We start from the raw sequence: 55406 nt of genomic DNA on the forward strand, positions 1-55406 counted from the left end.
TCCCTTTTAAAGGCAAAATAGATAGTAATATTGATCAACTTTATGCAGTTGGATGGCCTTCTTCAAAAGGTGATTATTATTTAGAAAGATATGTTGATGATGATCAAAGAGAACAACAAGATCATTCATTTAGTCTTTGAACAAATACTGAATTTGAATACTTTAAGTCACCAGTTGTATCTGGCGAAAATTCATACGTTAGCCCTGAAAACCTAGAAAAATTCAAACGTGGTAATTTCTTATCTTATCAAATTGGTTATCGTTCATTTGTAAATAAACCAGGAGTTCTAGATACATTTATTGCTTCTCCAAAAGCAGGTGATGATTTTATTGAAATTAATGGTAAAAAGTATGCTAATATGGCACTTGCTTATATGCCTCGTAGATGAGCTCCAATTGGTGGAGCCTCAGGTTCTTCAATAAGAAACCAAAATAATGAATTAGTTGCAGTATATTATGCAACTAATACATCAGCGCGTGTTGGTATGGCTGTGGCATTTAGATCTGAAGGATTCAATTATGAAGGATTATATGGCAAATACAATTTACCTCAATATGATCTAATATATGGTGGTGGTAAGGACCAAAAGAGTTCTTATAAGGATGCACTTAAAGAAATGTATAAAGAACAAAATGGAAGTTTTAAAACTAACCTATTTAAAGAAGGACTAGATAAAGAAATTTCTGATTTCAAATTTAATAAAGTTCTAACTGGAGATGATATTAAATAATTTCTTACTTTAGATTTTAAAATAAAACTTATAGCAACCAAAAAATGTTATGAGTTTTATTTTAATAATTGAATTTTATTGCATAAATATAGTTTAAATTTTGTTAAAATAATTTATTTATTTTATTAAGCATTAATCCCCTAAATAACTTAAGGAGAAAAAGTAATCTATGAGTTCCTTTAAATCAAAAAAGACTAAAAAAATGATTTTATCTTTAGGAATTGCTACATTGCTAGCAATTCCCTTAGGAGTTTTTGTCTATAGTCTTAATCATCGAAATCATTTAGGGATTAATTACATCAATAATAATCAATCAAATCCTGAAATTTTTAATCGTGGTTTTGCTAACTCATCCAATGCTTCAATTTCTAATTCTGATCATAATCTAAAAGAATTAAAGACTCCAATTGTTACTGAAGATAAGATTGAAGAAAGAATTCAACCAATTGAGGTTGATAAGTCAAATCACGAAACAAAACCAATAGAAAATGCAAATAATAACGGTAATTTAGATTCAGATAATATTGAAATAAAAGAAGTTGTAATTAATGGTGTTAAAGTAATTCTTCATGCTGAAAAACCTCCAAAAAGAATTTTAGATAAACGTGATATTGATTCAAGGATTACAAATAGAATTCCATATATTAATAACCATGTTGGAAAAGTTCTAAGGATTGAAGTAACTGAAAAATTAAAGGAAGCAACAGTTAAAAATTTAGTTAATGGTGAATGAAGCAGTTTAGAGAACTATACAAATACTTTTTTAAGTGATGATATTCCCCTAACTAAAACTAAGGAATTTGATCCTGACTTATATTTTAGAAATAACAGTCATGTATGACAACGAATGATTGATCGTTTTTGACGTTTACTTGAAAGTGAAAACGTTGTTAATTTCCTAAACGAAGATGCCGCTAAAAAATGAAGAGACAAAGAAAATCTTCATTTTGATTCAAAAGATTTAAAGTATGCTTGATTAATTAAGAATTTAGATTATAGCAAGTTTACTAAATTATCAAAAGGAGCACTTGAATATCTAGGTCAAGGATATACAGCTTCAGCTGATAATGTTTATGTTGATGAAAATGGTGAGTTATCTTCATACGCCTTTTCTCCTGCCCCTGGATATAATTCAGTTACAACAAGACAAGAGAAAGACAATCGAGAAAGAAGAGCATTTGCAATTGATGGATATTATGGAAGAAATTCAGGTGATATTGCTAGTGGGGATTATCCCGGTTGAACAAAAAGAATTGTTACAAATGATGAAAAATTCAAGGAATTCAATGTCGGTAATAACGATGGGATTGTGATTACTGAATTAACTAGAGAAAAACAAGACCCAGGTCTTGCAATCAATAAAGGATATGTGGTTGAAATTGATGCAGCAAACGAAGCTGGATTTGAAAAAACTGAAAAACTAATTAGAGATCTACAATCTAAAAATATAGAAATAACTTCATATCGTATTCGAAATATGGGTAAGAAAGATATTAATCAAAGTTTTAGAAGAATCTTTAAAGCCTTACCTAATAAGCTTCCCCAACTTGAATTATTCTTTGATGATCGAGCAACAAATACTGAAGCATTAATTGAATTAGAAAATAAAGAAATCAAGGAATTATCAATCTTTACAATTGGAAATGCACTACTAGATAATTGATCAATCAATCCTTTAGCATTAAGAGGGGTTGCGTGAGTTAATACAATTGATTACAATATCAATCTTGATTCTAAAAAATTTGATATGGCTTCAAGAATTGTTTTCAATACTCTTGCTTTTGAAGAGAGTGATATTAAAAAAGAACAATCAGATCCAAAAGAGAAATTCAAACGTATAAACGAAGGTCTTCGGATGGCTTACTATGTAAGAAATAACGAAGGTGTTTTTCAAGGTAATTTTGGTCCTGGGTTAGATCCTGATACTGACGAAGGAAATAATAGTTATCCTACAAGAATTGATTTTTCAAGAGCACCTTCAATTAAGAGTTTAAAACATCTAGTTTTTTCTGATTATATTAAGGAATCTAATCGAAGTAGAAAATTAAAGAACGTTAAATTCTTTAATGATAAACAATGATTTGAAATTAGTGCTGATGATCTTGATAATGCACAATTTGATAGCGTGATTGCGCATGATGAACCAGGTCCACCAAAAGCTAAAATTGAATTTAGTAATGTGCTGGAAACGCAAAGTATTAGAATTTCTGGCAACAGTGAACTTAGTTCCTCAGCACTAAGTAATTTAAGAATTCTTTTAAAACTAACTGAGATTGGAAATCCAATTCAAGTCGATTCAAATGCAATTGCACTAAAAAATCAACTAACTAAATATGGTTTTAATGTTGAAGATAGTTCTGATGAAACTTTTAACTAATTAAAATAAGGATAATAAGATGAAAAAAATAAATAATAGGAAATTTCTATTTCCAGTCTTTAGTATTTTTCTTTTGAGTACTCCTCTTGTTGCATTGTCATGCAAAAAGAATGAAACCAATAACTTAGATGGCAATCTAAAATGAGATCCCTCCTATTCAGATAAAGAATTTGATTATGACTATAGGAACTTAACATCTTCAAATAATATTGAAGATCATTTTGATCTAAACATTCAAAATCATCCAGATTCTAATATTAAAAATCTTAGTCCAGAAGAATTAAAAGAAAAAGAACTATATATTACAATTACTCCTAAAAATAAAAATTTACTTAATAAGATTGATTTTCAAATTTCAAATGTGATTATTGATCATGATGAACTTAAGGATGACGAAGCAATAATTAATGTAATTTTTACTATTAAAAATACTAAGAAACAAGAAAGTTTTCAATATAGATTATTAGGTTTGAAAAAGTCACCAAATTCTTTAAATAACACAAGATATCTTAAATCCTTAGGTAACAATAAAGATAAAATAAAAATAGCAAAATACATCAATTCCGATCAAAATCAAAGATTTAAAAAAGATAATGATGAATATTTAAGCAATATAAAAGAATATCTTGAAAAATCCTTAGGAATAAAAGATTGAAGTGATTGAAGAAAGAATGTTAAAGCCTCAACAAATGCAATTAATAAATTCAATCAAACTGCAGCGAAAATTGGTCAAGATAACTATGAAAATTTAGCCCTAAAAGGATTCAGTCTTCCTTCATATAATGAAAAAAATGAAGTCGAAGGGATTGAACTTTATGAAGGAAATGAATTAGGTAAGATGCCTTCTTGAATTGATTCTCTTGGTAAAAATGATGTTTATAAAACATCTGGTTTGGCTAGAAAAATTGTTAATGAAAAATACCTTGATATTGCTAAACAAACTTTTTCAATTAATCTAACAAGAAAAAACCTTTTTACTAAAGAAATTACTGAGTTAACCAATAGTATTGAATATTGAAAGAAAGAAAATAAAGAACAAGAATTTAGGAATTTAATTAATCAAAAGATTGAAGAATTAAGAAAAAATAAAGAAATTCTTGCTTCTGAATGAGATGCAAGAATTAAAAATAATAGTGATTCAAGTCTAACTCAAGGATTACTTAAAAAGAAAAATGAAGAACTTGGCCAATATGATGCAAATATAAATCATTATACAAATCATACACTGCAAAAAGAAATTGAAATTCTTGAGAAAAAGGTGACTGAATTTAGAGCATTAGCTGCTGAAGATCGTTATACTCTTTCTGAAAATGGAACAATGTGAATTTTAGATTACCAATTGAATGAAAATGGATATCCGACAAAATGATACTTTGGAACTAATTCACACGTTGCTAAAGCCCTAACGAAAGATTTAACTTCATTTGCAATTACAAAGATTGATAGTAATCTAAAAGTAGGGACTAACTTAAATGTTTCAAGATTAGATGATAATATCACAACTTTTTATTTCAACAATAAAGATGCAATTAAAAAAGTTTTTGATGGAGTAGATTATTTAAAGGACAACCCTTCAAAATTCTTAATTCCTGAGCAAAGAGAAAAATACAAAGATTATGGCGCATTTACTGACTTTGCTGTCCTTGAGATTGATTTTACAAAGATAAATAATTTTAGTGCATTATCAAATGAAAATCTTGTTGACCAAAAATACCTACATCTAAAAGATAATAACTTTGCGCAAAATCTAGCAAAAGAAATTACAAACAATTATGCTAATAATAAAGACAAGCAAATTAAGTTTGTAAAAAACTCTTATTTAAAAGATTACAAAAAAATTGATTTTCCTCTGAAAGGAAAATTCAATAAAGATCAAGAATATTTATATGCAGTTGGATGGCCGCAAAGTAGTGGTGATTTTTATTTAGATCAATACAAAGATGCTTTAGCACTTGAACAAGCAAGAATTAATTTTAGTCTTTGATTTAACTCAGAATATGAATACTATGAATCAAAAATCAATCAACAAATATTTAATCTTGAAAACAAAAAAGATCAAGGAAACTTTTTATCTTACAATGTTGGTTATCGGACATTTTCTAATTTACCTGGGTTAGTTGATACATTTTTAGCAGTTCCTAAATTTGGTGATGGATTTTATGAGTTAGATGGCAAGAAATATATCAATATCTCATTAGGTTATATGCCAAGACGTTATGCTCCAGTCGCTGGTGCTTCAGGTTCTTCAATACGAAACCAAAATAATGAACTTGTTTCAATCTATTATGCGACAAATTCATTTGGAAGAGTTGGTTTGTCAAGTGCATTCAGGTCTGAAGGATTTAATTATCAAGGTCTTTATGGACAATATAACCTGCCGCAATATGATCTAATTTATGGTGGAGGAAAAGATCAAACTAAATCCTATAAAGATGAACTAAAGAAACTATATGGGGATGCTTTTAAAACCAATTTATTTGCAAATGGAATTAGTAAAGAAAATCCTGATTTTAAATTTAGTAATATCTTAACTTATTAAGGATATAAATTAGAAGTTTTTTATTGATGTTTAATCATAGCTAAAGGGCTATGATTTTTTAAATTTGACAAAAAAATTTTATGACTTATTTTTTTAAAAAAAATATGATATAATGCTAACGCAATATATGAAGACAGTAACGGCCTAAAAAAAGCTTAATTATGTTACCAAGTATGTGAAATGTTTTTGTTATTGCAATTTATTAATATTTAGTAAGGAGGAAAAAATGAGTGCATTAAGAGATGCTAAAGTTTTAGTTGTAGATGAAATAGCAAAAAATCTTCAAGAATCAAAAGCGCTATATGTTGCTACATACAAGACTTTAGATGTAGCCTCACTACAAGTTATTCGTAGAGAATTAGCTGCGCATGGTGTGCTTTTAAAGGTTTATAAAAACCGTTTAGTAAAGCAAGCGCTAAAATCTGATGAAAATGAATCTTTAAATGATTTCTTAGTTGGACAAAATATTTTTGTGTTTGCAAAACAAGACGATTTAAGTTCACTAAAAGCTTTAGTTAAGTTTCAAAAAGATTTTCCTGCATTGGAATTAGTTGCCGGAATTTATGAAAACAAAGTTGTTGATGCAAAAACTTTATTAGAAATATCCAAACTTCCTTCATATGAAGAATCACTTATGATTCTTGGAAACTCATTGCTTGCACCAATTAGAAATTTAGCTATCGGTTTAAATGAGTTAGTAAAACAAGGAAAAGTATCTGAATAATATAAACTAGAATTTAAGGAGATAATAAAAAATGGCAAAATTAACAAAAGAAGAATTCGTTTCTGCGCTAAAAGAAATGAATATCAAAGAAGTAATGGAATTAGTTGAAGGACTAAAAGAAGAATTTGGTATTGATCCTAGTGCTGTTGTAGCAGCCGCTGCTCCAGCTGCAGCTGAAGCTGTTGAAGAAAAAACATTATTTAATGTAACCCTAAAATCAGACGGTGGAAACAAATTAGCTGTTATTAAAGCTGTTAAAGATATTTTAGGATTACCTTTAATGGATGCTAAAAAATTAGTAGAATCAGCACCAGTATTACTAAAAGAAAATGTTAAGAAAGAAGAAGCTGAAGAAATTAAAGCTAAGTTAGCTGAATCTAAAGCTGAAGTTGTTTTAGACTAATAAATTAAATAAAAAAACGAGCTTTTATAAAGCCGTTTTTGTCTTTTTTATAATAGGTATATATGCGCATATATATGGGCAAAAAAAACATTAGTAGAATTCTAATAAACAAAAAATAAATAAATTTATATGAGGTTAGATATGAGTGATAAATCACAATACGTTTTAAGAAAATTTGGACCAATCACTGAACGTAGAGACTACTCAGTTAGTCAAAAAAAATTCGATACCCCAGACTTTTTAAAAATGCAAAGAGACTCAGTTGAACAATTTTTAAATGTAGGTGTTGAGAAAGAATTAAGAAACATATATCCAATTGAAGCTAGAGGAAAAGTTAAGATTGAATACATTGAAAACTCTGCAGTGTTTGAATATCCAAATAAAACCGAGTTCGAATCAATCAAAGAAGCAAAACAAAAAGGATCTTCTTACATTGGGAAATTAAAAGCAAGATTAAAACAAATTAATGATGAAACTGGTGAAGTAATTTCAGCAGAAGTAGTTTTTGCTGAAATTCCAATCATGACTTATGGTGGTTCATTTATTATTAATGGTTCTGAAAAAGTTATTGCTTCCCAATTAATTCGTTCAACTGGTGCATATTTTGGTGTAAACGTTAGAAACAAACAAGCTAACGATTTATTCAATAAGGTTGAAATTATTCCCCAAATTGGTTCATGAGTCGAAATATATCACAAAACAACCTCATCTAATCCTGACACAATTAAGGTTCATATTGATAAAAATAAATCATTCTTATTAACAACATTCTTAAAAGCACTTGGTTTTAGTGAAAGATCAATCAAAAGAATGTTCGGAGAAGTTCCAGAGTTAAATGAAACTCTAAAAAGAGATAAAACACTTGGAAATTCAGATGAAGAAATTACACGCGATGCACAAGAAACAATTTATCGTTTAATTAGAAAAGGTGATAGAATGACTGCTGAATCGGCACGTAATTTGATTCCTCTAACTCTATTTAACGAAAAAAGATATAGTCTTACTGAAACTGGTCGTTTCACATTAAATCGTAAGTTAGATATTGGTGAAAGATTAGTTAATACCTATCTAGCTGAAGATTTATTAGATAGAGATGGTGTTGTAAGATATAACCGTGGATTGTTAATTAATTGAGATATTGCTAGAAAAATTGCTGAGGAATTTAGACTTGGTATTCTTCCTTTATGAAAATTACCTGACGCAACTCCTTTAATGTATGGAAATCAAATTGAAGTTAAAGGTAATGAAAACTTAGCGAATAGACTTTCAGTATCTAGAGTTTTTGTGTATCCTACTGAAAATGATTTATTAAATGACACAAATAAGATTCAAGTTTTAGGTAATGATCCAAATTCGAATGAAAACTTCTTATTAATTCCTGACTTAGTTGCAACAATTTCTTATTATTTTAACTTGCTTTCAAACATTGGAAGTGATGATGATCCGGATTCGCTTGTTAATAAAAGAATTGTTACAATTGGTGAGTTATTACAAAATCAATTTAGAATTGGACTTATTAAATTAGAAAAAAATACACGTGAAAGAATTTCGACCAAGGAAATTTCTAAGATTACGCCAAAGAATGTAACAAATAATAAACCAATTTTTAATCAATTTAAATCATTCTTTAATACATCTAAGTTATCACAATTTATGGATCAATGTAACCCTCTTGCTGAAATTTCTAATAAACGTCGTGTAACATCACTTGGACCTGGTGGTCTAAATCGTGATACTGCACAATTTGAGGTTCGTGATGTACATCCAACCCACTATGGAAGAATATGTCCAATTGAAACTCCAGAAGGTCCAAACATTGGATTGATTCTAAATTTAGCATCATTTGCTGATATTGACAAATATGGATTTATTAAGACCCCATATTTCAGAGTTAAAAATAAGAAAGTTGATTTTTCTAATGTTCAATACTTGACAGCAATCGAAGAAGCAGGATATACATTTGCACAATCAACAGTATCAATTAAAGACGATTTAATTGTTGATACCAATGTCATTGCTCGTCGTGATAATCAATATCTTGAAGTTCCTGCTTCAGAAGTTGATTATATTGACGTTTCAAACCGTCAAATGACCTCTATTGCAGCTTCAGCAATTCCATTCTTGGAAAATGATGATGCTAACCGTGCACTTATGGGTTCGAACATGCAACGTCAAGCAGTTCCGGTATTATTCCCAGAAGTGCCTTTAGTAGCAACTGGTGTTGAAGCAGATATAGCTAAATTCTCATCAACAAATATAACTGCAAAATATGATGGAATTGTGAGTTATGTTGATGCTAATGTAATTAGAGTTAAAAGAAATGAATCAAGTAAGGTAGATTCATATTATCTAAGAACATTTGAACGTTCAAACCAAGGAACATTGATTCATCAAGTTCCACTTGTTAAATTAAATCAAGAAATTAAGGCAGGCGACTTATTGGTTGATGGACCATCCATGAAAAATGGTGAGATGTCACTTGGAAAAAATGTTTTAGTAGGTTTTACTACTTGACATGGATTTAACTATGAAGATGCTGTTGTTTTATCCGAAAGATTAGTTAAAGATGATGTTTATACATCAATTCATATTGAAGAACAAACAATCCAATTTAGACATTCAAAAGCTGGTGAAGATATACTAACTGCAGATATTCCAAACGTATCTAACTTTTCAAAACGTCACCTAGATGAAAATGGAATTGTAAGAGTTGGATCAGAAGTGTCAGCCGGAGATATATTAGTTGGTAGAACATCACCAAAAGGTGAGGAAAACCCTACTCCTGAAGAAAAACTTATGGCAGCCATTTTTGGTCAAAAAACTGCATCTAGAAAAGATACATCTCTAAAAGTTAAACATGGTCACAATGGAACCGTTGTTGCTGTAGACGTTTTAAGTCGCAAGATGGGTGATGCTCTAGAAGATGGAATTGAACAAATAGTTAAGGTTTCTATTGCACAAAAAAGAAAAATTAAAGTCGGTGACAAAATGGCAGGGCGTCATGGAAACAAAGGTGTTGTATCGATTGTGCTTCCTGTTGAAGAAATGCCATATTTAGAAGACGGAACACCACTTGACATTGTTTTAAACCCACAAGGGGTACCTTCACGTATGAATATTGGACAAGTACTTGAATTACACCTTGGCTTAGCTGCTAAAAAATTAAATACAAAATTTGTAACACCAATTTTTGATGGAATTACACATAATCAAATTAAAGAAATTTTAGAGGAAGCAAATATTGCTCCATCAGGAAAACTAACTGTTTATGATGGAAGAACAGGCGAACCTTTTGATCAACCAATATCAGTTGGAATCATGTATTACTTAAAACTTTACCACATGGTTGATGATAAGATGCACGCACGTTCAGTTGGTCCATATTCTTTAATTACACAACAACCTCTAGGGGGGAAATCCCAAAATGGGGGTCAAAGATTTGGGGAAATGGAAACATGAGCAATTGAATCTTATGGAGCTTCAAATCTATTACAAGAATTTCTAACTTATAAATCAGATGACATTAATGGACGTAACCAACTATATAATGCTCTTGCAAGAAAAACTAAACTACCACAACCTGGTATGCCTGAATCATTCAATGTTTTAGTACATGAGTTAAAGGGTTTAGGAATGAAACTTGAAGCAATTGATGATGCAGATGATAGTAACATTGATAAAGAAAGAGTTGATACTAAGTACCAACAAGATTGAGATGGAGGAGTTGAATAATGAGAGATAATTTAAAATATAGTTTATTTGATGAAGCAAAAATCAATAAAATTTCACTATCGTTAGCAACTCCAGAGGATGTTGAAAAATGATCTCATGGTGAAGTTACAAAACCTGAAACAATTAATTACAAATCATATAAACCAGAAAAGGGTGGTTTGTTTGATGAAATAATTTTTGGTCCAATGATTGATTATAGATGTCCTGTTTGTGGATATAAATATAAGAAAATCAATGAAGGTTCATACTGTACAAGAACTGAATTGTGTAAGCAAGAAAAAGTTCAAATTTTACCTAAGATTGCTCGTAGAAATCATATGGGTCACATTAAACTAAATAGTCCTGTTGTACATTTTTGATACTTTAAAGTTGACCACTCAATTCTTTATAAATTACTTGGTTTAAGAATTTCAAGCGATAACATTAGCGAAGTAGTTAGAAGAGAAGAATTGGAAAATTTAATCTACTATAAAAATCATATTGTCGTTGAAGATGGGGGATTAAAATCACTTCCTAAAAACTTAATTATTGAAATCAATGATGCTGCTGTTATTTATAAAGAGGCATTAGATGAATTACTAAGTCGTTTTGATCCAAAAAATCCCGACCAAAAAGAAGCTTATGAAGATATAAGTGAGACAATTGAGCAATTAGTCGAAAAAGCAACATCTAAGATTGGTCAAGAATATGGAATTGATTTCTATGAATTAAATGAAGTTATTGAACATTATTCAAGTGCAAAGATTATGACTGGTGCTTTAGCAATTGAATATCTATTAAAAAATCTTGATTTAAATGCTGAAAAAGAACTTGTAACTAAACAAGTGCGTGAACTTAATGTTCAAGAATCAAAAAACCCAGGTAGATTTGCAACAACTACCAAACAAGCAAGAGAAAAATTGTATAAAAGATTGCAAGTTATCAATGCTTTCATTGAATCTAAACAATCTCCAACAAATATGCTAATTTATAATCTTCCAGTTATTCCAGCTGACTTAAGACCTTTAATTCAACTTGATGGTGGAAGACACTCCACTTCAGATATCAATGAATTATACCGTCGTGTAATTATTAGAAATAATCGTTTGCAACAATGACAAGAAAAGGATGCCCCAATTCTAGTTATTCAAAATGAACTACGGATGATTCAAGAAGCAGTTGATGCTTTAATTGATAACCAAAGAAGAAGCCCAAATCCAGTTTTATCAAAGGATAATCGTCCATTCAAATCAATCTCAGATTCACTAACAGGTAAAAAAGGTCGTTTTAGACAAAATTTACTTGGAAAACGTGTGGATTATTCAGGACGTTCAGTAATTGTTGTTGGTCCTAATTTGAAAATGCATCAATGTGGTATTCCGCGTGAAATGGCGGCAAAATTATTTGAACCATGAATTATTGCACGTTTAATTGATCAACAAGTCGCTTCAACTGTAAAAAATGCAAAGAAGATTATTGAGGATCAAAATCCGATTATTTGACCTCATATTGCTGAAGCAATCAAAGGAAGATTAGTGCTTTTAAATAGAGCACCAACTCTACACCGTTTATCAATTCAAGCCTTTGAACCAGTTTTAGTTAGAGGAAAAGCAATTAGATTGCATCCTTTAGTATGTACCCCATTCAATGCTGACTTTGACGGGGATCAAATGGCAGTTCACGTTCCAATTTCTGAACAAGCGCTTTTAGAAAGTCGTGAACTAATGTTAGCTAACAAAAACATTCTAGGACCTAAAGATGGAGAACCAATTATCAACCCTTCACAAGATATGATTATTGGTCTTTACTATCTAACAATTGAAGAAAGAGATGCATTAGGTGAAGGTAGAGTGTTTGATGACTACGACCACATGATGCGTACACTTGAAGCAAAAAAAGTTTCATTACATGCAAGAGTTGCATTGCCAGCTGAAGAAGTTAAGAGTCTGAAATTATTTAGAGGTTTTCCAATCAATAAGAAGTTGTATGTGATTTCAACTGTCGGTAAATTCATTTTCAACAATGTCTTTCCAAAGAATTTTCCATTCATTTATGACAATAAAGTCACAAAGGCAAATAATTTAGATGACTATAAAAATGAATTCAAGAATACATATGTAGTTGAAGCTGGAACTCATATTGCTAACTATATTAAAAATCTTCCTACACAAGAAGCTTTTAATAAGAAGAATATCGCTAAAATCATTCGTTACATGTTTGATAACTATGTTGCCACAATCAGTATTGCTGATGTTGCACAAGTAATTGATAAAATCAATGATCTAAATGAATCAGATATTGTTTTAGAGTTTCTAAAAATTAAAACTTATAAAGGTCAATTATTAGAAAAAGAACATGCTGATTTATTGACTGAATTTGTTCTAAGAGAAAAAAGAAAAATTCAACATGATACAAAAGAAAGATATTATGGTGAAAATACTTCTCCTATCTCATTTAAAGAAAAAGCAAAAATGCTTGATAATGTTTGATTTAGTTATACAAACATTGTTGCAGCCATTCTTGATGACATTAAGCAATTAGGATTTGATTACTCAACTACTTCTGGTATTTCAATCTCATTTTCAGATATTCTTGAAACAAATAAGAAAAAAGAATACTTAGCCGAAGGTGATGAATATATTAATAAATTAAAGAAATACTACAACTTAGGATTAATCACTGATGATGACCGTTACTCATTGACAATCAAAAAATGAGCAGAAGTAAAGGATAAGATTCAATCTGAACTAGAAAACATTATTAAAGAAAATCCAAAAAACCCTGTTATTACAATGATTAATTCAGGAGCTCGTGGTAATATTTCTAACTATGTTCAATTAGCTGGTATGCGTGGATTGATGGCAAATAACACTAAAACTACAAAAGCTGATGCTAAAAACGATAGAGTTGTTAGATCAACAGTTGAAGTTCCTGTTAAATCTTCATTCATTGAAGGTCTTACAGCATTCGAATTCTATTCATCAACACACGGTGCTAGAAAAGGATTAACTGATACAGCACTCAATACAGCTAAGTCTGGATATCTAACAAGACGTTTAGTTGATGTTGCGCAAAATATTGTTGTAAGACAAGCAGATTGTCATTCAGAATATGGATATTTAGCAAGAAATATCGTTGATAATAAAACAAAACAAATTATTGTTCCTCTAAAAGAAAGAATTATTGGTAGATTTTCAAATAAACCAATCTATGATGATGAAGACAATTTAATTTGTGAAAGAAATGTTTTAATTACAAACAAGATTGCACAAAAAATTATTGATGCAGGGATAACTGAGGTTGAAATTAGATCAATTCTTGGTTGCAACACACGTAATGGTGTATGTAAGGTTTGTTTTGGAAAAGATTTATCAACTAACCGTGTTGTAAACATTGGTGAAGCAGTTGGTATTATTGCAGCGCAATCAATCGGTGAACCCGGTACCCAGCTAACAATGCGTACATTCCACACTGGAGGGGTAGCTGGAGTTGAGGATATTACTGGTGGTTTTACTCGTTTAATCGAATTAATTGATGCCCATGATCAACCATGAGGTCGTCCAGCAACAATCTCACCATACCAAGGTGTTATTGTTGAGATTGAAAAGAGTAAAAAAGTTGAAAATGAATTCATTGTTTCAATTCAAACAACAAATGCTGATAATGATAGTGTAGTAAGACAAGTTTTAGTTGAAACTAATAAGAAACTAAGAGTTGCAGTTGGTGACGAAGTAAGAATAGGTCAAAAACTATCAGAAGGTCCAATTATTCTAAAAGAATTATTAGCATTAACAGACGTAATTACTGTTCAAAATTACTTATTAAAAGAAATTCAAAGAATTTATAGAATTCAAGGTATTGCAATTAGTGATAAATATATTGAAATCATTATTAGACAAATGATGTCAAAAATCATTATTAGCGAACCAGGTGATTCGAAATTCTTTGCTGGAGCAATCGTTGATATCTTTGATTATCAAGAAGAAAATGCCACTCTATTATCTGAAAATAAAAAACCTGCTTATGGAAATGTAATCATCAAAGGTGCAAAACAAGTTCCACTTCTATCTGATTCGTTCTTAGCTGCAGCATCATATCAAGAAACATCCAAGATATTAGTTAACGCATCAATTTCATCAAGAACAGATCATCTAACAGGATTAAAAGAAAATATTATTGTTGGTAAAAAAATTCCTTCTGGAACAGCTCTAGATAATTTTGAAGAACACTCAAAATATGACATTAAACCATCAATCAAATACTTTACTTCAATCCTTGATTCTGAGTATAAAGAAGAAAGTGAAGATGGCGAAGTTCAATCTGATAATGATAATGAAAATGAAATTGATTTAGATGCATTAACTGAAGAATTTAATGAATCTCAAACCTCTGAAGATTTATTAGAAGATGAAGAAAATGAAGATCTTTATGAAGAAGAAGATGCAGTTGTTGATGATGGCAGTAATGACGAAGAAGATGATTTCGAATAGTAATAAATACTCAAACTAAGAGACATAAGAAACCCTTATGTTTCTTTTTATTTTGTTAAATAAAAGGTATAAGTATTTGGTATAATTCTTTACGTTACTTATAGAGTAACCATTCCAAACCGGTTTCCAAACTTTTTAAGTACCCTAAGGATGTGACAAAATATAAGGAGTTTAAATGTTTGCAATTATTGAAACAGGTGGAAAACAATTAATTGTTAAAAAAGGCGATGTTATTTTCATTGAAAAAATTGAAGGTAATGTTGGAGATGTTGTTACATTTAACAAAGTTTTAGCAATTGAAAGCAAAATTGGTACACCTTATTTAGATGAAGTTTCTGTTTCTGGAATTATTGAAAAACAAGGTAAGGCAAAGAAAATTGTTGTTTATAGACATAATGCAAAATCAACACACAAACGTAAATTAGGACACCGTCAACCTTATACAAGAGTACAAATTACTGAAATTAAGGAGAAATAACCATGGCACATACGAAATCTGGTGGAACAACTTCGAATAGTAGAGATTCGGCTGGTAGAAGACTTGGTGTTAAAGCAACTGATGGACAATTTGTGAGTGCAGGAAGCATTATTTATAGACAAAGAGGTACAAAGATTTTTCCAGGCAACAATGTTGGTAGAGGAAAAGATGATACCTTATATGCTTTAATTGATGGAATTGTAAAATTCGAAAACAGAATAAACCGTAAGTTTGCATCAGTGTATGCAAAAGAAAAATAATTGTAATTTATAATTGTAAGTTCAAATTAGAACTTACTTTTTTTTATAAATTCTTTTTAAAATGAAAATCTTAAAAAAGATTAAAATAAGACTATTTCTTTTAAATTAATTTATTAATTTAAAAAATAGTATGGTATTTTATATTTTTCTTATATAATAATTGAATTATTTTTAATATATAGCATAAACAAAACTTTAATTAAGATTAAAAAAGGGGTAAAAAATGAAAAAGAAACCCGAAATTTCAATTGATAGAAATAAAGAAAAAATTCTTTTTTTTATGGAAGAAAATGGAATATTAAAAAAAAGTAATTTTATTGATTACAAGAAATTCATCTCAACAATTTTATTGAAATCAAAATTAAGTCAAAATGATAATGACGTAATAAGTTTTCTATCTAAAATTAAAGAAACACTAAATAATTATTTACCATTAGTTTTAAAAAATATAGTAATTGATTTTGAACTTAATAATAAATTTAGTTTTGATAAGAAAGTCCCATTTATCTTGGAAACCAATGATAAGATTGAGTCAAATAATCAATTCGAAAAAACATTTAATGAAGAATTAAATCATTTAATTAAAGCAAATTATTATGTCGAATTTTTACCTAATTTAATCTTATATTTTTCATCTAATTCACAAAATCTAAGAATATATGTTAAAAAAAGTTATTTTAATTAGTAGTAAGGAAATTTAATTATGAAGAATATTTGCAGTTTAGAGGAATATAGTAAACCAAAAGTAACTTCAATCTTCAATTATATTATTGAAGTTCAGGGCAAATTTAATTATGAACAATCTCAATTATTTGTTTGTGAAAGAGACAAAAGCATTAAAATGATTTTAATTAATGCTTCAGAAGATAAAGCCTACCTATTAGCAAATAATGAGAATAAAGAAATTAAAATTGATGATGTCATCATCCCAATTGAAAGTAGTGATGTTTTTACTTCCAAAGAACATTTTGGTAGTGTTATTGATGTTTTTGGAAATATTGTTTTACCAACAAAAAAAGAAATTCAAAAGCAAGATTCAGATCCACAAGGACCAGCATTTAAATTAGCACATCAATTAATGAGTGTAAAAACATTGGATAAGCAATTATATACTGGTTTTACATTGATTGATTTATTGATTCCGATTGGAATGGGACAACGTGAATTAATTATCGGAGATCGTCAAACTGGTAAAACACATATTGCAATTAACGTAATTCTAAATCAAGCAAAGAGTAATACAAAATGTATTTATGTTGCAATTGGACAAAAGAAAGAAAGTATTTCTAAGATCTATAACATTCTAAAAGAAAATGATGCCTTAAAAAATACAATCATTATTGATGCCCCAGCAACAAGTTCATATGAACAATATCTAGCGCCATATGTAGGAATGGCACATGCTGAAAATATTGCGAAAGAAGATGATGTTATTATCATTTTTGATGATTTAACTAAGCATGCAAATATCATTCGTGAAATTGCACTATTAACTGATAAACCAGTTGGAAAAGAAGCAATGCCAGGAGATATTTTCTTTGCTCATTCACAACTTCTTGAAAGAGCAGGTTCATTTAAGGACAAAAAAACAATTACTGCATTACCAATATTGCAAACAGTCGATGGCGATATTACATCCTTAATTGCATCAAATGTTATTTCTATTACAGATGGGCAAATTGTAACAAGTGCTGATTTATTTTCGCAAGGTATTTTACCTGCAATTAATATTAATCTCTCAGTATCAAGAACCGGTTCATCAGTACAAAATAGAATCATGTCAAGAGTGGCCTCTGAGGTAGGAAAAACATATAGACAATATAAGAGACATTTAAAATTAGCAGCATTAGATTATGAGTTAAATAAAGAAACTGCTGAACTTCTTTATAAGGGTAAAATGATTGATAAAATGTTCATTCAAAAAGGTTATTCATTATATTCAACTAAATTTGTTTTCTTGATGTCAAAATTAATTTCTTGAAGCATTCTGAGAGGAATTAAAGAAGAAGAAAAAGCCTTAAGATTTATCAATCTATTAATTGAAACAAACGCTGATGCAAAAGCTACATATGATTTAATCCAATCAACTACAGATTATGATGATAAACTTATTAGAGATTATTTTGCTTATTCATTGAAACAATATTCAAATTACATTGGTCTAGATTGAAAAGTCGAGTATGAACATGAATTTGTGGAATTTGAGAATTCTTATTTAGATGAAATTGCAAGAAAATTAGGAGATAAATAATGGGAAAAATAATTAGATTTTGATCTGATATTCTTGAAATTAGATTTGATAAAGAAAATCTTCCACAAGTTAATCATTTACTTACAACCAATGATGGAAAAACTTATTTATTAGTTAAAAGAATTATTGATGAACAAACAGTTAGAGCAATTATTATCTATTCATCGAAACCAATCAATATCAATGATCAAATTACTAATACTAAGCAAAGTTTTATGGTTCCAGTTGGAAAAAATGCAAAGAATAATATCTATTCTTTTGAAGGCAAACCGTTACTTGATGATAGAAATACATTGCCAAAATACATTGAAATGAATTCAATTATCAATAATGAGAGATACCTAAATAATGAGAATGAAATTATTGAAACAGGAATTAAAGCAATCGATTTCTTCATTCCAATTTTAAAAGGATATAAATTAGGAATTTTTGGTGGCGCTGGAGTTGGTAAAACTGTTTTAATGAAAGAAATCATTTTCAATGTTAATAAGGCAAATGCGAAGACTTCAAATATATTTATTGGTTCAGGAGAACGTTCAAGAGAAGCAATTGAATTATTTAATGAACTTGAATCATCTGATTTAATGAAAAATTCAACTATGTATATTTCAAAAATGAATGAGTCTCCAGGAGCAAGAATGTCAATTGTACCAATTGGAATTACTGCTTCTGAATATTTAAGAGATATTGAAAAAGAAGATGTATTGTTATTTATTGATAATATTTATAGATTTGTACAAGCTGAAAATGAGGTTAGTGCTTCATTAGGAAAAAAACCATCAGTTGGCGGTTATCAATCAACTCTTGAATCAGATGTAGCTAATATTGAAAATCGTATGTTTAAGAATGAAAATGGTTCCATTACTTCATTCCAAACAATCTTTTTACCAATGGATGACTTGAGTGATCCAAGTGCCGTTGCTGTTTTTAATCACCTAGATGGTAATTTAGTTTTATCACGTAATCAAACAGCAAAAAACATTTTCCCAGCCTTCGATCCTCTTGCAAGTTCTTCAAATTCAGTTGATGAAAGTATTATTGGCAAAGAACACTTCAATGCAATTATTGAAACTAAAAAGATTCTAAAAACATATAAAGATTTAGAAGATGTAATTATGATTCTAGGTTTTGATGAATTAGATGAACAAAGTAAAAGAATAGTCAAAATTGCCCTTCAACTTGAAAACTTTTTTACACAAAATTTCTTTATGACTGAACATTTTACTAAGGCACCTGGAGTTTATGTATCTCTAGAAGATACAATTAAATCTGTTCAAAGAATTTTAGATGGTAAGTATATAAAACAAAGTCCAGAAATTTTTGCTTATGTAGGTTCAAATTTAAATATTCCAACTGATGAAGAATTAAATTTATAAATTTAAAACATTTTAAGTTGATAAAAAAATAGTAAATAACATGAAATAATTTTAAATTGTTATTCCTTCGAATTAATGGTTAAAATTAGAGTAAAATATATTTACTATTTTTTGTTATTTTTATTTATCAAACCTAAAAAAATAAGTAAAAATCAATATGGAGGAACAAATGAAAACAAAATTTGACGATGTTAAGTATTTCTTATCAATGGATAAATGATTTAGAGCAGCTAATTATTTAAGTGTTGCCCAAATTTATTTAAGAAATAATCCGCTTTTAAAAAATGAATTAACAAAAGATGATATTAAATTGTATCCAATTGGTCACTGAGGAACAATACCTGGTCAAAACTTTATTTATGCACACCTAAATCGTGTAATTAACAAATATGATTTGAATATGTTTTATATCGAAGGTCCAGGACATGGTGGACAAGTTATGATATCTAATTCATATTTAGATGGTTCATACACTGAAATATATCCAGAAATTTCGCAAGATACAATTGGAATTCAAAAAATGTGTAAAAGATTCTCATTCCCTGGTGGAACCGCGAGTCATGCTGCACCTGAAACTCCAGGTTCAATTCATGAAGGTGGAGAATTAGGTTATTCACTTTCACACGCAACTGGAGCTATCTTAGATAACCCAGATGTTATTGCTGCTACTGTAGTAGGAGATGGAGAAGCAGAAACTGGCCCTCTTTGTGCTGGTTGATTTTCAAATTCCTTTATTAATCCTGCAAATGATGGAGTAGTACTTCCTATATTACATTTAAACGGTGGAAAGATATCTAATCCAACTTTATTATCAAGAAAACCAATTGAAGAAATTAAGAATTATTTTTTAGGTATGGGTTGAGAACCAATTGTTTTTGAATGATCTGAAGATAAAAGTAATCTTGAAATTCATCAAGATATGGCACTAAAAATGGACAAAGCAATTGAAAAGATCTTGGACATTAAAAAACAAGCAAAAAAAATTGGAGCAGAAAATGCTACTAGACCAGAATGACCTGTACTAATTGTTAAAACACCAAAAGGTTGAACTTGTCCAAAAGAATGAGATGGTAATGCAATTGAAGGAAGTTTTAGAGCTCATCAAGTTCCCCTACCAGTGAGTGCATTCAAGACTGAACATATTAAGGAATTAGAAAAATGACTAAGATCATATAAACCTGAAGAACTATTTGATGAAAATGGAAAAGTTGTTTCTGAAATTTCTTCTTTAGCACCTAAGGGTAATAAAAGAATGGCAATGAACCCAATTACTAATGGTGGAATTAAACCTAAAACTCTTAATTTATCAAAATGAGAAAAATTTGCATTGGACATTAAATATCCAGGTCAAATTAAAGCGCAAGATATGGTTGAATTAAGTAATTTCATGGCTGATACAATGCTAAAGAATAAAGATAATTTTAGAGTTTTTGGTCCAGATGAAACTAAATCAAATCGTTTATTTGCATTATTTGATGTAACTAGTCGTCAATGATTAGAAAAATTCTCAGACAAATTTGATGAATGAGTTTCTCCGGTTGGAAGAATTATTGATTCACAACTAAGTGAACATCAAGCACAAGGTTTTCTAGAAGGATATGTTCTAACTGGTCGTCATGGTTTTTTTGCTTCATATGAATCATTCTTAAGAGTTATTGATTCAATGTTAACTCAACATATGAAATGACTAAAAAAATCTTTAGAATTACCTTGAAGAAAAGATTATCCATCGCTAAATATTATTGCAACATCAACAGCATTCCAACAAGACCATAATGGTTATACTCATCAAGATCCAGGAATTTTAGGACATCTAGCAGATAAACGTCCTGAATTAATTAGAGAATATTTACCAGCGGATGCAAACTCACTTCTTGCAGTTATGCAAAAATCACTTGAAGATAGAAATGTTATTAACTTAATCGTTGCTTCAAAACAACCAAGAGAACAATTCTATACAGTCAAAGAGGCTAATGAATTAATAGAAAAAGGATATAAGGTTATTGATTGAGCTTCAAATGTTAAAGAAAACGAAGAACCAGATGTTGTCTTTGTATCTGCTGGAGTTGAACCTAACTTAGAAAGCTTAGCTGCAATTTCAATTGTTCATAATCATTTTCCATCCTTAAAAATTAGATATGTAAATGTTGTTGATTTATTGAAATTAAGATCCCAAGATATTGATCCTCGTGGATTAAGTGATGATGAATTTGATGGGGTATTTACAAAAGATAAATTAGTTGTTTTTGCTTTCCATGGATTTGAAGGTTTAATTAGAGATATTTTCTTTAGTAGAAAAAACCGTAATTTAATTATTCATGGATATAGAGAAAATGGAGATATTACAACTAGTTTTGATATTAGACAATTAAGCCAAATGGATAGATATCATATTGCTAAAGACGCAATTGCAAAACTATATGGTAATATGGCACAAGATTTCTTAGATTTAATGGATAAAAAGATTGAAGAACACAACAATTATATTCATGAATATGGCTATGATATGCCTGAAGTTGTTGATTGAAAATGAAAAAATATTAATGAATAAAACACATATTATTTGTGGTAAAATAATTGCTAGTTAATTAACTTAGCAAGGAAGGAGCATATTATGCAAAAAGAAATTCATCCAAAATATAGTGAAATTCAAGCTACATGTTCTTCATGCAACACATCATTTATTTTTGGTTCAACTGCTGAAAAAGTAACTCTAGACGTTTGCTCTAACTGTCATGCATTTTACACCGGAAATCGTACAGATGTTAAAGCTCGTGGTCGTGTAGAAAGATTCAACAAGATTCTAGAAAAATCAAAAAAATAATAGTTCTTGTTATATAGATAAATTAATTAATAATGAAATAACTAGGTCATTTGAACCTAGTTATTTATTGATTTTCTAATGTTTGTTAGACGCAGTAATGAAAACCAACATTGAAACCTACATTATTGTCTTCTTTTTCTCATTTAGCACTAAATTCTTTGGTTTTAATTTCACCTTTATTAGCGCTAAGTGACTTAATTAGACCTGCAGTTGATGCAACGGTACTAAAAATTAAAGGAAGGGTTCCCAATATTGAAGTTATCATTGCTGAAAGCGCAAAGCCACCAGAGAGATTGTCACATTCATTTTTTCTTAACTTTTCCATTTTCACCTCACACTAATTTTTAAATAGATAAGTCTAAAAAAGATAAAAAATGGGAAAAAATAAAGAAAAAAACGATCTAATGTTAAAGATCGTTTTGGTTTTGTTCTTCATTATTCTTAGATTGCATTATTTTTTCTATTTGCATATTTCTAGCTTTTCTAGTTCTTATATTGCTTAAAATTGCTTCAGTAATAATTGCCACTAGAATACCAATACCACCAAGAACTAATCATACATCAGCAAAATTGAAAACTCCTTGATTCACTCATGGTAGATTGATTATATCTCTTACTCCTGCAAATAGAAATCTATCAATCATATTTCCAAATGCTCCAGCACTAACTATTGCTAAAAAGACTGTTATGTATATTAGTTTTTTATCTCTAATGAAAGTAACGGCAAATAAAGCACCAAAGAAAATTAAAAAACTAATAAAATGTAGAAATCCTAGATTGTTTTCTTGAAACCCAAGTGTAGTTCCTTGGTGCAAAATTGATTTGAATGTTATAAATGAACTTTCATAAACAGGTTTGTGGTCAACAATTAATTTTGTTTTATCTTCCCATTTAAAAATTCTTTCCTTTGTCACTAAGTCAATCATTAAGAAGAAAAGAAAGACTGAAATAAAAATTGCAAGATCAATAAGAATAAATTTCCAATTTAGTTTTCAATATTCTTTTGAAAAGTATTTAACTTTTTTAGCTTCATTCATTGATTACTCCTTCACATCTTTTACAAATTTCAAGTTCTTTATTAAATTCTTCCTCTTCAAAATGATTTCAACATCTTAAGCATTTGAATGATGGAAGTTTTTCAACTTTTAATTCATTGCCATATGAAACTTTTGCAACCATTAAAAGTTTGGTTAAAGGAAGTGATTTAATAAATTCTGATGAAGTACTAATTGTAACAAAAGCTTCATTTTGACGTTTAATTTCTTGATTTTTTATTTTCTCTTCAATTAATTTATATACTTCATTTTTTAATTCAAAGAATTCATCTCATTGCTTAGTTAGGTTTGAATTTGAATCTATTTGACTGTATTCTCATTTTAAAAGAAAGACTGATTCAAGTTTATTTGGTTCATTGAAGTATGAATATACTTCTTCCATTGTAGTAGGTAAAATTGGAGCCAAGGCTTTTAAAAGAAATTTAATAATCTTAGCAAACAATGTTTGAACCATTCTACGCTCTAAATCATTTTCCTTGTTCAAATAAAGAATATCTTTTGTGATTGAGATGTAATAAGAACTTAAATTGATAATAAAGTTATTAATTTCCTTGATAACATTAACAAATTTATATGTATTATAGTAACCTAGAACTTTGCCTTCAAGAATATTAAGTTTTTCTTCCATTAGTGCATGAATTGAATCCAATTTTACATAATTGAAATCAAAATCTGAAATTCCACCAAGCATAAATTTGATTGTATTTCTTAACTTACGATAGATTTCAATATTTTGTTCAAGGATCTTATCATCAATGGCAATATCAGCACTATATTCGGAATTAGCTACTCATAATCTTAAAATATCAGCACCATGCTTATTTACAACATCAAGAGGGTTTACTGTATTTCCTAGTGATTTTGACATCTTGCGACCTTTACCATCCAAGACAAAACCGTGTGATAAAAATGCTTTAAATGGTGATTTATTACGTCATGCAACTGAGTTAATTAGTGAACTATTGAATCATCCCCGATATTGATCTGAACCTTCAAGATATAAATCAAATGGTGCTTCGATTTTTGCTGGTTTTACTGCTAAAGAAGTTGAACCTGAATCAAATCAAACATCCATGATATCAGTTTCTTTAGTAAAACCTTGATTTTTATATTTTAATGGGAGTAATTCATCAACATCTTTTTCATATCAGATATTAGTTCCATGTTTTTCAATTAAATCAATAATATGATCAAAGATTTCTTCCTCTAGAACTGGATTCTTATTTTTATCATAGAAAACAATGATTGGTACTCCTCAACTTCTTTGTCTTGAAATACATCATGTATCACGATTTTCTAACATTAATTCCAATCTTGATTTTGACCATTCATTGAAAGTTTTAACATTTTCAATTTCAGTTAAAATTTGATCCTTAATCTTTTTAACTGAAACAAATCATTGAGGTGTTGCACGATACATAATTGGTTGATGTGTTCTTCAATCATGTGGGTATGAGTGCTTAATTTTCTTAAATCCAAGAAGTAATCCTTGTTCATCTAGGAACTTACCAATTAAAGGGTTTGCGTCATCATAGTAAAGATTCTGAAATTGAAATGCTTTTTCATTAAGAATTCCATCATCGTTAACATGCATAATTTTTTGGAGATTATTTTTATTTCCAATAATAAAGTCATCTTCTCCAAATAAAGGTGCCATATGAACTAAACCACTACCATTTTCTAAGGTAACATGGTGTCCTTCAACTACGGGGCAGATTAGATTATTTATTGGACTTTGATATTTAATATCCAAAAGATTTTTACCGCTAAATGAGTCTCCAATAATTTCATAGTTATCTCATTTACACATTGATGCAACGGACGCTAATAAATCTTCGGCTAAAACATAAATTTGATTATTAACTTTTATTTTTATATATTTAAAATCTTTATTAATAGCAACACCTGAGTTGGCAATCAATGTTCATGGAGTAGTTGTTCAGATTATTAAATTATCATTTTTATTAATTAATTCATTGTCTTCGATAACCTTAAATGCAACATATAAAGATGGGGAAATATGATCGAAATATTCAACCTCTGCTTCAGCCAATGCAGATTGAGATGATGGAGATCAATAAATTGGTTTAAGGTCTTTATAAATTAGTCCATCAAACAACATTTTTTTGAATAATCTCAATTGTTGTGCTTCAAATTTTTTATCTAAAGTTATATAGATATCACTAAAATCAGTAAGTAAACTTAGTTTCTTAAATTGTTCCTTTTGTCTTTCTACTTGACTTAAGGCATATTGAGCACAGGATTTTCGTAAATCTGAAACAATAAAGTCTTTTGCATTTTTTTGTTTTTCTTTTAACATCTTATGTTCAATTGGAAGACCATGTGTATCTCAACCTGCTACAAAAGGACTAAAGAAACCTAGCATGCTTTTATTTCTAACAATGATATCTTTCAAAATTTTATTTAAGGCATGTCCCACATGAATATCACCATTGGCATATGGAGGGCCGTCATGTAATATAAATGAAGGATTGCCTTTATTTGAATCTAATATTTTTTGATATAAATTTATCTCAGTTCACTTTTGGCTAAAAATTTTTTCTTTTTCTACTAAGTTAGCCTTCATTGAAAAATCAGTTTGGGGCATTAAAAGAGTATCTTTGTAATCTTTATTTTTTATTTCCATAAGTATCCATCTTTCAAAATTGTATTTTTTTAATAAAAAAATAATATTTAAATTTTACACAATATTAAGCTGATTTAGATTAGTTATTTTATGTTTTTTTAACTAAGTTGTACACACTTAGTAAAGACTTTTTTATTCTTATTATATTGCTTAAAACTCTAATCTTAAAAATCATGAAATTGTAAGTGGCATAAAAAATATATTTAATTATATTTTTGTAATTTTTAGTGTTTCATTTTTTGTTTTAGAGAATAAAAGTAACTTAATTAATATAAAATTAATACCATGTATGATCATAAATTAATTGAAAAAAAATGACAAAAATTTTGGGATGAAAATAACTCATTTGCAACAACAAATAATAAGGAAAAAAAGGCATATATTTTAGATATGTTTCCTTATCCTTCTGGAGCTGGTCTTCATGTTGGACATCTTGAAGGATATACAGCAACTGATATAATTGCAAGATATAAACGTCTTAATAATTTTGATGTTTTACATCCTATAGGTTGAGATGCCTTTGGTCTTCCTGCGGAGCAATATGCACTAAAAACAGGGAATCATCCCGCTTCATTTACTAAAAAAAATATTGATAATTTTCGTTCGCAACTTAAGATGATGGGTTTTTCTTACGATTATAAAAAAGAAGTCAATACAACAGATCCTAATTTTTATATATGAACACAATGAATTTTTAAAGAGTTATACAAAAAAGGATTGGCATCAATTGAAGAGATTGATGTCAATTGATGTGAGCAGTTAGGAACTGTTTTAGCAAATGAAGAAGTTATTGAAGTAAATGGCAAAAAAGTATCTGAAAGAGGAAATTATCCAGTTATAAGAAAACCTATGAAGCAATGGGTTTTAAAGATTACAGAATATGCGCAAAAACTTCTTGAAGAACTTGATTATTTAGACTGACCAGAAAGTCTTAAGATGCTACAAAAAAACTGAATCGGTAAACAAGAAGGATATTTAGTTAAATGAAAAATAAACGATTCAAACCAAACAATTGAAACATTTACAACAAGACTAGATACAATCTATGGCGTATCAGCAATTATTTTAAGTCCTGAACACCCTCTATTATTGGAAATATCTAATGAGGAATATAAAGATAAAATACTCTCATACGTAAACCAATCAAAGCAAAAAAGTGATCTTGAAAGAACACAAATAAGCAAAGATAAAAGTGGAATGTTCATTGGAACATATGCGTTACATCCACTGACCAATGAAAAGATTGAAATTTGAGTATCTGATTATGTTTTAAATAGTTATGGTAGTGGTGCTTTGATGGCTGTGCCAGCCCATGATCAAAGAGATTATGCATTTGCAAAGAAATTTGATCTTAAAATTAAAGAAGTTATTGAAACAAAACATTTACCTTTTTTAGATGACGGAAAACATATTAATTCAGAAGTTGCCAATGGTTTGTGTATTAAAGAAGCAACTGAAGTTATTTATAAAAAACTAAATTTAGAAAATAAGGTAAAAAAAGAAACAACTTATAAACTAAGGGACTGAATCTTCTCACGTCAAAGATATTGAGGAGAGCCATTTCCAGTTTTATTTGATAAAGATAATAATATTCATTTAGTTGACTCATTAGTAGAATTGCCATTTACTAATAATATCAAACCTTCAAATTCAACACAAGGCCCACTTGCAAATATTAAAGATTGATTGAATGTTGAAATTGATGGAAAAAAATATCGTCACGACACTAATGTAATGCCACAGTGAGCCGGTTCTAGTTGGTACTTTTTAGCATATATTTTAAAAAATGATGATGGTACATATCTTCCTTTAAATTCATCCGATGCTAAGAAACGTTTTGAAAAATGAATGCCTGTTGATTTATATATTGGTGGTCAAGAGCATGCTGTACTTCATTTGCTATATGCAAGATTTTGACATCGCTTTTTATATGACATTGGAATCGTTAATACTAAAGAACCATTTTCTAAAATCATTAATCAAGGTTTAGTTTTAGGACCAGATGGCCAAAAGATGTCTAAATCTCTTGGTAACGTTATTAATCCAGATGAGTTAGTTTCAGAATCTGGGGCTGATGCATTGAGATTGTATGAAATGTTTATGGGCCCAATTACTGACTCAAAAGCATGAAATACTGATTCGTTAAATGGCATTAGAAAATGACTTGATAAGATCGGTTTGGTTTTTAATAATCTATTAAAAAATATCAATTCGAACTCTAAAAACCCTGAGTTAGATAGTCAAATTAATCAATTAATTCTAGATATTACAAATAATATTGAAAAATACAAATTCAATATTGCAATTAGCAAATTAATGGTGTTCATAAACTACTTATCAACACTTAAAGAAATAAATTCAACTAATGTAATTAGAGATTTTGCGATCTTACTGTCACCATTTGCACCACATTTTGCTGAAGAAATTTTATTTAATATTAATGAAAAACCACTTCAATATCAATCTTGACCAATCGTTAACTTAGATAAAATAATAAATAAAAATCCTCAAATTGGAATTCAAATAAATGGCAAAATTCGAGCACAAATGGAAATCATTCCTTCTTGAAATGAAAAAGAAATTGTTAGTCAAGCAACATCATTGCCATCAGTAAAAAAATGGATTGAAAATAAACAAATTATTAAAACTATATATGTTGAAAATAAGATTCTAAATATCATTGTTAAATAAGGATCATAGTTAATTAGATTAGATATTATTTTTTGTTTCCGTTAGTTAACTTTTATATAATTTAAATTATGGGAAATAGTAGAAAACTTAGAAATTTTGCAATTGCCTATTTATCATTATTTTTTATAAATATAGCAATAATTATCATATTAGTCTCAGATAGCTTATTTAGTGTAGGTATTATATTAAACGGATCTAAACCAGATTCACTACTAAATTTAGCGCTTGGAGGAAACATAACGGTTGCATTGGTATCATATTTATTGATTATTCCAATTGCAATTGCAATGGTAGTTTTATTGATATGGTCAGCAATCATTGCTCCAAATCAAAAATACTTAGTGTTATTTATAGTGGGAAATATTTTTTGAATTGTTGCAATAGTAGGAATGATAATGTATTTAGTTGAATCAAATAGATTGATTACTAAACCTAGTTATACACAGCAAATTTAAATAATCAATGAAAACATATTAAATCTAAATTTAATCAATCATAAAAAATCAAGCCTATCTAGTTTTAGACTTGATTTTTTATTTAGATTTCTTTTCAATTAATTTGGATTTAATTTTATTGTATGTAAATTATCACTTTTTAGTTTTTTAATTACATTTTCTAATATATTTCCATCATTCTTATTTTTATAATCACCTTGTCCTTGAATAAGATTGATTGCGTTTGTTGTTGTATCATGCTCAGAATCTTCTGTGAGCAAATAATTTATGCCAACAAGATTGAATGATGAATCTATTACCATTGAACCTGAGGAACCGCTATCTAAAGAATTGTGTTTCTCATTCTTTTCTATTCTTGTGTATAAAGTAGAATGTTGAGTAAGGATATTTAGTGGCATACCATGTTCATTTTCTATAAATGGTTTTGTGTATTCTTCCCAATTATTTTTATGTGAATTTCAATCCTTATTTAATGATTCATTGTATCTTACTCACAGACTTTTAAAGTCATCATCCTTAACGTAGCGATTTTGTGTGCTAATAATCCCACCAATTGATTTATTACCTTTAAAACTAAAATTAGGATAACCTGCATAAAATTGTGTTTTGTAAGGACTCATTAATTCAGTTTTTCCTAGACCTATATATCAATCTTTTTCTTTATTAGTTCCAATTACTTCATCTAATTTAGGAAGGATTAATTTTAATTGACTTTTTTTAATTTTTATTTTTAATAAAACAAAATCTGCACCAGCATTTTTTGTTTTTCCGATTCTAGTCTCACTATCATATTCCTCAAATCATTTACCTGCCGTATCCGGATGATCAATCATAAAATCATTGATTTCGTAACGTAGTGTGTAATATGGCATATCTAAATATTGTGAATATGATTCAATAGTCGGTAATGCTTCATTTTTATCAACATGTACTGAATTGCTACTTAAAAATTCATCTTTAGCTCTGAGCGTCATGAATTTAGCATTGGTTCGATTCTTTAAATTATTTCAATAGTTATCTAAGTCATCTGGATCATAGAATCCGGCTTTTCATCTATTAGAATTGATGTTATTATCATTTTTTCTAAAATATATACTTTTATCAAAAATTTTATTTAGACTAAAAACATGTATATTCGTGGCAACTAATAATTCTCAGTAATCTTGCTTTTCAGCTTCTTCATTAATTATTCGATCAACCACTCACATACTGCCACCACCACTGGTACGTCCCAAATTTTCTTTTTGTAGTCTATAAGGATCTCTAAATCACTCAGTACCATAATATAGCATCATAAAACTTCTATCGTAAATGTATTGATAAAAATCAAGATTACTTTTTAGATAAGAAGTATTTGTTTTGTCGATTTTCAAATAGTATTTTTGATTATTTTTATTTGTAATAAGTAACTCAATTTCACCAATTTCATCATTGAAATTTGATTGAATTTTAATTATATTTTCAATATTTAAGAGTTTAGAAATACTTTTAAAATTCATATAGTAGAATAATTGACTCAAATTTGAAGGAAGATAACCAAAAGGATTTTTCTTAATTATTTCATAGTCATTAAGTTTTATAATCTTTGCATCGTCTTTATCTTTTTCATTGAAATTATTCAAATAAGATTGCTTTACCATTCCATCGACTGAAATGTGATCATTATAGAATGCAACTTTTTCTTTTGGGTTATTTCCAAAATGACCATAAAAACCAATATCTTTAGCATACTCTCAAAATTGTCTCTCAATATCATTATTAGAAGTAAAACTTCTAAAGTCAACCTGAGTACCATTATTTCCATTTCTTAAAAAAACATTAATATTATGAGATGCAGTTTTAAATTTAGGTGTTTTTCTAGTTATTGTATAAACATCATTATTAAATAAGAATGTATCATCAAATAAGTGTGAATCAAGAAAGTATTGCGGATCTTTATTTATAGTATAAATTTTTCTATCATCATAAACTGGATTTTCATTGTTATGATAAATTGGTTTAATGTTTGGTTTAGGTTCTTCATTATTATTTTTTGGAGGGTTTAGATTAATGGGATTATTGATTGGATCGTTTGTTGGATTTTTGAAATTAAAAAAGGTTTCTTCTTTAATTATTTCATTGACACTTTGTTTAGATGTTGAATCTTTTTTAATAATCTTTATTCTTATGATTAGACTATCATTATTTTTTATGATTTGATCTTTTATGACATCATATTTTTCTCTATCATAATTCAAAACAACATCATTTCAACATACTATATTGAGAACTAAATTTTCTTTGTTTGGAATTGTAATTTTTATTTCATTACTTTTAATTTCATTATGTTGGTTATGTATTTTTGTTTGACATGAAATACCTAGCAAAGGAAAGCTACTAGTTAACAAACTAGATATTAATTTAAATTTAGTATTATGCATAAGTAACTATTCCCTCCGAGTTTTTTTAAATATAACTATTTTAGCAGTTTTAAATTTATTCATTGTTTGTTTAAAAAAACATATAAAAAAACTCAATTGCTTGAGTTTTAATTTTTCAAATAAATGATATGGCTGCCCTTGTTAGATTCGAACTAACGGATGGCGGTACCAAAAACCGCTGCCTTTCCACTTGGCTAAAGGGCAAAATGGTGGAGGGGGAGGGATTCGAACCCCCGAACCGTGAGGAAGTGGGTTACAGCCACCCGCGTTTGGCCGCTTCGCTACCCCTCCAAAATTAATTGCAAAAAAATTATATTATAAACATTGAAAGATTTTAAAAAAAATTAATTTTTTAGGTAATTAGATTTTAATAATTTATTACTCTAATTTTAATTAAAAATTAAGATAAGACTTATTAACATTGTTTAATTTTAATCGAAATATATGTGAAGTAAATTTGAGACTATACCAATGGTGAGTCTCACAATTGTCAGTTGCCTATTTTAGTGGTGCTATAATTGAGATTGAGATACGATTAAAAAAATAAATAAAGGTAAGAAAACATTAAATACTATTTCATATAAGAAGGGATGAGTTATGAGAAAAAAAGTATTTTTAGCTTTCGGTAGTGCATTAAGCACATTTAGTGCCCTACCACTAATTGCTATAGCTTGTGGTCAACCAACAGAAGACAGAGTAAAAAAAGCAAGAGAAGCATATGATAAAGCCTTCAAGTCTTTTGACGAAGCAATTAATGCTGATATTAAGACCTTAAAAGATAAAAAAAGTGCAATTTCAAAAGAAGAAGATAGGGATAAAAAGAAAAAACTAATTGCTGAAAAGGATGAATGAGTTAAACAAAGAAGTCCGATCTTAATCAAATTAAGAAAGAAGTTGAATGAGGAGTATAAGAATCTAAGAAAAGCACAAAAGGGATTCAAAACTCAATTAATTAAAATTGTTCATACAAACGATGAACATGGTCGTTTAGAGTTTGATGATGGAAAATACAATAATTACTCTGGTATGCAAGGCTTAGCTGAAATTTTGAATCGTGATTTTGATCGAGATTTATTATTATCAGCAGGTGATTTAATTCAAGGGCTTCCTCTATCTGACTCAGATAAGGGATTGACAATCTCAAAAGTCGCAAAAGAGATGAATTACAATGCAGTTGCAATTGGTAATCATGAATTTGATTATGGATTAGAACATATGTTTAAGATTGAAAACGAAACAAAAGGTATGCCATTTTTATCAGCTAATATTGTTTGAAATAAAAAGGCGGTTACTGATTCAATTAAAACAAAAGACGGCAAACTTGCAATTGAAAATGAAAGAGTATTTACTCCATATATTATCAAAGAATTACCTTCAGGAATTAAGGTTGCAATAATGGGAATTACTACTCCTGATACTCAGTGAACAAGTAATCCAAAAAACTCAGTTCATGTTACTTTTTTAGACCCGATTGAAACAGGTAAAAAGATTGTTAAAGAATTAAAAGAAAAAAATGTTAATTTTATTGTTGCCTTAACACATTTAGGAGTTAATCGACCTGATACAAGATGAGACTCAAGGGAATTTACTAAGAATGTTGAAGGTGTAGACTTAGTTCTTGATGGGCACTCTCATACATTAGTTCCGGTTGAAGATGGAAAAGATGAAAAAGGCTTCTTAACACAAGCTGAATGCTACACTAAATATTTAAGTGAATTAGATGTTATAGTTGATTCTAAGACTGGAAGAGTTAGTGAAGTAAAACAACACTTATGAACAATTGAATATACTGAACTACTTGATGGTAAGAAAAATACAATTGACTCAATCAAAAATCTGATTGGCGATCTAAAATCTAAATTTGATGCAGTAAATAATAAAGTAGTATTTAGTTTACCTTTTGATTTTAAACACACTGAACAAATAAATATCAAACCAAATAATGGTAAAGAAATTCCTATTTGAAAAGGTAGAGCGCAACAAACGAATTTAGGAAGTTTTGCTGCTGATGCTGCTGCTTGAGAATTCATTGAAAATAATCCTAAAGTTGATAATAAAGAAGTTAAGTTTGATAAAGACAATGTTATTGGTTTAGTCAATGGTGGTGGACTTCGTCAAGATACCCAAAAGGGAGATATTAAAAGAGCTGATTTACTTGGAATTTCCCCATTTGGAAATAGAGTTGCAGCAGTTAAAGTTAAGGGTAAAGTTCTTCTAGAAGCAATGAAGCATGGAGCTAAAAAAATACTTTCTGGAGGATATGCACAATATTCCTCAAACGTTAAAGCTGAAATTAAATTTAAAGAACAAAAGGATAGCAAATTTATTTACGAACTTAATGAATCAAGTGTTAAGATAAATGACAAATCAATTGATAAAAGCAAAGATTATTTCATTGTAACAAACGATTTTATTCTAATCGGTGGTGATGGCTATAAAATGCTTGATTACGTTAAAAATCCTAATAAAGCAAAGAGTGTTTTTGAAGGTGGTGACATATTAGAAAGTTACATAAAATTTGGACAATTAATAACAAAAACCAACAAAGAAGAAAATGAAAAAAATCCATTTTCGAAACATACAATAGATAACTACAAAGATGCTAATCCAAAGAATATTACAGTAAAACACAATAAATAAGATTCAATATATAAAAGCAGAATTTTCTGCTTTTTTCAATCTTTTCTTTTAAAAAAAAGATTTGTATTTACGATATTAATCTTTATTATTCTTATTTAGAATCGTGATCATTCCCAAAATTAAGTCCTAAGAAATCTAAATATTTGGGAGTGTTATAATTTGAGATGTAATTATGTTAATAATTATTATGAATTTAAGTAGTAATATTTGATTTAAAAAACAAATTTAGGAATCTAATTATGAGAAAGAAATTAAGTTTATTATTGGGTGCATTGTCAGTAATCTCAATGCCAACAGTTGCTATAAGTTGCAATAATCCACAAAAAAATAACAATGAAAATAATGTAAAAGTAAGGGAAGATTTAATTAAAGAAATTGAAAATCTAAACTTCAATCAAAAAGTTGAATTAATTTCAAAATTGAATCTAGATAACGATAAAAAAGGAGAATTAATTGCCAAACTAAGCAATGGTGCTGCAGTAGCAGGGGCGATTGTATGGTATATGACTTCAGCTGAACAAAGAGCTGCAGCATTGCAAGCATATACATTAGCAAAGATTGCTTTTGATAACATCAAAAAGAAAGAAATGAGCGGAAATGAACTTGATTTTAGTAAATCAAAGGAAGGTGTAGTCTCGAATACTGATTCAAACAAAGCAGTACCTGTTGTATTTATGGATATTGATGAAACTGTTTTAGTTAATGAGTACACCGAATCTTGAATGATCTTTGATAATAATGGTAAATTTGACGAAGATTTTAAGAATAAAGTCGATGCTAAGGGGAATAGAAAAGCAGTACCAGGGGCAATTGAATTTATTAATCATGTCTTTAAGAATGGTGGAATTGTAATGTTTAATTCAGGTATCCCACAATTAAGAGACTCAATTGAAGGTATTAAGAAAAATCTAATCAAATTAGGTGTCAAAAAAGAATATGTTCATGATTGAATGTTTTGATGTTCAGGCGTAGATACAAAAGCAAAAAATGGTAAATATGAAGATAAATCACCATGAAAAACTGCATTAGAAAATCCTAAGTTGAACAAAAAAATAACAAGTAAAAATCAAAGAATGAATGATGTTAGTGATAACAAAGAAGGATGAAATTTCAAAGTATCTGATGAAAAATCCGGAGAAAAAATCCAAACAAAAGTAATTATGAAAATTGGTGATGATTTCAATGATTTTTATGATGATGCATATAAGAAAGCAAAAAAATCTGGTGAAAATATTGAATTTATCACTAAAAATAAATTGGATCGTTTATTCACTGAGATTGAAGGAACAAAAGGTGTTAAAGTAACGCTTGAAAATAATGTTCCAAAAGTAGAAAATCTAAACTGACATCAATTTAATATCCAAGTCCCAGGAAATGCTATGTATGGTGGTTGGACATCTAACTATGGATATGGGGCATTTGATAAATTATGAAAAGCATTGAAAGAAATTTATGCTAACTCAAAAGATAATGCTTAAAGTATAAAAAAATATAGTTTTAGAAACATATTAAATTTGCTAAATTATTAATAATTTAGGTTAAGAAATAAACATATCGTCCTAGATTTCTTAAATAAGGAATTCTATGGCGATATTTTTTTTTAAAAATAAAAAACGCAAAAATTACTTTTTGGTATAATAAATAAGCATTTAAGCAAGGAAGCAAAAGGTTACGATATGCCAAGCTTAGTTGTTCTACTTGGATAGCGAGAACTTTTGTGGAGCATTTCATATAATGAAAAAGGAGAACAAAGATGGCAAAATTAGAAATTAAGATCAAAGCTTTTGAAGCTAATTTAGTTGATGATGCAGCTAAAAAAGTTGTCTTATTAGCTAAGTCTGAAAAAGCTGACGTTAGTGGACCTATTCCTTTACCTACAAGAAGAGAAATAGTAACTATCTTAAGATCTGTTCACGTTAATAAAAAATCTCGTGAACAATTCGAAAGTAGAACTCACAAACGTTTAATTGTTTTATCAAATGTAAGCAAAACTTTACTTGATAAAGCAAAAAGATTAGAACTACCAGCTGGAGTTCAAATCTCAATCAAATCTGTAGAGTAATACAGATGATTATTTTTTATATTTAGGAAAGGATAAAAAATGAAAGGAATCTTAGGAAGAAAAGTTGGAATGACTCAACTATTCACAGCTGAAGGTAAATTGATCCCTGTAACTGTAGTTGAAGTTAAACCAAATGTTGTAACCAAGGTTTTGAGTTTGGAAAAAAATGGTTATATTGCAACTCAACTTAGTTTAGAAGATAAGAAAAAATCTCGAATTAAGAAACCTGAAATTAACTATTTTAAACAAGCAAATACAACACCTAAGCAATTCATAAAAGAAATTCGTAACATGTCAGGTTATGACTTAGGTGCAACCATCGATGCCTCAATTTTTGAAGGTGGAGATGTTGTCGATGTTACAGCAATTTCTAAAGGTAAAGGTTTCGCTGGAACAATTAAAAGATGAAACCAACATATCGGACCTAAATCACATGGTGGTGGTGGTGGTTCAAAACCAATCAGACAAACTGGTTCAATTGGCGATATTTCAGGAAACAAGGTATGAAAAGGTATGACAATGCCTGGACATCTTGGTGCTGAGCAAGTAACAATTCAAAATTTAGAAATTGTTAAGTCAGATGCTGAAAATAATCTACTTTTAATTAAAGGTAGTACCCCAGGTGCTAAAGGTGCTTTATTAGTAATTAAGAATGCTAAGAAATCAATTCAAAAGAAACCTGAAATTCAATTAGTAAACCTAAAAGAAGCTTTAGCAAAAAATGAAATTTTTGATCAAGCTAAGAAATATAACCTTGAATTAAAGATGGAAATGTCATTAAAAGAAATGAAGGCTGCTTTAGATGAAGCAATTGCTAAAGAAGCTAAAGAAAAAGAAGAAAATGTTGAAGGAGATAAATAATTATGGCTTCAGTTATTGTTGATAAATACTATATCTCTGAAACATTTGATGAAAATAGAAATGTTTCATTCACATTTAAAAAAGCTAAAGAAGAGGTTTCAGGACATTTTGCTAACTTTATTGATGCTGTTAATGAATTTATTAATATTAGTGAAAAGTCTCAAAACATTACTCATGTATGATTCCATCGTGATGGGAAATTTAGAGGTAGTGTTAACTTAGAAAAAGCAAGAATTATTGCTAACCGTGTATCAGAAGCGAAAGTTGAAAATAAAGATGCAATTGAATACATTGAAAAAGAAAACTTAGTTGACAAACCAATGCCTAAAGCACCAAAAGCTCAAAAAGTAACAAAAGAAGTGCAAGAAGAAAACAAAAATCCAAATTTACCAAAAAGTGTTTTTGGAATTGAAAAAATTTATGCACAATCAATCTTTGATGCAATTTTAGCTGAAAGAGCATCAAAACGCTTAGCTACTCATAAAGTTAAATCACGTGGTGAAGTTAGTGGTACAGGTAAGAAACCATGAGCACAAAAACACACAGGTAATGCACGTGCTGGATCATTAAGAAGTCCAATCTTTGTTGGTGGTGGTAGAGCTTTTGGTCCTACAACTGAAAGAAACTACGAACTAAAAATTAATAAAAAAGCAAGAAGAAATGCATTATTCTCAGCATTAACTATGCTAGCAAATGCATCCTCAGTTTTAGTTAGAAATTACAAATTAGAATCAATTTCAACAAGAGCACTTTTAGTTGAATTAAATAAAGATAATTTAATCAATTTAAACAATATTTTAATTGTTACATCAGATGAAATAATCTTCAAATCAGCTAGAAATTTACCTAATGTTCACACAACAAAGGTAACTTCATTGTCAATCGAAGCATTAGTTGCAGCAGATGTATTAGTAATATCAGAAAAAGATATTGAATATCTAGAAGGGATGGCTAAATAATAATGAATATAAATCAAGTTATTAAATATCCAATTTTGACAGAAAAGTCAGAAATCGCTAGATCAAATCAAAATGTTTATACATTTGCAGTTGATAGAAGAACAAACAAGATTGAAGTTAAAAAAGCTGTTGAATTTATCTTTGATGTTAAGGTTTTGAAAGTTAATATTATTAACTATGATAAAAAACCAGCAAGACTTGGAAGATTTTCAGGTTTTAAAAACGCAGTTAAAAAAGCAATCGTTTACTTAGATGAAAAATCAAAAATTCTTTTATTTGCTGAAGAAGCTAAGGAAGCAAAAAAAGAAGTAGCCAAAGACGAAGAAGTTAAAGAAATTTCTGAAGCTGAAAAGAAAGCTGCTGAAAAAATCAAAAAAGCAACCGAAGCTAAGTTAGCTAAGGAAGCAGAAATAAAAGAAACTACTGAAAAAGTAGATAAAGAAAAATAGTCAATCTTGCATGCAATATAAGATTGATTTAAAAAACAAAAAGATAAGTCTTAAAAGAAAACAATATTTTTAAGAAAGGTAAAAAGAAGCAACATGGCTATTAAAAAATTTAAAGCATATACAAATGGTCGTCGTAATATGTCTTCTTTAGATTACCAAGCAAATTTAACTGGTCATAAACCAGAAAAATCATTGCTTGTTATTCTTCCTACACACTCTGGAAGAAATAATCAAGGTAAAATTACAACTCGCCACCATGGTGGAAGATTGAAAAGATTTTATCGGATCATTGATTTCAAAAGATATGACAAGGATGGAATTGAAGCTGTTGTTAAGAGTATCGAATACGATCCAAATAGATCAGCTAACATTTCATTAATTGTTTATCGTGATGGAGAAAAAAGATATATTATTAGCCCTAAAAATATCAAAGTGGGACAAGTTGTTGTTTCGGGTGAAAATGTTGATATCCAAATTGGTAATAACCTACCACTTGGAAACATTCCTGAAGGTACATTCGTTCACAACATTGAACTACAACCAAAACAAGGTGGAATTATTGCACGTTCAGCTGGTTCATCTGCACAAATCCTTGGTAAGGATGAATCAGGAAGATACGTAATTCTAAAATTAAAATCAGGTGAAGTTAGAAAAGTTCTAGGTGTATGTCGTGCAACAATCGGTGAAGTTGGTAATGAAGAGCACTCATTAGTAAACATCGGAAAAGCTGGTAGAAATAGATTAAGAGGAATTAGACCAACAGTTAGAGGTTCCGCAATGAACCCCAACGATCACCCACATGGTGGTGGTGAAGGTAAACAACCAATTGGTAGAAAATCACCAATGACTCCATGAGGCAAGAAAGCTCTTGGTGTTAAAACTAGAGCAACCAAAAAAGCATCTAACCAATTTATTATTAGAAGAAGAAAGGAAACTAAATAATGTCTCGTTCATTAAAAAAGGCACCATTTGTTGATGATCACTTAATGAAAAAAGTTGTAGCTATTATTGAAAATAAAGCACCAAAGAGACCAATTAAAACTTGATCAAGACGTTCAACAATCTATCCAGATTTTATTGGACTAACATTTCAAGTACATAACGGTCATGCGTTTATTGATGTATTTGTAACTAATGACATGGTAGGACACAAATTAGGCGAATTTGCTCCAACAAGAACCTTCAATGGACATGGCGCAGACAAGGTTAAAGGAAAGAAGAAATAACATGGTACAACAAGTTGTTAAAGCATCAGTAAATATGCAACGAATTAGTCCTAGAAAAGCAAGATTAGTTGCTGATCTAATTCGTTACAAATCAGCTACACAAGCATTAGTTATCCTACAAACAACAAATAAAAAAGCCTCAAAGATTATCTTAAAACTTCTAAATTCAGCAATTGCTAATGCAACAAATAACTTTGGATTGGATGCAACAAAATTATTTGTTTCTAAAATATTGGTTAATGATGGGCCAACTCTTAAAAGATTTCAACCTCATGCACGTGGTAGAGCATACCCAATTTTAAAAAGAACAAGTCACTTTTACATTGAATTAATTGAATTAAATGATGAATTAAATATGGAGGCAAAATAGTATGGGACAAAAAGTTAATCCAAATGGATTTCGTTATGGCATAACAAAAGCTCATAATACAGTTTGATATTCAGACAAAGCTAATTTTGCTTCTTTATTATTAGAAGACCAAAAAATTTATGACTTCTTTGATAAGAAAGTTAGAGAATTTTTAATCGGTAAAGTTCAAATTAGAAGAAATCAAAATGGTGCTGTTATTGTTTATGTTTTCACTGCAAAACCAGCAGCTATGCTTGGAACAAATGGTGAAAAAATTAAACAAATGACTCAAAACCTAAAAAGATATTTGAAAAATAAATCAATTAACATCGCTATTGATGTTGTTGAGTTAAAAAATCCTGATTTAAATGCAAGATTATTAGCTGAAAATATTGCTATTAAATTAGAAAATAGAGGTAGTTTTAGACTTGCACAAAAATTTGCGATCAAAGCTGCAATGAAGGCAGGAGCTAAAGGAATTAAAACCTCAGTATCTGGGCGTCTAAATGGTGTTGATATGGCCAGAACTGAAGGTTATACAGAAGGCGAAATGAAATTACATACCTTAAGACAAGATGTTGACTATGCAGTTACAACTGCGAAGACAACATATGGAATTCTAGGTGTTAAGGTATGAGTTTCAAATGGCGAAATTTTAGAAAATAATGCAGTTACTTCAAAGGTAGAACAAAGAGTCGAAAGAAGACCTAGATTTAGTGGAAAGGATGGCGAAAAACATGCTTCAACCAAAGAGAACTAAACACAGAAAAATGTTTCGTATTCGTCATGACAAAACTAAGGCTCATAGAAATAACACTGTATCATTTGGTGAATTTGGTTTAAAATCCACATCATCAGCATGAATTAGTGCAAGACAAATTGAAGCTGCCCGTATTGCGATTACTCGTCGTATGGGTCGTGAAGGTAAAGTTATTATTAAAATATTCCCACACATGTCAAAAACTTCTAAGCCTATTGGGGTACGTATGGGATCAGGTAAGGGTAGCCCAGATCAATGATTTGCAGTTGTTAAAGAAGGAACTGTAATGTTTGAAGTTTCAGGCAACCAAGTTGATACCATGAAGGATGCTCTAAGATTAGGTGGACATAAATTACCTGTTACTTGAAAGATTGTTGCCAAAGAAGTATGCGAAGCTGCTGAAGGAGATAAATAATTATGTCTTATTCTGAATTAAAGAAAAAATCAGTTGAAGAATTAAACCAACTTTTAGGTGATTTAAGAGCTGAATTATTCTCACTTCGTTTTAAAAATGCAACATCACAATTAGACCAAACTCATAAAATACAATTAGTAAAGAAAGACATCGCAAGAATTTTAACAGCCCTAAATGCAAAGAAAGAAGAAGGAAATAAATAATGGAACAAACAATGAGAGAAAATCGTCGTAAGAAACTTGTAGGAACTGTAGTTAGTACAAAGAACGAAAAAACAGTTACTGTAATTGTTGAAACATATGAAAAACATCCATTGTATTCAAAACGTTTCAAGAAATCAAAGAAATTTGCAGTTCATGATGAAAAGAATGAAGCCAAAATTGGTGATGTTGTTGAAATTCAAGAAACCAGACCTCTTTCTAAAACAAAACACTTTAGATTAGTAGCAATTAAATCACATGCAATCGGAGGAAATGAAAATGCTTAGTGAATTTTCAAGATGCAATGTAGCTGACAATTCCGGCGCAAAAGAAGTTATGATTATAAAAAACCTAGGTGGTTCAGTAGTAAGAAGCACCAACATTGGTGATGTTGTAGTTGTAACAGTTAAAAAAGCTATTCCTAATGGTGTTGTTAAAGAAGGACAAGTTCTAAAGGCTGTGATTGTAAGAACAAAAAGAGGTATTGCGAGAGATAATGGTTCATACATCAGATTTGATGACAATGCTGTTGTTTTAATTAAAGAAGATGGTTCAATGAGAGGTACTCGGGTATTTGGTCCAGTGGCTAGAGAACTTCGTGACAAGGGATATTTAAAAATAATTTCACTAGCACCGGAGGTTTTATAATTATGTCTCAAGCTAAAATTAGAAAAAATGATATGGTACTAGTGATTTCAGGTAAAGAAAAAGGTAAATTCGCAGCTGTTTTATCAACAGATTATAAGAAGCAAACTGTAATTCTAAAAGATGTCAATATAAAAGTTAAACACCATAAACCTTCTCAAGAAAATACTGAAGGAAAAATCGAAAAGAAAGAATATCCAATTCATATTTCAAATGTTGCTTTCCTAGCAAAAAAAGGAGCACAAGGTCAAAAATCAATTGGAACTAAAATTGGATGAAAAGTTGATGCTAAAACCGGTAAAAAACAAAGAGTTGCAAAGAAAGTTAATAAGGTAATTTAATAATAAGGAGATATAAATATGGCTAAGTTAGAACTAGAAAGAAAATATTTAGATGAAGTTCGTCATGAACTAGTTAAAGAATTTGGTTACAGCTCAATTATGCAAGCTCCTCGTTTACAAAAAATTATTATTAACATGACAGCCGGCAATGAAGTATCAAATTCAAAAGCTATTGAAGAAGTAATGGTTGAATTAGCCCAAATTACAGGCCAAAAACCATACCAAACAAAAGCTAAAAAATCATTAGCGTCCTGAAAACTACGTGAAGGGATGCCAATGGGTGGAAAAGTAACATTAAGACGTGACAGAATGTGATCATTTTTAACTAAATTAATTAACGTTGCACTTCCTCGTGTTAGAGACTTTAATGGTACAAGTTTAAAAAGTTTTGATGGTCGTGGAAACTATGCAATTGGTATTAAAGAAGAAATTATTTTCCCTGAAATTTCATTTGATAAGATTCGTAAGTTAAAAGGTATGGATATTATTCTTGTAACAAGCGCAACTAATGATAAAGAAGCATTTGCTTTATTAAAAAAACTTGGAATCCCATTTGCAAAGGCTAATAATTAAGGAGATTATTTATGGCAAGAAAAGCATTAATGGTTAAAGCTGAACGTGAACCAAAATTTTCAGTAAGAAAATATACACGTTGCCAAATTTGTGGTCGTGTTCACGCAGTATTACGTAAATATAAAATTTGTAGAATTTGTTTTAGAGAATTAGCACATGAAGGAAAAATTCCTGGTGTCAAGAAAGCGAGTTGATAATTATGGCAATTATTACTGATCCAATAGCAGATATGTTTGTAAGAATTAAGAATGCAATTTCAAGAAAATATCCTGAAGTTACATTCCCACACTCAAACAAAAAAGAAAAGATTCTAGATATCTTTGTAAAAGAAGGATACATTACTTCTTATGAAGTGATTACTTCAAAACAAGGTTTTAAGGAAATTAAATTAACTTTAAAATACAAAGGTATGAATCAAAATATATCTGCAATTACTGATATTAAAAAGGTTTCAAAGCCAGGTTTAAAAGTATATTCAGCAGCAGACAAATTACCTCGTGTTCTAAGTGGTTTTGGAACAGCAATTATTTCAACTTCAAAAGGGTTATTAACAGACAAAGAAGCAAGAAAAGCTAACTTAGGTGGCGAAGTTATTGCATTTATCTGATAATAAAACTAACTTTTTAAAATAAGGAATTAAATTATGTCAAGAATCGGAAAAAGAATCTTAAGTATTCCTGAAAACACTGAAGTAATTCTAAATAAAAACCACATCATTATTAAAGGTAAATTAGGCGAATTAGAATATACATTTTCACCTTTAATTTCAGTAGTTATTGAAAACAATGAAATTAAGACACTAAGAGCTAATGAAGAAAAAAGTACAAAACAATTACACGGAACTACAAATGCAATTATTAGCAATATGTTAATCGGAGTTTCAAGCGGTTACAAGAAAGAAATTGAAATCAAGGGTGTTGGTTATAAAGCAACACTAAAGGGAAATGAAATTGAAGTTATTGCTGGTTATTCCCACAATGTTATTAAACAAATACCATCAAATTTAAAAGTAGAAATACCTAAACCAACAAATATTATTATTTCAGGTATTGATAAACAAGCTGTCGGTGAATTTGCTGCAAATCTAAGAGATATTAGACGTCCAAGTCCATATTCTGGAAAAGGTATTATGTACAAAGATGAAGTTATTAGACGTAAAGAAGGTAAAACTGCTGCTAAGTAGTTTTTAGACTAAAAGGAGATATAAAAATGTTATCAAGAAACCAAAAGCGTGTTGCTAAGCATCTAAAAATTACAAATAAACTAGCAAAAGGAACCTCAATTCGCCCACGTGTTGTTGTTTATAAATCATTACATAATTTCTATGCACAAGCAATTAATGATGAAAACCATACAACTCTAGCTTCATTTTCAACAAGACAATTACAACAAGTTGGCAATAATATCGACGCAGCTAAAGCAGTAGCAAAAGAATTTGCATTAAAATTAAAAGCACTAAATATTTCTGAAATTGTTTTTGATCGTTCTGGATATATTTATCATGGAAAATTAGCAGCTTTTGCTGATACATTAAGACAAGAAGGGATTAAATTCTAATGGCTGAACAATTAAAAAAGGAAACAATGAAAGAAAATGCGAATGCTACTAAAGTAGTATCACCTAAAAAATCTGAAATAAAAGAAAATACAACAAGACAATCACAAGAAAGAAAGAATTTCAATCAAAAGAAACAATTTAATCAACAATCCCAAACAAAACTTTATGAAGAAAAAGTAATTGATGTAGCAAGAGTTACAACAGTTGTTAAGGGTGGGAGAAGATTTTCATTCTCAGCTTATGTTGTTGTTGGTAATAAAAAAGGTAAAGTCGGCTTTGGACACGGAAAAGCAAACGAAGTTCAAGATGCAATTAAAAAAGCAGTTAAAGATGCACAAAAGAACGTTTTTAGCGTTCCAGTTGTAAATGGAACAATTCCACATGAAATTAAAGAAAAATTCCTAGCCTCAAAAGTACAACTACGTCCTGCGCCAAAAGGTGCTGGGATCATTGCTTCAAACACAGTTAGAGCCGTTGTTGAATTAGCAGGGTACACTGATATTTCAACAAAAACATATGGTTCAAGAACAAAACAAAATATTGTTCATGCAACAATTAATGCAATTAAGAAATTAAGAACTGTTGAAGAAATTTCCAAGTTACGTGACATCGAAGTTAAAAAATTATTAGAAAAATAATAAATAAGGAGACTTATATTTATGAAACTACACACACTAAAAGCAACTGCGGGTGCTCGTAAAGAAAAGACTCGTGTTGGACGTGGTCATGCAGCTGGAAAAGGGAAGCAAGCCGGTAGAGGACAAAGTGGTCAAACAAAGAGAAGTACAGTAAGACTAGGTTTTGAAGGTGGTCAGTTACCACTATTTAGAAGAATCCCAAAACGTGGATTCAACAATGTTAATCACATTGAATATCAAGTAGTAAATTTATCTGCTCTAGAAGCTAAATTTGCGAATGATGATGTTGTTTCATATGAAACATTAGCAGCCAAAAACTTAATTAAAGGCAATTTGCCTGTTAAAATCTTAGGAAATGGAACTTTAAGTAAAAAATTAACAGTTACAATTCCTACTCTTTCATTAAAAGCTAAAGAAGCGATTGAGAAAGTTGGTGGAAAAATCGAGGTTCAATAATGGCTAAAAAAACAAAATTAGAAAAGGAAATACTTAACAAAAAACTAGATCGTCAATTAGAAATTGATAAGTATTTTGTTAAAAAAAGGAATAGTTGATCAGAATGATGAAAAAATCATAGTCTTTTCAAAAAGATTCTTTTTACTCTCTTTATTATTTCTCTTTTCTTAGTAGCAGGAACAATTACACTGCCGGGTGTTAATTTAGCTAATACAAATCGATTGAACCAAGGTGATTTCTTTGGAATCCTTAACTTAGTTGGTGGTGGGGGACTTAGAAGATTTTCTCTTGTTGCACTTGGAATTGGACCTTTTATATCCTCTTCTTTGGTGATGATGCTCTTGCAAACAAAATTATTTCCTCCTATTTATCGATTAAGTCAATCTGGTCCAATTGGAAGAATAAAAATTAATTTTATCACTTATACAATTACGCTATTTTTTGCAATTTTTCAAGCAATTTTAATCACAAGGGCACTAGTTAACCCAAATGACCAAAGTTTTGGAATTACATTTTCAGATAAGCTTTCAAGTCTTGGAAGACATGGTGAATTCTTTTATAAATGAGTAATAATTCCTTTTCTACTTGTAGCAGGCTCATTCTTTTCATTGTTTTTATCAGAGCAAATTACAAATAAAGGTGTTGGAAACGGAACAAGTTTAATTATCTTTGTAGGGATTGCTAATTCCTTAATTCCAACATTTAGACATGCATTTGAATACTATATGCCTTCAATAAAAAATAACAATGCAATTATTCTTAAAGAAACTATTGATTTCATTGTTTATTTACTAGCTTACTTACTTGTTATCTTTGTTGTTGCCTTCTTTAGTTTAGCAGAAAGAAGAATCCCAATTCAACAAGTCGGAGCTGGGCTTTCAAAGACTGAAAAGGAATTGAGTTACTTACCAATCAAAGCAAATCCAGCAGGAATTATGTCGGTTATTTTTGCAATGATGATATTGTCCTTGCCTTCAATGATTGCAGGATTATTTGATCCAAATACGAGTGTATACTATCAATGAGTTCATAACAACCTACAGCTAACTCAACCACTTGGATTTTTCTTGTTTGTAATCATCACGTTTGGACTTACAATTCTTATGGGAATCCAACAATCAAAGATTGATAAAATTAGTGAAGACTTTGCTAAAAGTAGTACTTTTATTCCTGGAATTAGACCAGGTGAACAAACAGAAGATTATTTATTAAATGTTGTGCTTCGCCTTTCATTCTTCTCAGCAACATATTTAATAATCTTAGGTGCATTGCAATTCATTCAACAAATGTTTGGCATGCCAGCCCCAATTTCATTTGGGGGAACCACAATTATGATCTTAGTTTCGACTGCCATTGAAACTGTTCAACAAATTCAAGCAAGATATAAATCACAGGAACTTGCAAGAAAAAGAAGAATGATAAGAGAGCTAAAAGAAGTGTATGGAGAAGAAGAGGATTTAATATGATAGATAAATGCTCTAGTTGCAAAAATCAAACTTGTAACATTAAACCTAATTTAATTTTTATGGGGCCTCCTGGCGCAGGAAAAGGTTCAATTTCAAAGTTAATGGTTGAAAAATTTGGCTACTTTCAACTATCAACTGGCGATATGTTTCGCCAAGAAATTAAAAATGAAACTGAATTAGGTAAGAAAATTAAAGATATATTAGATTCTGGAAAATATGTTGATGATAGTATTACAAATCAATTAGTTGAAAGTCGTTTAAGCAATCTAGTTCAAAGTAATACCCCTTTTATTCTTGATGGTTTTCCAAGAACACTTGATCAAGCAGAGTTTCTTGAGGATCTTGAAAAAAAAGGTATCTTTATTGATAAAGTTATTTTACTAAACATTTCAAATGAACAAATTATTGAGCGTCTTTCAAAAAGAAGAATTTGTCCAAAATGTAAAACTATTTATCATCTAGAGGTTTTTCCACCACTTGAAAACAAGTATTGCAAAGTTTGCCATACTGAAGTTATTAAAAGAGTTGATGACGAAGAAGAAGTTATTCTAAAAAGACTGGAAATGTATTATAGTCAAACAGCATGTTTAATTGATTTCTATAAGAAGAAAAACATTGTTTTAGAAATCAATAGTCATCAAGATCTAAAAGAAGTTTTTTTAGATTTAATGAGGGTTTTAGGATGATAAAAATTAAAAGTCAATTTGAAATCCAAAAAATCAAAAAAGCTTGCGCAATCTTGGCAGAAGTTAAAAAAATTCTTTGAGACTTCATAAGACCAGGAGTTTCTTTAAAAGAAATTGATAGCGTCGCTTTTAAAGAAATTAAAAAAAGAAATGCAAAACCTGCCTTTTTAGGGCAATATGGTTTTCCTGGTACCTGCTGTATTTCAGTAAATGATGAATTAATTCATGGAATTCCATCTGATTACATTGTTAAAGATGGAGATATTATTAAGATTGATACAGGTGTTATTTGAGAAGGATATTACTCAGACTCAGCTTTTACAAAGGGAGTAGGAAATATCAAAGAAGAGGACAAAAAACTTATTCAGGTTGCCAAAGACGCTTTCTATGCTGGATTCAATGCAATTAGAGTCGGCAAAAGAATCGGAGATATTTCTGCTGCGATTGGCGATTTCATTCAAAAATCAGGTTATTATACTCCAGATGAATTTTGTGGCCATGGAATAGGAAAAGAATTACATGAAGACCCCATGATTCCAAATGATGGAATTCCTAACACAGGAGCATTAATTAAAAATGGAATGGTCATTTGCATTGAACCAATGATTTTGCAAAAATCAAAAAAAATAAAGATCAAAAATGATAGATGAACAGTATTTGATCCATTAGGTTTTAATACAGCGCATTATGAGCAAACGATATTAATTGATAATGGAGAAGCTTACATATTATCAGGAGATAACATTTAATGGGAAAAAATAAAAAAGAAAAAAAAGAAGAAGTTATTAAAATGACTGGAAAAATTATCAAGATGCACTCAACTAAAAACTATGATGTGTTACTTGAAAATGACCAAGAAATCAAAGCATATATTTCTGGAAAAATGTCACTTCATAACATTAAATTAATTCCAGGTGATGTTGTTGATGTTGAAATCAGTCCTTTTAATCTAACGCTTGGAAGAATTGTTTTTCGCCATAAATAATATTTAAGGAGACAAGGATTATAAATGAAAGTTAGAGCATCAATTAAGCGTATTTGTAAAGACTGTAAAATAATCAAAAGACATGGTGTTAATAGAGTTATTTGCATTAACCCAAAGCATAAACAAAGACAAGGATAATAAGTAATGGCTAGAGTTTTAAATATTGAAATTCCAAACAATAAAAAAGCACGTATTTCTCTAACATATATTTTTGGTATTGGTCCAACATTAGCAAAGAAGATTTTAGCTGATGCTAATGTTGATGGTGAAAAAAGAGTTAAAGAATTAAGTGAAGAAGAATTAACAAGAATTAGAGATGAAGCAAAAAAATATACCACTGAAGGTGATTTAAAAAGAGAAATTAACCTAAACATTAAACGTTTAATGGAAATTAAATCATACAGAGGAATTAGACACAGAAAAGGACTACCAGTAAGAGGTCAATCAACAAAGAAAAACGCAAGAACAAGAAAAGGACCTAGAAAAACAATAGCTGGAAAGAAAGGTAAATAATAATGGCTAAAAAGAATAAAAAAGTTATTACACAAGGTATTGCACATATCCATTCAACATATCAAAATACAATTGTTTCCTTTTCTGATCTAAAAGGTAATGTTTTTGCTTGATCTTCATCAGGTGCAATTGGATACAAGGGCACCAAGAAAAAAACTCCATATGCAGCTGGTTTAGCAGCAGCAGCAGCAGTGGAAAAAGCTAAAGAATTTGGTTTGAAAGAAGTATCAATCTTAGTTAAAGGTGTTGGTCCAGGAAAATCAACAGCACGTAAGCAAATTGAAACAAGTGGTCTAAGCATTAAAGAAGTTAAAGATGTAACCCCAACACCTCATAATGGTACACGTCCTCCAAAAAAGATTCTTAAAAGAGAAAAATAATAATTTAAGGAAATAAAAAGAGGATAATCATGGAAAAGAGTCAAAAAATTATATATAAAGAATTAATTACTGAAAAAGTTAATGATTTTAATACTACATTTATCATTGAACCTTTAGCAAGAGGTTATGCAAATACAATGGGAACAGTTTTAAGAAGAACATTGCTATCTTCAATTACTTCCGTTGCGCCATTTGCAATTAAAATTAATAATGTCGAACATGAATTTCAAACGATTGATGGTCTAAAAGAAGATGTAATTACATTAGTTCGTAATATTCGTAACATTCGCTTTGTTTACAATGAGGAATTTTTTGCCAAAGATAACTTAGCAAAAATTTCATTCCGTTCAAATAAAGAAGGCGAAATTTATGCTTATGATATTACTAATACATCTGGACTTGAAATTGTAAACAAAGATCAATATATTGCTAACATTGCAGAGAATGGTTCACTTGAATTTGATTTATTTTTAAGACAAGGTAAAGGTTTTATTGATTTTGAGGAAAATAAAAATGTTATTTCTCAATATGGTCCAAGACTTGAATCTGACATTAAAAGTGGTCAATTTCTTGCGATTGATAGTGATTTTAGCCCAATTAAAAAATGTGCAATTTCATTTGAGGAATTAAATAGTTCATCGAAATTAATTGAAGAGCGACTAAAAATCAAAATCGAAACTGATGGGACAATTTTAGCTAAAGAAGCAATTGAGCAAGCAGCTAAGATTATTGTTGCTCACTTCCAAATTATTGGAAATATCAATGTACTTGAAACACTTGAATTATTTGAAGATAGTAAGGAAAAGAAAGAAAAAGATATCAAAACATCAATTCCGATTGATAAATTGAATCTTACAATTAGATCTCTAAATGCACTAAAGCGAGCTAAATACAACACTGTTGAAGAAATTATTAAATTAAGTGACGAAGATTTATCAAATATTAAAAATTTAGGCAAAAAATCAATTGAAGACATTATTCAAAAAAGAGATGAATGACTTGCGAAAATGACTTCTGGTAGTAGAGATAATAATGTAGTAATTGAATCATTAGATCAAGTAAATAATTCAGAATTAGAAGAGGGAGAAAAATAATGGCAAATCCAAAACAAGTATTTCGTAGAAATACAGAATGATGAAACCATGTTGAGAGATCTTTAGTAACTGATTTAATTGTTCATGGACAAATCAAAACCACATTAGAAAGAGCAAAAAGAATTCGCTCAAGTGCTGAAAAAATGATCACTTTAGGTAAGAAAAATACCCTTTCAACACGTAGACAAGCTGCAAGATTTTTAAGACTTATCCCATCTAAGATAGAAAATAAAGATTCATTACAATATTTATTTGATGTTGTGGCACCAAAATATGCACAACGTAATGGTGGATATACAAGAATAATTAAAATAAGCAACCGAGCTGGTGACAATGCAAAAATGGCTATTATTAAACTAGTTTAATTTAAGAAATTTAATTAGGAAGATAAAAATATCTAAAAAAAATAAATAAGGAGATTTTAAAATGGCTGTAGTTCCAAAAAGAAAAACTTCGAAACAAAGAAAACATTTAAGAAGAAGTCATCATGCTTTAAGTGTCGCAACACTAGTTGAATGTAAACACTGTAAACAATTAATTATTCCTCACCAAGCATGTAAATATTGTGGATTTTATAAAGATATAAAAGTTCTTAAAAATGCAATTAATGATAAAATCAAATAATTTAGCTTAATTAAACAGGTAAATCCTGTTTTTTTTTATTTTTTAGCTTAAGAAAATCATTGAAAATGACATTAAGCAAAATAAATAAATTAGCAAAACAAAAAAATAATTATTTATTCTAATTATTTAATTAGTAATTTCTATATAATTAAGCAGTACTATTTATTTAAAAAATCTTTGTTTTTAAAATAGTCAAACATAAGTTAATTAATATTTATAAAAATAATAAATATTTTTAATATTTTTTTATCTTTGTTATATACTTATAAAGATGCCTTTTTGAAGCACTTAAAAATGCTTTAAAAATACATTCAAATTTAGATAGTTCTTTGAAAACTGGATACAAATACCATAACGTCAATTTATTTTTACAAATAAATAATTTCAAAACAAAATAATAAATAACCAAATCAAATTTTAAGAGTTTGATCCTGGCTCAGGATGAACGCTGGCTGTGTGCCTAATACATGCATGTCGAGCGAGGTTTTTTAAACCTAGCGGCGAATGGGTGAGTAACACGTGCTTAATCTACCCTTTAGATTGGAATACCCAATGGAAACATTGGCTAATGCCGGATACGCATGAAATCGCATGATTTCGTTGTGAAAGGGGCCTCTAAAGCCCCACTAAAGGATGAGAGTGCGGAACATTAGTTAGTTGGTAGGGTAATGGCCTACCAAGACTATGATGTTTAGCCGGGTCGAGAGACTGAACGGCCACATTGGGACTGAGATACGGCCCAAACTCCTACGGGAGGCAGCAGTAGGGAATATTCCACAATGAGCGAAAGCTTGATGGAGCGACACAGCGTGCATGATGAAGGTCTTCGGATTGTAAAGTGCTGTTATAGGGAAAGAATACTTGGTTGAGGAAATGCTTCCAAGCTGACGGTACCCTGTCAGAAAGCGATGGCTAACTATGTGCCAGCAGCCGCGGTAATACATAGGTCGCAAGCGTTATCCGGAATTATTGGGCGTAAAGCGTTTGTAGGCGGTTTATTAAGTCTGGAGTCAAATCCCAGGGCTCAACCCTGGCTCGCTTTGGATACTGGTAAACTAGAGTTGGATAGAGGTAAGCGGAATTCCATGTGAAGCGGTGAAATGCGTAGATATATGGAAGAACACCAAAGGCGAAGGCAGCTTACTGGGTCTATACTGACGCTGAGGGACGAAAGCGTGGGGAGCAAACAGGATTAGATACCCTGGTAGTCCACGCCGTAAACGATGATCATTAGTCGGTGGAGAATTCACTGACGCAGCTAACGCATTAAATGATCCGCCTGAGTAGTATGCTCGCAAGAGTGAAACTTAAAGGAATTGACGGGGACCCGCACAAGCGGTGGAGCATGTGGTTTAATTTGAAGATACGCGGAGAACCTTACCCACTCTTGACATCCTTCGCAAAGCTATAGAGATATAGTGGAGGTTAACGGAGTGACAGATGGTGCATGGTTGTCGTCAGCTCGTGTCGTGAGATGTTTGGTCAAGTCCTGCAACGAGCGCAACCCCTATCTTTAGTTACTAACGAGTTATGTCGAGAACTCTAGAGATACTGCCTGGGTAACTGGGAGGAAGGTGGGGATGACGTCAAATCATCATGCCTCTTACGAGTGGGGCAACACACGTGCTACAATGGTCGGTACAAAGAGAAGCAATATGGCGACATGGAGCAAATCTCAAAAAGCCGATCTCAGTTCGGATTGGAGTCTGCAATTCGACTCCATGAAGTCGGAATCGCTAGTAATCGCAGATCAGCTACGCTGCGGTGAATACGTTCTCGGGTCTTGTACACACCGCCCGTCACACCATGGGAGCTGGTAATACCCGAAGTCGGTTAGCTAACCTCGGAGGCGACCGCCTAAGGTAGGACTGGTGACTGGGGTGAAGTCGTAACAAGGTATCCCTACGAGAACGTGGGGATGGATCACCTCCTTTCATACGGAGTACATCTTTGTTATGGAAACATTATTTGTATCCAGTTTTGAGAGAATCTATCTCTCTTTTTGTTCTTTGAAAACTGAATATCGACATTGAAAAATTAAATTATTAATATTTCAAAGTTTAGATCAACCTATAGAATATATCATACAAAAAAGACAAACAATAGGTCTTATACTACTATTAAACAAGATAAGAGTTTTTGGTGGATGCCTTGGGTCTGGAAGTCGATGAAGGACGTGATTACCTGCGATAAGCCTCGGTTAGCTGGAAATAAGCTGTTATCCGGGGATTTCCGAATGGGGAAACCTAATTGAGCTCATACTCAATTATCATATCGATGAATCAATAGTCGAATGAAGAGACACGCTGTGAATTGAAACATCTCAGTAGCAGCAGGAAAAGAAAATAAAGAATGATTCCCTAAGTAGTGGCGAGCGAAAGGGGACATAGCCCAAACCAACACACGTTGTTGGGGTTGTAGGACTACATTATAGAGTTATAAAAAATTTACATATAGCAGAATAAGTTGGAATGCTTAAACATAGAGGGTGAAATTCCCGTAAGCGAAATGTGTAGATCTCTTTGTAGTATCCTGAGTAGGGCGGGGCACGTGAAACCCTGTCTGAATTTGCCAGGACCACCTGGTAAGGCTAAATACTAACCAGACACCGATAGTGAACTAGTACCGTGAGGGAAAGGTGAAAAGAACCCCGAGAGGGGAGTGAAATAGATCCTGAAACCAATTACTTACAGTTAGTCAGAGCCCGTTAATGGGTGATGGCGTACATCTTGCAGAATGGACCGGCGAGTTATGTCAACATGCAAGGTTAAGTGGAATAAAGCGAAGCCGTAGAGAAATCGAGTCTGAATAGGGCGCAAAATTAGTATGTTGATATAGACCCGAAACCAGGTGATCTACCCATGAGCAGGTTGAAACTTAGGTAACACTAAGTGGAGGACCGAACCGTAGTACGCTAAAAAGTGCCCGGATGACTTGTGGGTAGGGGTGAAATTCCAATCGAACTTGGAGATAGCTGGTTCTCTCCGAAATAGCTTTAGGGCTAGCGTGTAGTGTTAAGTGATGGGGGTAGAGCACTGAATATGGAATGGCGGCGCCTAGCTGTACTGACTATAATCAAACTCCGAATACTATCATGAATTACTATGCAGTCGGTACATCGGTGATAACGTCGATGCACGCGAGGGGAACAACCCAGATCGTCAGCTAAGGTCCCAAAATTGTGTTAAGTGAGAAAGGTTGTGGAGTTTCTTAAACAGCTAGGATGTTGGCTTAGAAGCAGCCATCGTTTAAAGAGTGCGTAATAGCTCACTAGTCGAGAGACTCTGTGCCGATAATTCAACGGGACTAAAACACAATACCGAAGCTACGGGCATGAAAATGCGTTAGGAGAGCGTTGTAAGGGCATTGAAGCCAGACCGTGAGGACTGGTGGAGCGCTTACAAGTGAGAATGCCGGTATGAGTAACGATTCAGAGTGAGAATCTCTGACGCCTATTGGGGAAGGTTTCCTGGGCAAGGTTCGTCCACCCAGGGTTAGTCGGGTCCTAAGACGAGGCCGAAAGGCGTAGCCGATGGACAACAGGTTAATATTCCTGTACTTTTTATAAATGTGATGGAGTGACGGGGGAGGATAGTTTTACCACTTATTGGATTGTGGGGTAAACAGTGACTGGGTTATGTAGGCAAATCCGCATAACTTAACTGGGAGCTGTGATGCATAGTGAAAGGGCAACCAAGTAGCGAATTAAATGATTCCATACCTCTTAAAAAAGCTTCTAACGTTAAGTTTATAGAAACCCGTACCGAGAACGGACACACGTCCCCAAGATGAGTATTCTAAGGCGAGCGAGAAAACCAATGTCAAGGAACTCTGCAAATTCATCCCGTAAGTTCGCAAGAAGGGATGCCCATTGTAACAAATGGGCCGCAGTGAATAGTAAGGGGGAACTGTTTATCAAAAACACAGCTCTATGCTAAGTCGTAAGACGATGTATATGGGGTGACTCCTGCCCAGTGCCCGAAGGTTAAGCAAAGGTGTTAGCAATTGCGAAGCATTGATGTGAAGCCCGGGTGAACGGCGGCCGTAACTATAACGGTCCTAAGGTAGCGAAATTCCTTGTCGGCTAAATACTGA

At 30.4% G+C, this 55406-nt stretch carries 52 protein-coding genes, 2 tRNA genes and 2 rRNA genes (1 of these 56 cut by a window edge); 50 read left to right on the top strand and 6 right to left on the bottom strand.

What is annotated here, in order from left to right:
* From mip (BCF89_RS07510) to rpmE, 14 genes are all read left to right on the top strand, one after another.
* A protein-coding gene (gene mip, locus BCF89_RS07510; RefSeq protein ID WP_111518040.1) for an Ig-specific serine endopeptidase MIP crosses the window boundary here: on the top strand, positions 1–731 show its final stretch. The gene continues 1879 nt to the left of window position 1, outside the view; the window shows 731 of its 2610 coding nt (coding positions 1880–2610); its start codon lies off the left edge, out of view; it ends in the stop codon at positions 729–731.
* Positions 732–900: 169 nt separating this feature from the next.
* A complete protein-coding gene (locus BCF89_RS07515; RefSeq protein ID WP_111518042.1) occupies positions 901–3108 on the top strand; it encodes a putative immunoglobulin-blocking virulence protein in 2208 nt (735 codons plus the stop codon).
* Between the two features lie 19 nt (positions 3109–3127).
* On the top strand, positions 3128–5647 hold the full coding sequence (gene mip / locus BCF89_RS07520) for an Ig-specific serine endopeptidase MIP (RefSeq protein WP_111518044.1): 2520 nt from the start codon (positions 3128–3130) through the stop codon (positions 5645–5647).
* Positions 5648–5873: 226 nt separating this feature from the next.
* Positions 5874–6371: a 50S ribosomal protein L10 gene (gene rplJ / locus BCF89_RS00580; RefSeq protein ID WP_111518045.1), complete on the top strand. Its 498-nt coding sequence runs from the start codon at positions 5874–5876 to the stop codon at positions 6369–6371.
* Between the two features lie 31 nt (positions 6372–6402).
* Positions 6403–6774 carry a 50S ribosomal protein L7/L12 gene (gene rplL / locus BCF89_RS00585; RefSeq protein ID WP_004424295.1) on the top strand — a complete coding sequence of 124 codons (372 nt, stop codon included), beginning with the start codon at positions 6403–6405 and terminating at the stop codon, positions 6772–6774.
* Positions 6775–6915: 141 nt separating this feature from the next.
* Entirely contained in the window at positions 6916–10506 is a 3591-nt protein-coding gene (gene rpoB / locus BCF89_RS07525) for a DNA-directed RNA polymerase subunit beta (protein WP_111518046.1), read from the top strand.
* On the top strand, positions 10506–14975 hold the full coding sequence (locus BCF89_RS07530) for a DNA-directed RNA polymerase subunit beta' (protein WP_111518047.1): 4470 nt from the start codon (positions 10506–10508) through the stop codon (positions 14973–14975). The genes rpoB and BCF89_RS07530 overlap by 1 nt, the downstream gene beginning before the upstream one ends.
* A 175-nt stretch (positions 14976–15150) precedes the next feature.
* Positions 15151–15453: a 50S ribosomal protein L21 gene (rplU, locus tag BCF89_RS00600; protein ID WP_111518048.1), complete on the top strand. Its 303-nt coding sequence runs from the start codon at positions 15151–15153 to the stop codon at positions 15451–15453.
* A gap of 2 nt (positions 15454–15455) precedes the next feature.
* On the top strand, positions 15456–15713 hold the full coding sequence (gene rpmA, locus BCF89_RS00605; RefSeq protein ID WP_111518049.1) for a 50S ribosomal protein L27: 258 nt from the start codon (positions 15456–15458) through the stop codon (positions 15711–15713).
* Positions 15714–15936: 223 nt separating this feature from the next.
* Entirely contained in the window at positions 15937–16398 is a 462-nt protein-coding gene (locus BCF89_RS00610; protein WP_111518050.1) for an MSC_0623 family F1-like ATPase-associated protein, read from the top strand.
* An 18-nt stretch (positions 16399–16416) separates the two neighbouring features.
* A complete protein-coding gene (locus BCF89_RS00615; RefSeq protein ID WP_111518051.1) occupies positions 16417–17964 on the top strand; it encodes an MSC_0619 family F1-like ATPase alpha subunit in 1548 nt (515 codons plus the stop codon).
* Positions 17961–19340 (top strand): MSC_0618 family F1-like ATPase beta subunit, encoded by a 1380-nt coding sequence (locus BCF89_RS00620; protein ID WP_111518053.1) that lies wholly within the window; start codon positions 17961–17963, stop codon positions 19338–19340. The genes BCF89_RS00615 and BCF89_RS00620 overlap by 4 nt, the downstream gene beginning before the upstream one ends.
* 169 nt (positions 19341–19509) lie before the next feature.
* The gene (locus BCF89_RS07535) at positions 19510–21891 is read left to right on the top strand and encodes a phosphoketolase family protein (protein ID WP_111518055.1); all 2382 of its coding nucleotides are present in this window, start codon (positions 19510–19512) and stop codon (positions 21889–21891) included.
* Between the two features lie 63 nt (positions 21892–21954).
* The gene (gene rpmE, locus BCF89_RS00630) at positions 21955–22164 is read left to right on the top strand and encodes a 50S ribosomal protein L31 (RefSeq protein WP_111518057.1); all 210 of its coding nucleotides are present in this window, start codon (positions 21955–21957) and stop codon (positions 22162–22164) included.
* A gap of 85 nt (positions 22165–22249) precedes the next feature.
* Here the strand turns inward: rpmE and BCF89_RS00635 are convergent, their stop codons facing one another.
* The 3 genes from BCF89_RS00635 to ileS all read right to left on the bottom strand — a co-directional run bounded on the left by BCF89_RS00635 (position 22250) and on the right by ileS (position 25866).
* Positions 22250–22489 carry a hypothetical protein gene (locus tag BCF89_RS00635; protein WP_111518059.1) on the bottom strand — a complete coding sequence of 80 codons (240 nt, stop codon included), beginning with the start codon at positions 22487–22489 and terminating at the stop codon, positions 22250–22252.
* 82 nt (positions 22490–22571) lie between these two features.
* Positions 22572–23201, bottom strand: a complete 630-nt coding sequence (locus tag BCF89_RS07540) for a signal peptidase II (protein ID WP_111518061.1) — start codon at positions 23199–23201, stop codon at positions 22572–22574.
* Positions 23188–25866 (bottom strand): isoleucine--tRNA ligase, encoded by a 2679-nt coding sequence (gene ileS / locus BCF89_RS07545; RefSeq protein WP_111518063.1) that lies wholly within the window; start codon positions 25864–25866, stop codon positions 23188–23190. Before ileS ends, BCF89_RS07540 begins: the two co-directional genes overlap by 14 nt.
* Before the next feature lie 285 nt (positions 25867–26151).
* Between ileS and leuS the strand changes: the two genes are divergently transcribed.
* Positions 26152–28557 carry a leucine--tRNA ligase gene (gene leuS / locus BCF89_RS07550; protein WP_111518065.1) on the top strand — a complete coding sequence of 802 codons (2406 nt, stop codon included), beginning with the start codon at positions 26152–26154 and terminating at the stop codon, positions 28555–28557.
* 68 nt (positions 28558–28625) lie between these two features.
* Positions 28626–29012, top strand: a complete 387-nt coding sequence (locus BCF89_RS07555) for a hypothetical protein (RefSeq protein WP_111518067.1) — start codon at positions 28626–28628, stop codon at positions 29010–29012.
* Between the two features lie 98 nt (positions 29013–29110).
* Here BCF89_RS07555 and BCF89_RS07560 read toward each other — a convergent pair whose 3' ends face one another.
* The 3 genes from BCF89_RS07560 to BCF89_RS00670 all read right to left on the bottom strand — a co-directional run bounded on the left by BCF89_RS07560 (position 29111) and on the right by BCF89_RS00670 (position 31723).
* Positions 29111–31432, bottom strand: a complete 2322-nt coding sequence (locus tag BCF89_RS07560; RefSeq protein ID WP_111518069.1) for an MAG2960 family serine endopeptidase lipoprotein — start codon at positions 31430–31432, stop codon at positions 29111–29113.
* Positions 31433–31561: 129 nt separating this feature from the next.
* Positions 31562–31636 (bottom strand) — tRNA-Gln (locus tag BCF89_RS00665).
* 3 nt (positions 31637–31639) lie between these two features.
* Positions 31640–31723, bottom strand: a tRNA-Tyr gene (locus tag BCF89_RS00670).
* Positions 31724–32029: 306 nt separating this feature from the next.
* Here BCF89_RS00670 and BCF89_RS07565 point away from each other — a divergent pair.
* The 34 genes from BCF89_RS07565 to BCF89_RS00840 form a co-directional block, all read left to right on the top strand.
* Complete coding sequence (locus BCF89_RS07565; RefSeq protein ID WP_111518071.1) at positions 32030–34072, top strand: 5'-nucleotidase C-terminal domain-containing protein; 2043 nt, start codon at positions 32030–32032, stop codon at positions 34070–34072.
* A gap of 239 nt (positions 34073–34311) precedes the next feature.
* On the top strand, positions 34312–35550 hold the full coding sequence (locus BCF89_RS07570) for an HAD family acid phosphatase (protein ID WP_111518073.1): 1239 nt from the start codon (positions 34312–34314) through the stop codon (positions 35548–35550).
* A gap of 275 nt (positions 35551–35825) precedes the next feature.
* Positions 35826–36134, top strand: coding sequence for a 30S ribosomal protein S10 (gene rpsJ, locus BCF89_RS00685; RefSeq protein ID WP_111518075.1), 309 nt, complete (start codon positions 35826–35828; stop codon positions 36132–36134).
* A gap of 39 nt (positions 36135–36173) precedes the next feature.
* Positions 36174–36995, top strand: a complete 822-nt coding sequence (rplC, locus tag BCF89_RS07575) for a 50S ribosomal protein L3 (protein WP_111518077.1) — start codon at positions 36174–36176, stop codon at positions 36993–36995.
* Between the two features lie 2 nt (positions 36996–36997).
* On the top strand, positions 36998–37954 hold the full coding sequence (gene rplD, locus BCF89_RS00695) for a 50S ribosomal protein L4 (protein ID WP_211305405.1): 957 nt from the start codon (positions 36998–37000) through the stop codon (positions 37952–37954).
* A 2-nt stretch (positions 37955–37956) separates the two neighbouring features.
* Positions 37957–38403: a 50S ribosomal protein L23 gene (rplW, locus tag BCF89_RS00700; protein ID WP_111518081.1), complete on the top strand. Its 447-nt coding sequence runs from the start codon at positions 37957–37959 to the stop codon at positions 38401–38403.
* Between the two features lie 93 nt (positions 38404–38496).
* Positions 38497–39345, top strand: coding sequence for a 50S ribosomal protein L2 (gene rplB, locus BCF89_RS00705; RefSeq protein WP_111518083.1), 849 nt, complete (start codon positions 38497–38499; stop codon positions 39343–39345).
* Positions 39345–39629: a 30S ribosomal protein S19 gene (rpsS, locus tag BCF89_RS00710; protein WP_111518085.1), complete on the top strand. Its 285-nt coding sequence runs from the start codon at positions 39345–39347 to the stop codon at positions 39627–39629. The genes rplB and rpsS overlap by 1 nt, the downstream gene beginning before the upstream one ends.
* Position 39630: 1 nt before the next feature.
* Positions 39631–39999: a 50S ribosomal protein L22 gene (rplV, locus tag BCF89_RS00715; RefSeq protein WP_111518087.1), complete on the top strand. Its 369-nt coding sequence runs from the start codon at positions 39631–39633 to the stop codon at positions 39997–39999.
* A 1-nt stretch (position 40000) separates the two neighbouring features.
* The gene (gene rpsC / locus BCF89_RS00720) at positions 40001–40738 is read left to right on the top strand and encodes a 30S ribosomal protein S3 (RefSeq protein ID WP_111518089.1); all 738 of its coding nucleotides are present in this window, start codon (positions 40001–40003) and stop codon (positions 40736–40738) included.
* Entirely contained in the window at positions 40716–41153 is a 438-nt protein-coding gene (gene rplP / locus BCF89_RS00725) for a 50S ribosomal protein L16 (RefSeq protein ID WP_111518091.1), read from the top strand. The genes rpsC and rplP overlap by 23 nt, the downstream gene beginning before the upstream one ends.
* Before the next feature lie 2 nt (positions 41154–41155).
* On the top strand, positions 41156–41356 hold the full coding sequence (gene rpmC, locus BCF89_RS00730) for a 50S ribosomal protein L29 (protein ID WP_111518093.1): 201 nt from the start codon (positions 41156–41158) through the stop codon (positions 41354–41356).
* Positions 41356–41640 carry a 30S ribosomal protein S17 gene (rpsQ, locus tag BCF89_RS00735; RefSeq protein ID WP_111518095.1) on the top strand — a complete coding sequence of 95 codons (285 nt, stop codon included), beginning with the start codon at positions 41356–41358 and terminating at the stop codon, positions 41638–41640. Before rpmC ends, rpsQ begins: the two co-directional genes overlap by 1 nt.
* Positions 41633–42001, top strand: a complete 369-nt coding sequence (rplN, locus tag BCF89_RS00740; RefSeq protein WP_004424367.1) for a 50S ribosomal protein L14 — start codon at positions 41633–41635, stop codon at positions 41999–42001. Before rpsQ ends, rplN begins: the two co-directional genes overlap by 8 nt.
* Before the next feature lie 2 nt (positions 42002–42003).
* Positions 42004–42339, top strand: coding sequence for a 50S ribosomal protein L24 (rplX, locus tag BCF89_RS00745; RefSeq protein WP_111518096.1), 336 nt, complete (start codon positions 42004–42006; stop codon positions 42337–42339).
* Positions 42340–42357: 18 nt separating this feature from the next.
* A complete protein-coding gene (rplE, locus tag BCF89_RS00750) occupies positions 42358–42912 on the top strand; it encodes a 50S ribosomal protein L5 (RefSeq protein ID WP_111518097.1) in 555 nt (184 codons plus the stop codon).
* Positions 42913–42923: 11 nt separating this feature from the next.
* Entirely contained in the window at positions 42924–43109 is a 186-nt protein-coding gene (locus tag BCF89_RS00755) for a type Z 30S ribosomal protein S14 (protein WP_111518098.1), read from the top strand.
* A gap of 2 nt (positions 43110–43111) precedes the next feature.
* The gene (rpsH, locus tag BCF89_RS00760) at positions 43112–43522 is read left to right on the top strand and encodes a 30S ribosomal protein S8 (RefSeq protein ID WP_111518099.1); all 411 of its coding nucleotides are present in this window, start codon (positions 43112–43114) and stop codon (positions 43520–43522) included.
* A 33-nt stretch (positions 43523–43555) separates the two neighbouring features.
* Positions 43556–44095 carry a 50S ribosomal protein L6 gene (gene rplF, locus BCF89_RS00765; RefSeq protein WP_111518100.1) on the top strand — a complete coding sequence of 180 codons (540 nt, stop codon included), beginning with the start codon at positions 43556–43558 and terminating at the stop codon, positions 44093–44095.
* Between the two features lie 26 nt (positions 44096–44121).
* Complete coding sequence (gene rplR / locus BCF89_RS00770) at positions 44122–44469, top strand: 50S ribosomal protein L18 (RefSeq protein ID WP_111518101.1); 348 nt, start codon at positions 44122–44124, stop codon at positions 44467–44469.
* Positions 44469–45107, top strand: a complete 639-nt coding sequence (gene rpsE, locus BCF89_RS00775; protein WP_111518102.1) for a 30S ribosomal protein S5 — start codon at positions 44469–44471, stop codon at positions 45105–45107. Before rplR ends, rpsE begins: the two co-directional genes overlap by 1 nt.
* Positions 45108–45128: 21 nt before the next feature.
* On the top strand, positions 45129–45563 hold the full coding sequence (rplO, locus tag BCF89_RS00780) for a 50S ribosomal protein L15 (RefSeq protein ID WP_111518104.1): 435 nt from the start codon (positions 45129–45131) through the stop codon (positions 45561–45563).
* On the top strand, positions 45563–47032 hold the full coding sequence (gene secY / locus BCF89_RS00785; protein WP_111518106.1) for a preprotein translocase subunit SecY: 1470 nt from the start codon (positions 45563–45565) through the stop codon (positions 47030–47032). The genes rplO and secY overlap by 1 nt, the downstream gene beginning before the upstream one ends.
* A complete protein-coding gene (locus tag BCF89_RS00790) occupies positions 47026–47718 on the top strand; it encodes an adenylate kinase (protein WP_111518108.1) in 693 nt (230 codons plus the stop codon). The genes secY and BCF89_RS00790 overlap by 7 nt, the downstream gene beginning before the upstream one ends.
* Positions 47712–48464: a type I methionyl aminopeptidase gene (map, locus tag BCF89_RS00795; RefSeq protein WP_111518110.1), complete on the top strand. Its 753-nt coding sequence runs from the start codon at positions 47712–47714 to the stop codon at positions 48462–48464. The genes BCF89_RS00790 and map overlap by 7 nt, the downstream gene beginning before the upstream one ends.
* Complete coding sequence (gene infA, locus BCF89_RS00800; RefSeq protein WP_004424399.1) at positions 48464–48700, top strand: translation initiation factor IF-1; 237 nt, start codon at positions 48464–48466, stop codon at positions 48698–48700. Before map ends, infA begins: the two co-directional genes overlap by 1 nt.
* A gap of 24 nt (positions 48701–48724) precedes the next feature.
* Complete coding sequence (gene rpmJ / locus BCF89_RS00805; RefSeq protein ID WP_002881082.1) at positions 48725–48838, top strand: 50S ribosomal protein L36; 114 nt, start codon at positions 48725–48727, stop codon at positions 48836–48838.
* Between the two features lie 6 nt (positions 48839–48844).
* Positions 48845–49213 carry a 30S ribosomal protein S13 gene (rpsM, locus tag BCF89_RS00810; RefSeq protein ID WP_004424403.1) on the top strand — a complete coding sequence of 123 codons (369 nt, stop codon included), beginning with the start codon at positions 48845–48847 and terminating at the stop codon, positions 49211–49213.
* A 2-nt stretch (positions 49214–49215) separates the two neighbouring features.
* Complete coding sequence (rpsK, locus tag BCF89_RS00815; RefSeq protein WP_111518112.1) at positions 49216–49593, top strand: 30S ribosomal protein S11; 378 nt, start codon at positions 49216–49218, stop codon at positions 49591–49593.
* Positions 49594–49622: 29 nt separating this feature from the next.
* The gene (locus BCF89_RS00820; RefSeq protein ID WP_111518114.1) at positions 49623–50687 is read left to right on the top strand and encodes a DNA-directed RNA polymerase subunit alpha; all 1065 of its coding nucleotides are present in this window, start codon (positions 49623–49625) and stop codon (positions 50685–50687) included.
* On the top strand, positions 50687–51052 hold the full coding sequence (gene rplQ / locus BCF89_RS00825) for a 50S ribosomal protein L17 (RefSeq protein ID WP_111518116.1): 366 nt from the start codon (positions 50687–50689) through the stop codon (positions 51050–51052). The genes BCF89_RS00820 and rplQ overlap by 1 nt, the downstream gene beginning before the upstream one ends.
* A gap of 61 nt (positions 51053–51113) precedes the next feature.
* A complete protein-coding gene (gene rpmF / locus BCF89_RS00830) occupies positions 51114–51311 on the top strand; it encodes a 50S ribosomal protein L32 (protein WP_111518117.1) in 198 nt (65 codons plus the stop codon).
* A gap of 413 nt (positions 51312–51724) precedes the next feature.
* Positions 51725–53245 (top strand): 16S ribosomal RNA (locus BCF89_RS00835).
* Between the two features lie 185 nt (positions 53246–53430).
* Positions 53431–55406 (top strand): 23S ribosomal RNA (locus tag BCF89_RS00840); the annotation flags it as partial.

This window comes from Metamycoplasma auris, from assembly GCF_003253435.1.
Classification (GTDB): Bacteria; Bacillota_I; Bacilli_A; order Mycoplasmatales; family Metamycoplasmataceae; genus Metamycoplasma; species Metamycoplasma auris.